Below are 56,403 nucleotides of genomic sequence, written 5' to 3'. Positions count from 1 at the left end.
TTTGGCGTCTGGGCTGGGCAACTGGGCGACGGCAGGGGGATCCTGCTCGGTGAACAACAGCTTCCCAACGGGGAGACGGTTGACTGGCACCTGAAAGGTGCGGGCCTGACGCCCTATTCGCGGATGGGCGACGGGCGTGCGGTTCTGCGTTCAACGATTCGCGAATGCCTGGGCTCCGAAGCGATGCATGCCCTCGGTATCCCCACCACCCGTGCGCTGTCGATCGTGACCAGCGACACGCCGGTTGCGCGCGAAACCGTGGAAAAGGGCGCAATGCTGATGCGCATTGCGCAAAGCCATCTGCGCTTCGGTCATTTTGAACACTTTTACTATCGCCGCGAGCCGGACAAGGTGCGCCAGCTGGCTGACTTTGCCATTCGTCACCACTGGGCGCATTTGCAGGACGACGCGGATAAATACGTTCTCTGGTTCAGGGACGTGGTGGCCCGTACCGCAGCCCTGATTGCTCGCTGGCAAACGGTAGGTTTTGCCCATGGCGTCATGAATACGGACAACATGTCGCTTCTCGGGTTGACCTTTGACTACGGCCCGTTTGGTTTCCTGGATGATTATCAGCCAGGGTACATCTGTAACCACTCCGACTATCAGGGGCGCTACAGTTTTGACAATCAGCCCGCGGTGGGCCTGTGGAACCTGCAGCGGCTTGCGCAAACCCTGTCGCCGTTCATCGACGTTGATGCCCTCAATGATGCGCTCGACAGCTATCAGGCGATCTTACTGCGAGAGTATGGCTCGCTGATGCGCAACAAGCTGGGGCTAGTCACGCAGGAGAAGGGCGATAACGACATCCTCAATGGCCTGTTTGCCCTGATGGCGCGCGAGGGCAGCGATTACACGCGCACCTTCCGGATGCTGGGCCAGACGGAGCAGCACAGTGCCGCCTCGCCGCTGCGCGATGAGTTTATTGACAGACAGGCGTTTGACGACTGGTTTGCATCGTACCGCGCGCGGCTGCAGCAGGAGCAGGTGGATGATGCGACCCGCCAGGCGCAGATGAACGCTACGAACCCGGCGATGGTGTTGCGCAACTGGCTGGCGCAGCGGGCGATTGAGCAGGCCGAGCAGGGCGAGTACGACGAGTTACACCGTCTGCACGTGGCGTTGCGCACGCCGTTTGCCGACCGGGATGATGATTACGTCAGCCGCCCGCCTGACTGGGGCAAGCGGCTGGAGGTCAGTTGCTCAAGCTAGTGTCTGGCCGGAGTCGGCGTTGCCTGACCCGGCGCAGGATTTGCAGTTGCATCGGCGTCGTCAGAATCCGGACCGGTCAGGGGGCGAGAAACACCTGCGGCACGGCGTGAGCGGGATGCCTGCCGACGTGAACCTGTGCGCCGTACCAGCGCGCCAGCGCATCGGCCTGCAAAACGGTTTCCGGTTCTCCCTGGGACACGATCCGGCCGCTGTGCAGGAGCAGGATGCGATCCGCCCACAGCGCTGCCAGGTTGAGGTCGTGCAGCACCGCGCACACGTGCAGATGTCCCCGGCTGGTCAGGGATTTCAGCAGGCGCAGCAGATGCTGCTGGTGATAGAGATCCAGCGCGGACGTCGGTTCATCAAGAAACAGCCAACCGCGCGGCGCACCGTCGCACCAGAGCTGAGCCAGCGCGCGGGCGAGCTGAACGCGCTGCTGCTCGCCGCCGGAGAGCGCGGCAAACTGCCTGCCCGCCAGCGGTAAACAGCCGGTGATGGCCATCACCTCCTCGATCACCGACGCTTCTGGCGTGCGGGTCCAGGGCGCACGCCCCATACCGACCACCGCCTCAACCGGCCAGTCAAATCCGAGCTGCGTGCTCTGGCGCATCACCGCCCGGTAGCGGGAGAGCCTTTCCGGTTTCCAGGCCGCAAGCGGTGTGCCCGCCAGGCTGCACCGTCCCCCAGCAGGTTTAAGATAGCCGGTAAGCAGTCGCAACAGCGTCGATTTCCCGGCGCCGTTGGGGCCAATCAACGCCACCAGCTCGCCCTGAGATAAGGTCAGCGACACGTCGTTAATCAGCGTGCGTTGCCCGGCGCGAAAAACAAGGTTTTCAGCACAATAGCGTTCAGCCATGCGCACCTCCACGACGAAAGATCAGCCACAGGAACCACGGCGCGCCGAGAAGGCTGGTCAATAAGCCAACCGGCATTTCCGCCGGAGCGACCACGCTGCGCGCCAGCGTGTCGGCCATCAGCAGGAGCAGCGCACCGGCCAGCACCGAGCCGGGGAGCGTGGCCCGATGGTCGGCTCCCAGCCACATGCGCACCAGGTGCGGCACCACCAGGCCAACAAAACCGATCACGCCGCTGATCGCAACGGCGGCAGCCACCAGCAGGGCGCTGCACAGCAGCAGGATCCGCTGCACGGCGGCCACCTCCACGCCGAGATAGTGCGCCTCTTCATCGCCCAGCTGCAGCAGGTTGAGGGGCCCTGCCAGGCGCCAGATAACCAGCACGGTGGGGATCATCAGCGACGCGACGACCAGCAGCGTCGACCACTGGGCCTGGCCGAGGCTGCCCATTCCCCAGAGTGAAAGCTGGCGAAGCTGGGCATCATTGCTGAGCCATGACAGCACGCCGACGGCCGCACCGCACAGGGCGTTGATGGCAATGCCCACCAGCAGCAGGCGCGACAGGGAAGCGTCACGCTGACGGCTGAGCAGGAAAATCACGAAGGTGGCGGCCAGCGCGCCGAGAAACGCCGCCAGCATCGGGGCATACAGCATCACCAGTGCAGGCAGCGAGAGCGGAAGCACCACCCACAGCGCGACGGCAAGTGCCGCGCCGCTGCTGATGCCGAGCAGGCCCGGGTCCGCCAGCGGGTTGCGGAACAGCCCCTGCATCACGCAGCCCGCGAGCGCCAGCGAACCGCCGATCGCCAGCGCCAGCAGCACGCGTGGCAGGCGGATCGTCAGCCAGATCTGACGCAGGGCCTCGTCGGTGCCATTCCACAGCAGGCTGACCGGCAGGCGCAGCGCGCCAATACCGCTGGCCGTCAGCGTCGTGACGACCAGCAGCGCGGCCAGCATCCACAATGACAGGGCGACTCGCCGGGACATCAGGGCAGTTGCTCCGCTTTGGCCCGCAGCTGCCGGATGGCTTCCGGCGTTCGCACGCTAAAGCCCAGCAGCGCCATATCATCAATCGCCAGCACCTGCTTATTACGTCCTGCCGGGGTTTGCGCCAGCCCGGGCAGCGTCCACAGATTCGCTTCCCCACCCAGGGCGTTGATGCCGTCCTGCGAAATCACCACCAGATCGGGCCGGCTGGCAATCACCCCTTCCTGAGACAGCGGCTGATAGCGGGTGAACCCCTGCATCGCATTCTGCAGCCCTGCCGCGCGAATGGCCGCGTCCGCGCCGGTCTGTTGTCCGGCAGCCATCGCGGTCATCCCGCCGTGGTTGAGAATAAACAGCACCCGTTTGTTGAGTGGCGATGTGGGCAGGGTTGACAGCGCCTGACGCAGCTTGCCGCGCAGGGCTTCCCCCTCGGCCTCGCGATGCGTCGCTTCCGCCACGATCCGCACTTTTTCGTCGATGACGCTCAAATCGTTAGCGGCTGGAACCGCGATAACCCGGACGTGGCTTTGCTCAACCTGCTTTAGCGCCAGGGAGGGCTGCGCCTGGGCGCTGGCCAGCACCAGCGTGGGGCGCATGGACAAGATCCCTTCCGCGTTGAGCTGGCGCAGATAGCCCACGTCCGGCAGCACGTTCGCCGCTTGCGGCCACCGGCTGGTGCTGTCGCGGGCCACCAGGGAAGACGACGCGCCGAGGGCGTAGACAATCTCGGTGACGTCGCCGCCGAGCGTGACGATTTTCTCCTGCGGCGCAGCAAACGCCAGCAGGGGCAGGGCGCTGAACAGGACAAGCCACCGTTTCATGCGGCCAGCCCTTTCGCCGTCAGGGCGTCTATCTGGCTGCGCCACTGGCTTTGCTCCGGCTCGCCTTCGGTGCGCTGGCCGTACAGCTGGGCGATTTGCGTCCCGTCGGCGGCAAACAGCTCCAGGCTGGTGACGTGCCCGTCAGCGGTTGGTTTGCGCGTGACCCACGTCTCCGCAATGGCGTCTTCAAGCAGGTGCAGGGTAAAGGTTGAGTTGAAGATGTTCAGCCAGCCTTTCATCGGCGCCAGCTTTTCCACCACGCCGGTGAAAATCTGTACGCAGCCGCGGTTGCCGACGAAGACCATGATTTCATTGCCGTCCCGGCGCGCCGTCTCCAGCAGCTGCGCCAGCGCGCTGTTCTCTACCCGGCAGGCCAGATCGTCCCCGACCAGGCGAAACGCCTGCTGGCGGCTGAGGTTATGGCGTTTGAGGAGACTGAAGAACTGGTGCACGTCGGTCATGGCGCGCCACTCGTTGTCCACGAGCGCAGCTTGCGCATTTTCCGCGTGAGCAGGCATATCGGGCTTCTTCAACGCCAGCGGTGGATTATCGGCAATGATAAAGCGAGTCAGCACGTCGCCCCAGGCGGAAACGTCGGTGTTATCCGTGGCGTAGACCTTCAGCAAGGCATCGCCCTGGTGGTCGAAGAACTGAATGCTCTGCCGCTCGCCGCGGGCGGTGGCTTCACTGATGTGAAACGCGCTTGCCCACTGGTTGAGGAACAGGCGCAGATCCAGCGCGCGCGGGTTCAGCACCAGCCCGGCATGGCCATTCAGGTGCTGGTTGGTGAAGCTTCCGACCTGCTCGTGAACGGCGTAGTCGTTGCGGCAGATGCATTTGGTTTCGCCCACCGCCTCCAGCGCGCCCAGGATCTCGCGGATCTCACCGCGCAGTCGCCAGGCGTCGTGACCCACGCGGGCAAAGGTCAACTCTGCTTCGCTGATATTCATTAACCCTGCGATGTCGCGCGCGTACTTACCCGGATTGTCTTCTTTCAGCTCAAGCCAGCGCGTGTAGTGATTCATTTTCTTATCCTTCTGAAGAGTTGCCCCGACGGGAATTACCACTGATAGCTTACGAAAATCTTGCCGTTACGGCCGTCCTGCGGAATGCCCTGAGGTGACCAGTATTCTTTGTCAAAGGCGTTGCCGAGCACCAGCGTCGTGGTCACGCCTTTGAGCTGCTCCTGACCCTTATAGCTGACGTAGAAGTCATTGACCGCGTAGCCCGGCTGCTTGCTGTAGCTGCTGCTGATATGCGTTGAGCGATCGACAAAGGTGCCAATCCAGCCGACGGAAAAACCGCTCTGCGCCACCGGAACGTCCAGCTTGCTGGTGACGGTATCCGGGTTGATGCTGGAGATGTACTCGCCCGTATCGGTGTCTTTCCCGCGCGTGCGGTTATAGGCCAGGTCGAGGTTGAAGAGGTCGGCAGAGTATTTTGCCATCATGTCCCAGCCCCAGATTTTGGCGTTCGGAACGTTATAAGACATGGTGGTCGCGGCGGCAAAATTGACGGTGGTGGAGATATAGTCTTTAGCTTTGGTATCGAAATAGCTGGCTTTAAACTCCAACGCATCGTTGGCAAGCAGCAGATCGTCAAAGCGCAGACCGAACCCAAACTCTTGCGTTTCGTTGGTTTCCGGGCGCAGGTTCGGGTTTGGCACCCAGTAGTTGGTATAGAAGCGGCCAATAGAGAAGTGTTTGGCGTCGTTGTACATCTCGCCCATGGTGGGCGCGCGGAACGCCTGCGCGTATGAGCCAAACAGCATCAGCCAGTCGGTCGGGCTGACGGTCAACGCGGCGCGGGAGGACCATTTATCAGCATCCACGTCGTCGTAGCCATTGCTGCTGCCGCGGTAGTTGTCATAGCGCGTACCGCCCAGGAGGGTGACCGGCAGATCGCGCAGGGTGATCTCATCCTGCAGCCAGCCGGAGCTGAAGTCGATTTTCGCCTCCGGGAAGCCGGTGGTTGCCCCGCCCGGATGCTGCTCCTGACGGTAGTATTCCCCACCGTAGGTCAGCAGATGTGCTGCTAAAGTGTCGCTGAACAGGCGGGTGCGGTTTTCCACCTTGCCGCCTTTGGTGGTTTGCTTGCGGAACTCACCGCTGTTGTCGATATTCTGGGCATTAATGCGCGCTTCGGACCAGTAGACCTTCGCGTCGGCGTTCAGCCAGTCGTTACCTTCCGGGGCGATGCGGTAGCCCACCTGCGCGTCACGCTGGATGGTGGAGCGATCGGTCATCGGGTTACTGCTGTCCGCCCCAGTGGTTTGCGGGTTTTTTGGTTCCTGAGCATCGTTGTTGTAGTAGCGCAGGGCGCCGCTCAGGGTCTGGGCCGGGTCGATTTTCCAGCTGCCTTTCGCCAGCATGTTATTGATGGACTCGTCGTTAGGGGCGGTTGCTCCGTCGCTCTGGCGGATATCACCGCGATCCCGGCTGGACCAGGCCACCAGACCGTCCAGCGTGTCGGTGCGGCCATAGGCGCTGGCCCCCATGCCAAGACTGTGATCGCCCGTCGCGCCCGTCCCAAACACACGATAACCGCTGTTTTTACCCGTTTCCAGCAGGTCTTTTGCATCGACGGTGTCATAGGAAATCACGCCGCCCAGCGCGCCGCTGCCGTACAGCAGGGCCGACGGGCCGCGAACCACTTCGATACGTTTAATCAGCGCCGGATCGAGGAACGTGCTGTTCAGGTGGCCGGTGTCGGTGCCCTGACGCACGCCGTCAACCAGCACCAGCACGCCGCGACGATCGTAGCCGCGCAGGTTCACGTCCTGCCCGTTGGTGCGCCCGGTGCCGTCCAGCATCAGGCCGGGAACGTTACGCAGCAGGTCGGCCGCCGAGCTGGCGGTTTGTTTTTCCGGGGCGGTGGCATCAATCACGCTCACCATCATGGGGGCTTCAAAGGCGCTGCGGGCGTTGCCCGTGGCGGTGACGGTCATTTCATCTGCGGCAGCAAACGCGACGCCCGGCAGGGTGCTGACAATCGCCAGCGCCAGAAGTGACGGGCGTAAAGACGCGGAAGGCAGGTGTGGCATAGCAACTCTCCATAAAGAATCGAAAGCGCTGGCTGCCTGGGGATCACCTGGGTGGCTGGCGAAGTTTTTGGTTTATTTTGTGAGGATCAGTTTTCCGGCATGGGTCTGGCGCAGCAGATAGCGCTGGCCGTCATGCTCGATAATGACCCGCCCCGCATCGCCGAGCAGGGTTTTGCTGTCAATCCGACGCTCGGTAGGGGCTGGTGCTGTGTCTGTTTTTGCTGGCGTTGCCGCGCTGTTATCCGTACGTGACATAATGTTTATAAATAACAATCAATGTAACAATGATAATCATTATCAATAAACTGCAAATTTACGGCAAGCGTTTTTGTGAAAAAAGGGTGAGAGGATCAATATTGTGCAATGAAAAGCCCGGTGGCGGCTTCGCCTTACCGGGCCTACAACGGCACGAATCGTAGGCCGGGTAAGGCGAAGCCGCCCCCCGGCAGGAAGTTAAAAGCGCGTGTCCACGGCTGCAGCCAGCTTCTCCAGCAGCAGCTCGCTGTCTTCCCAGCTCAGGCACGGGTCGGTGATCGACTGGCCGTACACCATCTGCTGGCCAGCAACGATTTTCTGCGTGCCTTCTTTGATAAAGCTCTCCGCCATAATCCCTGCAACGGCGGTTGAACCGCTGCGGATCTGCTGGCAGATCTCATCGCAGACGTCCAGCTGGCGGCGATGCTGCTTCTGGCAGTTGCCGTGGCTGAAGTCCACCACCAGATGTTCCGGCAGGTCGAATTCCGCCAGCGTTTCACAGGCCGCCGCAATATCTTGTGCATGATAATTGGGCTTCTTCCCGCCGCGCATAATGATATGCCCGTACGGGTTACCGCTGGTCTGGTAGATGGTCATGTGACCGCTCTTGTCCGGCGACAGGAACATGTGGCTGGCACGGGCCGCGCGGATGGCATCAACCGCAATACGGGTATTGCCATCGGTCCCGTTTTTAAAGCCGACCGGACAGGAGAGGGCGGAGGCCATCTCGCGGTGGATTTGGCTCTCGGTGGTGCGTGCGCCAATCGCGCCCCAGCTGATCAGATCGGCGATAAACTGCCCGGTCACCATATCAAGGAACTCGGTGGCGGTCGGCACGCCCAGCTCGTTGACCTGCAAAAGCAGCTTCCGCGCCAGCTCGATGCCGTGGTTCACGCGATAGCTGCCGTTGAGGTCAGGGTCGGAAATCAGTCCTTTCCAGCCCACCACGGTACGCGGTTTTTCAAAGTAGGTTCGCATCACAATCTCAAGGCGGTGCTGGTACTTATCCCGCAGGCCCTGAAGCCGTTTTGCATAATCCATCGCGGCATCCAGATCGTGGATGGAGCAGGGACCAATCACCACCAGAAGACGCTTGTCTTCACCATTGAGGATTTTTTCAATGCGGCGGCGGGAGGCCGTCACGTGTTCCGCAACGGCAGCGGAAACAGGATGCCGCTGGGCCAGTTCAGCCGGCGTGACCAGACTGTCAATGCGCGCAGTGCGGAGTTCATCGGTTTTATTCATGGAATGTCTCAGAAAATTTTTGCTTCATCGGCAGACTACCGGGAAGTGATGGGCATCACCTTAAACCAATCCCTGCTGATTTCAAGTTCGGGGCGACATAGCCCCGTGGTTGCCGATGATGATACCTGAATCTGAGCTAATGTACTAGCATATTAGTACATGCGGCGATTAAGCCCCATGATGTCGAGAATTTTGGTGGCAATTTCTTCCACAGAGTAGTTGGTGCTGTTCAGCCACGGGATCTGATTTTTGCGGTACAGGGCTTCCACTTCGGAGACCTCCATCCGGCACTGGCGCATGGAGGCGTAGCGGCTGTTCTCGCGGCGCTCTTCGCGGATGGCGGCAAGGCGCTCCGGATTAATGGTCAGCCCGAACAGCTTGTGCTGCAGCGGCTTCAGGGCGGCGGGCAGCACCAGGTTATCCATATCGTCAGCGATGAACGGGTAGTTGGCGGCGCGAATGCCGAACTGCATCGCCAGGTAAAGGCTGGTCGGCGTTTTGCCGCAGCGCGACACGCCAAGCAGGATCACCTGCGCCTGGTCGAGATTACGCAGCGAGATGCCGTCGTCGTGCGCGAGGGTGTAATCGATGGCGGCGATACGGGCATCGTACTTGGTCAGGTTGCCGGGGTTCAGCCCGTGGGTTCGGTGGGCGATAGGCGTTGGGTCGAGCTTCAGCTCGCTTTGCAGCGGAGCCACCAGCGCCTGCACGATATCCTGGCAGAAGCCTTCACTCTGCAGAATGATGGCGCGAATCTCGGGGATCACGATGGAGTAGAACACCAGCGGGCGAACGCCGGTCTGCTGGTAAATGGCGTCGATCTGGTCCTTCACCGCTTTGGCGCGGCTCTCATTTTCCACAAACGGCAGCGTGATGCTGTTGATCGATACGGGAAACTGCGACATCACCGCGTGGCCCAGCACCTCGGCGGTGATCGCCGTACCATCAGAAATATAAAAAACGTGACGATCGACAGCACTATCCATTTTACCCACCCTGAATATCAGACGTAATTGTCTGAAAGCATAAATTAAAAAAGTAATTTACACAGCAAAGAACTTATCCTAATTATGAATGAAACGCTGTTTTTGATTTTCCTGAAAAGTGGATTTCATTTTTCAAATAGCGACTTTATTTTTGGGGTTTCTGGCTGAATATAGAGGAATCATCGGGTTAATCGTTGATGGGAAAGTATCCGAAAAGTTGAAAATTTAAATTGCTTACACGATTCACCGTTTTTTTAGCGGAAATAATTATGCCAGTATAAATACGTAGTCAGGTGTTTCTTACTCCGATCAAATATCACAAAAGGATTGTTTCGATGTCCAACAATGGCTCGTCACCGCTGGTGCTTTGGTATAACCAACTCGGCATGAATGATGTAGACAGAGTTGGGGGCAAAAATGCCTCCCTGGGTGAAATGATTACAAACCTGTCGGGTATGGGTGTCTCCGTACCGAACGGGTTTGCCACCACCGCCGATGCCTTTAACCTGTTTTTAGACCAGAGCGGTGTTAACCAGCGCATTTACGACCTGCTGGATAAAACGGATATTGATGACGTGACCGAGCTTGCGAAAGCAGGGGCGCAGATCCGCCAGTGGATCATCGACACACCTTTCCAGCCGGAACTGGAAAAAGCCATTCACGACGCGTACAACCAGCTCTCCGCTGACGATGCGCAGGCCTCCTTTGCCGTGCGCTCCTCTGCCACCGCAGAAGACATGCCGGACGCCTCGTTTGCCGGGCAGCAGGAAACCTTCCTGAACGTCCAGGGTTACGATGCGGTGCTGGTGGCGGTGAAGCATGTGTTTGCTTCCCTGTTCAACGACCGCGCCATCTCCTATCGCGTGCACCAGGGCTACGACCATCGCGGCGTGGCGCTCTCCGCTGGCGTGCAGCGCATGGTGCGCTCGGACGTGGGCTCATCCGGCGTGATGTTCTCCATTGATACCGAATCCGGCTTCGACCAGGTGGTGTTCATCACCTCCGCGTGGGGTCTGGGTGAGATGGTTGTGCAGGGTGCGGTAAACCCTGACGAATTCTACGTCCACAAGCCTACGCTGGCCGCTGGCCGTCCGGCGGTGGTGCGCCGCACCATGGGCTCGAAAAAAATCCGCATGATCTATGCCCCGACCCAGGAGCATGGCAAGCAGGTCAAAATTGAAGATGTACCGCAGGAGCTGCGCGACCGCTTCTCCCTGACCGACGCCGAAGTGCAGGAGCTGGCGAAGCAGGCGGTGCAGATTGAAAAACACTACGGCCGTCCGATGGATATCGAATGGGCGAAAGACGGGAACACCGGCAAGCTGTTTATCGTGCAGGCGCGTCCGGAAACCGTTCGCTCACGCGGTCAGGTGATGGAGCGTTACACGCTGCACGCCCAGGGCAAAATCGTGGCGGAAGGCCGTGCTATCGGTCACCGCATCGGTGCCGGTCCGGTGAAGGTGATCCACGACATCAGCGAGATGAACCGCATTGAGCCAGGCGACGTGCTGGTGACCGACATGACCGACCCGGACTGGGAACCGATCATGAAGAAAGCGGCGGCTATCGTTACCAACCGCGGCGGTCGTACCTGTCACGCGGCGATCATCGCCCGCGAGCTGGGGATTCCTGCGGTCGTCGGCTGCGGTGACGCCACCGAGCGCATGAAGGACGGACAGAATGTGACCGTCTCCTGTGCCGAAGGTGATACCGGCTACGTGTATGCCGATATTCTCGACTTCAGCGTGAAGAGCTCCAGCGTGGATACCATGCCGGACCTGCCGCTGAAGATCATGATGAACGTCGGTAACCCGGACCGCGCGTTTGACTTCGCCTGCCTGCCGAACGAAGGCGTAGGCCTGGCGCGTCTGGAATTTATCATCAACCGTATGATCGGCGTTCACCCGCGTGCGCTGCTGGAGTTTGACGACCAGGAGCCGAAGCTGCAGAACGAAATCCGCGAGATGATGAAAGGCTACGATTCGCCGAGGGAGTTCTACGTCGGCCGTCTGACCGAAGGGATCGCCACGCTGGGTGCCGCTTTCTATCCGAAACGCGTGATTGTGCGCCTGTCTGACTTTAAGTCTAACGAATACGCCAACCTGGTCGGCGGCGAGCGCTACGAGCCGGAAGAAGAGAACCCGATGCTGGGCTTCCGCGGGGCCGGACGCTACGTGTCCAACAGCTTCCGCGACTGCTTCGCGCTGGAATGTGATGCGGTGAAGCGCGTGCGCAACGACATGGGGCTGACCAACGTCGAAATCATGATCCCGTTCGTGCGTACCGTGGATCAGGCGAAAGCGGTTGTTGACGAACTGGCGCGTCAGGGTCTGAAGCGCGGCGAGAACGGGCTGAAGATCATCATGATGTGTGAAATTCCGTCCAACGCCCTGCTGGCCGAGCAGTTCCTGGAGCACTTCGACGGCTTCTCTATCGGCTCGAACGACATGACGCAGCTGACGCTGGGTCTGGACCGCGACTCCGGCGTGGTCTCCGAGCTGTTCGACGAGCGCAACGAGGCGGTGAAAGCATTGCTCTCCCTGTCCATCCGCGCGGCGAAGAAGCAGGGTAAATACGTCGGGATTTGTGGTCAGGGGCCATCCGACCATGAAGACTTTGCCGCCTGGCTCATGGAGGAGGGGATCGATAGCCTGTCCCTGAACCCGGACACCGTGGTGCAAACCTGGCTAAGCCTGGCGGAACTGAACAAGTAACGCCACGCTGACCCGAAAAGGCGAGGATATTATTCCTCGCCTTTTTTATTTCCGCCCGAATATGCTCCCCATCACAAATAAAGTAAAAAACCAAATATCATAATTTGCCTGTCAATTTAGACAATTGTTAGCGCGCAAACCGTTGCTAATACTTGAGCCTTACTGCGCATTTCCCTTCAGGTGATGCGCAACTGGTTGAAATACGTTTTAACCTGATAAAAAGGCAAATAACAATGACACTCTCCTCTGTATTGCGTACCAAAGATAAAATAGGTTATGGCTTAGGTGATATGGCCAGCGCGCTGGTCTGGCAAACGGCAACGTTATTTCTCGCCTATTTCTATACGGACGTTTTTGGACTGCCCGCCGCAATCATGGGCACGATGTTTTTAGTGGTGCGCGTGGTCGATGCGTTTGTCGACCCGTGCATTGGCGCGCTGGTGGATCGCACTCAAACGCGCCACGGCCGTTTCCGTCCCTGGCTGCTGTGGTTTGCCATTCCGTTTGGCGTGAGCTGCCTCATTACTTTCTATGTACCGGACGTAGGGCCGACGGCGAAAATCGTTTATGCCTGCCTGACCTACGCGATCTTAAGCCTGATTTACTCCGCCATTAACGTGCCTTACTGCGCTATGCCCGGTGCGCTGACGCTGGATCCCCGCGAGCGTCACTCCCTGCAGTCGTGGCGCTTTGGCCTGTCGTTTATCGGCGGGTTGATTGTGACGGTGATTGCCCTGCCGCTGGTCTCACTGTTAGGCCAGGGCAACGTGCAGAAAGGCTATTTCTACGCCATGAGCCTGATGGGGCTGCTGGGCATTGTGCTGTTTTTCTGCTGTTTCCTGATGACCCGCGAGCGTTATTCTCCGCGCAGTGATACTTCCGGCTCGATGCTCACCGATTTAAAACTGCTGGCCGGAAACAGCCAGTGGCGCATTGTGTTCCTGTTTAATATTTTGCTGTTAACGGCGGTGGTAACGCGCGGTTCCGCCACGATGTATTACGTGAATTATGTGCTGTTGCGCCCGGAACTGGTTTTTGCCTTTATTGTTTCCGGAATGGTCGCCTCCTTAAGCGGCGCACTATTATCTGAACGGCTGCTGGGGAAATTTGACCGCGTCCGCGCCTATCAGTGGACCATTATTTCCTTCGTCATTTTCGGGGCGCTGATTTTCTTCCTGCCGCCTTCGCAGGTGTGGCTGATTTTTGGCCTCAACATTGTCTTTAGCTTTGTGCAAAACCTCACCACGCCGCTGCAGTGGACCATGTTCTCCGATGTGGTCGATTACGAAGAGCATCGCAGCGGCCGCCGCCTGGACGGGCTGGTTTTCTCTACCGCGCTGTTTGCCATCAAATTTGGGCTGGCGCTGGGTGGGGCGGTCGTCGGCTGGGTGCTTGGCATGGTGGATTACGCCCCGGGACAGGCAGCCCAGGCGCCGCACGTGCTCTCTACGATCAACGCCCTGTTCACCCTTATCCCTTGCGCGCTGTTCCTCTGCATGGTCGCGCTGCTTTCGATCTACAAGCTTAACAGTCGGCTGGTGGATTCCATCGCCCGGGAGCTGGCCAGCAAGCGTGAGGTGAGACCCGAAGCAGGGCCGCTCAGCCCGGCAACCCCTTCCGCACTACAGGAGTAAAACATGACAGCTATCTATAAGGACGCGGGACGTCCCGTGCACGAGCGCGTCGCCGATTTACTGGCGCGTATGACCCCGGAAGAGAAGTTCGCCCAGATGCATGCGTACTGGCTGATCCTCGATGAAAACGGCAACCACCGCGAGCGCAGCGATCTGAGCGACGAATTCGCTGGCGTGAGCGAGCAGGCTGCGCTGAGCGAACGGCTGAAGCTGGGCGTCGGGCAGATCACCCGTCCGCTGGGTACCCATATCGTTGACGCGAAAACCGGCGTGCGCGCCGCTAACCGCCTGCAGCGCTTGATGATGGAAGAGACGCGACTCGGCATTCCGGCCCTGTTCCATGAAGAGTGCCTGGTGGGGCTGCTGTGCAAAGACGCCACGCTGTTCCCGTCGTCGCTGAACTACGGTTCGACCTGGGATCCGGAACTGGTGCAGCGCGCGGCAGAGCAGATCGGTAAAGAGGCGCGATCCGTCGGCTGCCAGCAGGGGCTGGCGCCGGTGCTGGACGTTTCCCGCGACGTGCGCTGGGGGCGAACCGAAGAGACCTTCGGGGAAGATCCCTGGCTGGTGGGCGTGATGGCGACCGCCTACGTGAAAGGCTTACAGGGCGATAAGCGCGACCTGCTGGCGACGCTCAAGCACTACGTGGGCCACTCGTTCAGCGAAGGAGCGCGCAACCATGCGCCGGTACATCTGGGCTTTAGCGAACTGAACGACACCTTCCTGCTGCCGTTTGAAATGGCGGTTAAGCTGGCAAACGCCGGTTCGGTCATGCCCGCCTACCACGATATCGACAATCAGCCGGGGCACAGCGACAGCTTCCTGCTGACCACCGTCCTGCGCGAACAGTGGGGCTTCGACGGCATTATTGTGGCGGACTACGGCGGCGTCAGCCTGCTGCACCAGCATCACGGCATTTCCCACGATGCGGCCGAATCCGCCGCGCTGGCCTTCAACGCCGGGCTGGACGTTGAGCTGCCGAAAGATGACTGCGCGCGGCATCTGGCAGACGCCGTTGAGCGCGGGCTGATCTCTATGGCCAAAGTGGATGAGATTGTGGGCCGTGTGCTGACCGAAAAATTCCGTCTCGGCCTGTTTGAGAACCCGTATGCCGATGAAAACGGCATCGATCTGCAAAATGAGATGACCCGCCAGGTGGCGCGGGAGGTGGCGACCAAATCGGTCACGCTGCTGGAAAACAACGGCATTCTGCCGCTAAATGGTAAGCCCCGCGTGGCGCTTGTGGGACCGACGGCAGACGATCCGCTGGCGTTGCTCAGCGGCTACAGCTTCCCGGTGCATCTGATCATCAGCGATATGGTTGAGGAGACCTCGCAGGTGACGACCCCGCGCGCGGCGCTGGAACACTACCTCGGCGCGTCTCAGGTCCGTTACGCCAAAGGGTGTCACATCATCGAGAAACGGATGGCGGGTGCGCCGGTCTTCCCGGGCGACAGCGGCGGCAAGCCGATGCAGCAGTCGCCGGTATCGCAAAGCACCGCCCTTATCCCCGAGGCGGTCAATGCCGCGCTGGAGAGTGACGTGGTGGTGGCCTGCATGGGCGATCTCGCCGGGCTGTTCCAGAGCGGTACCGTGGGGGAAGGTTCCGACACCGACTCACTGAATCTGCCGGGCGTGCAGCAACAGCTGCTGGAGGCGCTGGTGGCGACGGGCAAACCGGTGATTGTCGTGATGACCGGCGGGCGTCCTTACAATCTTCAGGGCCTGGAGGACAAGGTGGCCGCGCTGATCGTGGCGTGGGCACCGGGGCAGGAAGGGGGCTGGGCGATCGCGGACGTGCTAACGGGACGGGCAGAGCCGCAGGGGCGTCTGGTGGTGAGCGTGCCGAAAAGCGCCGGGGCCATGCCGTATTACTACAATCACAAGCTCAAAAGCGGGGGCACGCCGTTTGCGTTCCACTTCGGTTCACGTTATCCGTTTGGCTTCGGCCTTGGCTGGACGACGTTTCGCTGGAATGCTGCCCGCGTCGCTGAAAACAGCGTGCCGGTCGACGGCGAGGTGACGCTGAGCGTGGATATTACCAATACCGGAGAGCGCAGCGGCAGCGAGGTGGTGCAGGTTTACGTCAGGGATAAGGTCGCCACCCAGGTGCGGCCGCTTCAGGAGCTGAAGGCCTTCCAGCGCGTCACGCTCTCGCCGGGCGAAACCGCCACGCTCAGCTTTACGCTGCCGGTGGAGATGTTCAACTTCACCCGTCGCGACGGGAAACGCATCGTTGAGCCGGGCGAGTTTGAACTGCAGGTTGGCGCATCGTCGGCGGATATCCGCCAGGTGGTGACGGTCAATGTGACCGGGGAAACGCGGGTGCTGCCTGCCGAGTGGCGGATGCTCAGTGCCTGTGAGGTTACGCGCGCGTAGTCAGGATAAAAAAAAGCCCATCGTGGGAGATGGGCAAAGACTACACACAGCAATTCGTTGTTTCACTCAGGGGATTTCCATGCTTATAAATCAAGGTGTTGATTTATAACCGTGTGCTAATAGTAGGCATGTCCGCTTTTAGCGTCGATCGGATTCGTCTCAATAGTTAAAGAGATATAAAGATTTCTTGAGGTTATGAGCAGATTGAGTGCAGAAATTGCGGGTCTGACCAGTGTGCAACGAATAAATACTTTAGCAGCGTTAAAGTATTGGGTGGGGGAATGTAGGCCGGGTAAGCGTTAGCGCCACCCGGCAAAAACTTAATGCGTGTTCTTCTCTTCCAGCTCTTCCAGTTCGCTCAAAATCACGTCCGGGTCGGTTCCCGGCGGCGGAATTTCATGCACCCAGGCGGAGAACAGACGCCAGGTAACGGCGAGCAGCACCGGGCCGATAAACAGGCCAATCATGCCGAAGGCAATCAAGCCGCCAATCACCCCGGAGAGGATCAGGATCAGCGGCAGGTCTGCGCCCATGCGGATGAGAATCGGGCGAATGACGTTATCCATGGTGCCGACCACGCAGCTCCAGACCAGCAGCACCGTTCCCCACGTGGTATCTCCCGTCCAGTAGAGCCAGATAATGCAGGGCACCAGCACCAGCAGCGGCCCCAGTTGTGCAAGACAGGTCATCAGCATGACAACGGTGAATATCGTGGCATACGGTACGCCGGAAATCGCCAGACCAATACCGCCCAGCACCGCCTGCACCAGCGCGGTGACCACCACGCCCAGCGCCACCGCGCGTACGGCCTGCGCTGCCAGCAGTACCGCCGCGTCACCGCGTTTGCCCGCCAGGCGGGTGGCAAAGTGACGAACGCCCAAAGCCACCTGCTCACCGCGCCAGTAAAGCAGGGCGCTGAAGAGCAGCATCAGGGTACAGTGCATCATAAAGCGGCCAATATGCGCCGCCTGACCCACAAACCAGGTGGTGGTGGTGCCAATATATGGGCGCACTTTTGCCATCAGCGCGCTGCCGCCCATCTCCAGCAGGCTGTGCCAGCCGCTGTAGAGCTTGGCGCCCACGACCGGAATGCTGTTCAGCCAGGCGAGATCCGGCAGCGTGAGATCGCCGCTGGTCACGGCGCGGATCACCGGGCCGCTGGAGTCGACGAGACTGTTTACCAGCAGCGCAATGGGAATAATAAACAGCAGGAACAGCAGCAGCGTCATGACCAGCACCGCTAACCCGCGGCGGCCGAACAGCAGCTTCTGCAAGCGCAGCAGCAGAGGCCATGTGGCAACGACAACGGTCGCGGCCCAGGCGAAGCCAAGAATAAAGGGTTGAACAATCCACAGACACGCAATGATCATGAGGGCCAGGAACAGCACCGACAGCAAAATTTGCGCAACATCCCTGGGCTGGCGAAGATTGACCATAAATGAAACTTTCCTTAAAAGAACGCCAGCGCGGCTGGCGGGAACGGAAAACCGCATCTCTTTAATCATTAATGATCTCAGCGGTTTTTGACAGGCGGATTTTGCCCGTAATTCTACGAAGCACATAAGAAAAAAATGTGATAAAACTTTCCGGACACAACGCAAACGATTTCACATTACTCTAATTAGGGTCGACAGTCATGATCCCACAGATTTCCCAGGCACCCGGCGTCGTTCAGCTGGTGCTTAATTTTTTGCAGGCACTGGAGCAACAGGGTTTTACAGGTGATACCGCCACGAACTATGCCGACAGGCTGACGATGGCAACCGATAACAGTATTTACCAGCTTCTTCCCGATGCCGTCGTTTTCCCTCGTTCTACGGCCGACGTGGCGCTGATTGCCCGGCTCGCCACGCAGGAGCGCTTTGCCTCGCTGGTCTTTACGCCGCGCGGCGGCGGCACCGGGACCAACGGTCAGGCGCTGAACCAGGGCATTATTGTTGATATGTCGCGCTATATGAACCGCATCATTGAGATCAACCCGGAAGAGGGGTGGGTGCGGGTCGAAGCGGGCGTTATCAAAGATCAGCTTAACCAGTACCTCAAGCCTTACGGCTACTTTTTTGCCCCGGAACTTTCCACCAGTAACCGCGCGACCCTCGGCGGGATGATCAACACGGATGCCTCCGGTCAGGGCTCGCTGGTCTACGGCAAAACCTCCGATCATGTGCTGGGCGTGCGGGCCGTTCTGCTGGGCGGCGATATTCTCGATACGCAGCCGATGCCGGTCGAACTGGCGGAAACGCTGGGTAAAGATAACACCGCCAGCGGACGCATCTACCGTACCGTGCTGGAGCGCTGCCGCGACAACCGCCAGCTTATTCTCGACAAATTCCCCAAACTGAACCGCTTCTTAACGGGCTACGACCTGCGCCACGTCTTCAACGACGACCTGACCCAGTTCGATTTAACCCGCGTGCTCACCGGTTCCGAAGGGACGCTGGCGTTTATCACCGAGGCGCGGCTGGATATCACCCGCCTGCCGAAGGTGCGTCGTCTGGTGAACGTCAAATATGATTCTTTCGACTCCGCGTTGCGCAATGCGCCGTTTATGGTGGAGGCGAAAGCGCTGTCGGTTGAGACGGTCGACTCCAAAGTGCTCAACCTGGCCCGGGAAGATATTGTCTGGCACTCCGTCAGCGATCTCATTACCGACGTGCCGGACAAAGAGATGCTCGGTCTTAACATCGTGGAATTTGCTGGCGACGACGCGGAGCTGATTGAGAGCCAGGTCACCACGCTCTGCCAGCGATTGGATGAGCTGATTTCGCAGGGCGAAGGCGGCGTGATCGGCTGGCAGCTCTGTAACGATCTGGCCGGGATTGAGCGTATCTATGCGATGCGTAAAAAAGCCGTGGGTCTGCTCGGCAATGCGAAAGGGGCCGCTAAGCCCATTCCTTTTGCCGAAGATACCTGCGTGCCGCCTGAGCATCTGGCGGATTATATCGTCGAGTTTCGCGCCCTGCTGGACAGCCACGGCCTGAGCTACGGCATGTTTGGCCACGTCGATGCCGGGGTGCTGCACGTGCGTCCGGCGCTGGATATGTGCGACCCGCAGCAGGAGATCCTGATGAAGCAGATCTCCGACGACGTGGTGGCCTTAACCGCTAAATACGGCGGTCTGCTTTGGGGCGAGCACGGGAAAGGGTTCCGCGCAGAATACAGCCCGGCGTTCTTCGGCGAACAGCTCTATGCGGAGCTGCGCAAGGTGAAAGCCGCTTTCGACCCGCATAACCGCCTCAACCCGGGTAAAATCTGCCCGCCAGAAGGCGTGGACGCCCCCATGCTGCAGGTGGATGCCGTCAAGCGCGGCACCTACGACAGACAGATCCCGATTTCGGTGCGCTCCTCCTGGCGCGGCGCGATGGAGTGCAACGGCAACGGCCTGTGCTTTAACTTTGACGTGAAAAGCCCGATGTGCCCGTCGATGAAAATCACCAGCAACCGCATTCATTCGCCGAAAGGGAGGGCGACGCTGGTGCGCGAGTGGCTGCGTCTGCTGGCCGACCGTGGCGTCGATCCCCTCAAGCTGGAGCAGGAGCTGCCGGAAAAACGGGCCAGCCTGCGCTCGCTGATTGAGCGCACCCGCAACAGCTGGCATGCCAACAAGGGCGAGTATGATTTCTCCCATGAGGTGAAAGAGGCGATGTCCGGCTGTCTGGCCTGTAAAGCCTGCTCTACCCAGTGCCCGATTAAAATCGACGTCCCTGAATTCCGCTCGCGCTTCCTGCAGCTTTACCACACGCGCTATCTGCGTCCGGTGCGCGACCATCTGGTGGCGACGGTAGAGAGCTATGCGCCGCTGATGGCGCGCGCGCCGAAGACCTTCAACTTCTTTATCAACCAGCCGCTGGTGCGCAAGCTTTCCGAAAAGCATATCGGCATGGTCGATCTGCCGCTGCTGTCGGTGCCGTCTCTGCAGCGCCAGCTCGTCGGGCATCGTTCGGCGAACATGACCCTGGAGCAGCTGGAGGCGCTCACGCCTGAGCAAAAAGCGAAGGTGGTGCTGGTGGTGCAGGATCCGTTTACCAGCTACTACGATGCCCAGGTGGTTGCGGACTTCATCCGCCTGTCGGAAAAGCTGGGCTATCAGCCGGTTGTGCTGCCGTTCTCGCCCAACGGCAAGGCGCAGCACATTAAAGGCTTCCTGACGCGCTTTGCGAAGACCGCGCAGAAAACATCTGACTTCTTAAACCGCGTGGCGCAACTCGGGATACCGATGGTCGGCGTCGACCCGGCGCTGGTGCTGTGCTACCGCGATGAATACAGGCAGACGCTGGGCGATAAGCGCGGTGATTTCCACGTCATGCTGGTGCACGAGTGGCTGCCGACGGCCCTGGAAGACAAAGCGGTTCAGGACGTCAGCGGTGAGCCGTGGTATCTGTTCGGACACTGCACGGAAGTCACCGCGCTGCCTGGCGCCCCCGCGCAGTGGGCGTCCGTCTTTGCCCGCTTCGGCGCGAAGCTGGAGAGCGTTAGCGTGGGCTGCTGCGGTATGGCCGGCACGTACGGACACGAAGTGAAAAACCACGCCAACTCGCTCGGCATTTATGAGCTGTCCTGGCATCAGGCGATGCAGCGCTTGCCGCGAAACCGCTGTCTGGCGACGGGATACTCCTGCCGCAGCCAGGTGAAACGGGTAGAGGGTAACGGCGTACGCCACCCATTGCAGGCTTTACTGGAGATAATTGGATGATCTGGAAACGTGCCGTGACCCTGCAGGCGCTGAACGCTATGGGCGAGGGGAATATGGTGGGGCTGCTGGATATCCAGTTCACCCGCATTGGCGACGATGACATTGAGGCCACCATGCCTGTCGATCGTCGCACCCACCAGCCGTTTGGTTTATTGCACGGCGGGGCGTCCGTCGTGCTGGCCGAAACCCTGGGCTCGGTGGCGGGGTATCTCTGTACCGAAGGGGAGCAGAAGGTGGTCGGACTCGAGGTGAACGCTAATCATATCCGCTCGGTACGCAGCGGGCGCGTGCGCGGCGTGTGCCGCGCGCTGCACGCCGGTAGTCGCCACCAGGTGTGGCAGATTGACATTCTCGACGAGCAGGATCGCCTGTGCTGCTCTTCAAGGTTGACGACAGCGGTCGTGTAAAGTTTTCAGATGTTTTGCCTTTGGTCAAAAACTAGACAGCGGGTTGTGATATACTGGTCAGGTTTTGTACATAAGCGAGGACATCATGGATACTGAAATAACCCCAACACAGCTGGCAATTGAATATTTACGTCGCGATAAGAGCAATCTGTCCCCGGCGCAGTACCTGAAAAAGCTGAAACAGCTTGAGCTGGAATTTACAGATTTGCTGGCGCTCTCTTCGAATGAGCTGAAAGAAGAGATCTATTTTGCCTGGCGGTTGGGCGTTCACGTCCATTGAGAGAGTAATGTTGAAAAGGCCGCAACTGCGGCCTTTTTTGTGCCTGAGATTCAGTATTTAGCGGGGAGCTTGTTGATTTTGATAAGCCTGCCTTCTTCCATTTCGATAAATCCGCCGGTTTTCAAATCCGCCAGAATGCGCATCACGCCGCTGCGGGAGAGGTGGGTTTTCTCCCTGATATACTTTTCCGCCGTCACGCTGAGCCGATAACCCTCCTCTTCCTCCGTCAGCTTCATTAACTGCTGGCGAATCATCTCATACGCCGTCGGCGCGCCCTGCGGCATCACGTTGTTATAGAGACGGCTATACACATACATGAGCTGTTGAGAGAGCAGTCCCCAAAGCGCCTTCTCTTTAATAATGGCATTCACCCTTTCTGTGGTGATCGTCCCGATCAGGCACGGGCTGACGGTCTTAAGATAATCACTAAAATAGATATCAGTGAGGTTAGCGAGGCCGAAAACAGCAGGGCTACGGGCCGTAGACAGCATCATGTTATCGCTTCTTCTGTAGACGGCGATGGTTCCTTCAAGAATTAAATAGCACATGCCCTGACCATTGACCTGCAGGTCCAGCCGCTCGCCGCGGGCGGTATGTCGCGTTGTGCAATCAGGTAACAGGTGTGAAATAAGCGCTTGCGCGTGGGGAGAACCCCGCTGAGACTTTTCTGGAAGGGACATGGTTGCCGACAGCCTTAAAAAAAACCTGGCTAATTATAGCGCTTCTCTTTGGGACGGGTAAGCGAGTTGCTTGTTATTGCATGATACCGTACGCGATTGCCGGGTGGCGATTACGGCACCCGGCATTTTCCTCAGACGTTCGCCGCACTTATCAGCCGCGACTTCATGGACTGATACGCCGACGCGGCATAGTCCTCCGCCCAGCGCTGGTCCTCAATGGCCTCCAGCTGCACCGCGCAGTACTTCGTTTCCGGGGTTTTGGAGATGGGATCGAGGTTATCCTGGGTTAGCTCGTTGCAGGCGCCAATCCACCACTGATAGGTCATATAAACGGCTCCGGCGTTGATGCGCTCGCTGATGCTGGCGCGGGAAATTACTTTCCCTCGGCGGGAGCGCACCCAGACCAGCTGTCCGTCGGTAATGCCCAGCTTGTCCGCATCGGCAGGGTTCATTTGCACCCGGCCCGGCTCGTCGGCCAGGCTTTGCAGCGCGGCACAGTTCCCGGTCATGGAGCGGCAGGAGTAGTGGCCCACCTCGCGGACCGTACAGAGCACCAGCGGGAAATCCGCATCCGGAGTTTCCGCCGGCGCGCGCCACGGTGCGGCAAAGAGCTGCCCTTTACCGCTCGGGGTATCGAACTGATTATCTTTGTACAGGTACGGCGTACCGGGATGATCCAGCGTCGGGCACGGCCATTGAACGTGACCCATCTCGCCCATTTTTTCATACGTCACGCCGTAGAAGAGCGGGCACAGCTCGCGCATCTCGTCCCAGATCTGCTGGTTGGAGTCATAATGCATCGGGTAGCCCATCTCGGTGGCGAGCAGGCTGATGATCTCCCAGTCGCGCTTCACGTTGCCGCTGGCTTCAATGGCTTTGCCAAAACGCTGGAAGCCGCGATCGGCACAGGTAAAGACGCCGCCGTGTTCACCCCATGAGGTAGCCGGAAGCAGAACGTCCGCCACCTCTGCCGTTTTGGTCATAAAGATGTCCTGAACCACAACAAAATCGAGCGCTTCAAAACCGCTGCGCACCAGGCCGAGATCGGCTTCCGTCTGGAGCGGATCTTCTCCCATGATGTAATAGGCTTTGACCTTGCCTTCCAGCGCAAGATGCGGCACTTCGGTAATGCGCGTCCCGACGCGATCGTCCATTTTATTGACATCAATTCCCCAGGCATCGGCGAACTTCTGCCGGACCGCCGGGTCGGTCACATCCTGATAGCCGGGGAACATATTCGGCAGGACGCCCATATCGCAGGCACCCTGGACGTTGTTCTGACCGCGCACCGGCCCGACGCCGACGGCGGGGCGACCGAGATTCCCGGTCAGCAGCGCCAGGCTGGAAAGCCCTTTGACCACATCAACGGCCTGACCAAACTGGGTCACGCCCATTCCCCACATCACGGTAGCGGAAGGAGCCGCCGCGAACGTGCGCATCGCCTGGCGGACATCACGGGCGGGGATGCCGGTAAGATGTTCGACCTTCTCAGGCGCATAGTCTTTTACCGTTTGCCGGTAGGCCTCAAGCCCTTCCGTAAAGCGCGCCACGTAGCTTTTGTCGTACAGCTCCTCTTCCAGCAGCACATAGCCAAAGGCGTTCACCAGCGCCATGTTGCTGCCGTTTTTCAGCTGAAGATGTTGGTCGGCAATACGCGCCGTTTCAATACGGCGCGGATCGCAGACGATAATTTTTGCGCCGTTTTCACGCGCTTTCAGCACGCGGCGGGCAACGATAGGGTGGGAGTCCGCGCAGTTATAGCCAAAGACCAGCAGGCATTTTGAGTTTTCAATATCGTTAATGGAGTTGCTCATCGCGCCGTTGCCGAGCGTTTCCTGTAAACCCGCCACGGACGGGCCATGACAGACGCGCGCGCAGCAGTCCACGTTGTTGGTGTTCAGCACCGCGCGGGCAAACTTTTGCATCACATAGTTGGTTTCATTGCCGGTGCCGCGAGAGGAGCCGGTGGTCATGATCGACCGCGGCCCGTGCTGCGCTTTAATGCTGCTGAGCCTGTGGGCGGTGTAGCGGATCGCCTCTTCCCAGGTAACGGGGGTGAAGGCTTCGCCTTTGCGGTAGCGGATCATGGGCTGGGTAAGGCGGGGGGTGAGAAGACGGGTGTCGTTGAGGAAGTCCCAGCCGTAAAACCCTTTCAGACATAAGGTGCCCTGGTTTGTGACCCCCTCTGCCGCTTCGGCACGGATGATACGGTTATTTTCAACGACAAGGTTCAATTTACAGCCTGCACCGCAGTACGGGCAGACGCTGGCGATCTTTTTCATCAATAACAGACCTGTTAAGAAATGAAGCAAAGTTGACTGGAAAAACCAGTCCCGTATGCGGAGATAAGCAGAAAGCGTGCCAGGTTGGCTTTGCGTGAATTACAGGGTGTTATGGGGGAGGGCGCGTGTCATCGTCAGGCCGATCGTCAGTTTTGACGATGACACGTTAGGGGGCGCGGCGGGCAGGAACTCAGAGATCGTCCATGGTGTAACCCACCACGATTTCCAGCGTCTTACGAATCACATCCGCCTGAACCACGTCGTTGGTGGATTCCAGCGTCTGAATGAGCCAGAGGATGATCGCTTTATTGGAAAGATGACCTTCGGAGGCCAGAACACAGCGTACTGCAGTAGAAAAAATAGCGGACTCTTCAGCAAAACGATCGCCTGCATGGCGGAAATACTCCGCCAGCGCACTGTCTAAAAAAGCAGAGTGATATTCGGGTTGAAGCTGAATATTTTGTCTCATTTGTTCTCACCGTAGCTGTTAAATTGCAGTCAATGTATTTTTTTGGGATCGGACGGTTTTCCACTTCCAAATAACGGCACTACATTGTCTCGGTTATCGTTGAGAGATCCCTCTCTTTTTGTTCGTCCTTGCGCGGTTCTGCGACGTGTAAAGGCGATGCTGTTTGAGCCGATCTCGGCAATCACCATCGCAAGTGTCTCCCGCCGCTGGGGATCCTTTTCATGTTCTTTCATGACCCGCAGACGCTGTAGCAAGCCTTCTGTTGTCACCGGCCCCCGCTCTTTCAGAAGAGAGAGAACGGCTTCACCGATAAGCTGGTCTATCAGTCGGTCTGCGTTACTGCGATTCATATCCTTACCGTTCGAAGAGCAGACCAAGCAGCATGTGGTAATGCTCTTCCTCTTCCGGCCCATCGGCCTTTTCGAGGCGGCTGAGCAATTTTGTACAAAGCGATTTGCGATTAAGGTTTCGCCCGTCGCTGAGAATTTCAACAACCACCTGGCCCAGCGTTTCCTGTTGGGTCGGAAGCGCGGCTTTTTCGAAGTACTGTGCGATTGCTGCTGCGGAATCTGCGACGTAACCTTTCTGCTGCATGTTTCGCTCCTGTAAAATTTTGTAATCAGTAACGTTACATTTAAGGTATACACAATTTCCAAATCTGTACATCTAAAATGTACAGATTTTTAGATTTTTTTCGATATATCTTATAAATCATTTATTTTTCATTGCGTTGGGTTGGCGTTGTGATGGGGGTAGAGTGCAGGATATATTGTACAAAAAGCGCATGTGCTGGTAAGTTGTACAGCCGAGTCAAACGGTCTCATTAACTGCCGTAAATGGTTGAGATGTAAATTATTTGTCAGGCAATTAATGTGCTATAAATAAACATTCCCCACGTCTTTTGTGGCCAAAACCCTAACCCCCCAGGAATAGCATGCTCACAACCATCATTTACCGCAGTCATATCTGCGAGGACGTTCCAGTGAAAGCGCTGGAAGCAATGGTCGCTGCTGCAAATCGTAAAAATCGGCAATCCAATGTCACGGGGATCCTGCTGTTTAACGGCACACATTTTTTTCAACTGCTGGAAGGGCCGGTGGAGCACGTGTCGGCTATCTATGAGCAGATCTGCAACGACCCGCGCCACCATAACGTGGTCGAGTTAATGCGCGATCACGGCCCTGTCCGGCGTTTTGGCAACGTGGGTATGGAGCTTTTTGATTTGCGCCACTTCGACCGGGACGAGGTGCTGCAGCAGATACTTAATAAGGGGACGACACGCTACCAGCTGGCCTATAACGATCGCCCTCTGCAGTTTTTCCGCACCTTTGTCGAGGCCACGGAAAAAGCGAACTATTTTGAACTGCCGCCTGCGGATACATGGGATTTCGTACGCGAAGAGACGCGTTTGTCCGCACAGCCTGAGGTGGTCGCGAAAGGGGCGGATTGCAGCTTCGCGTTCCAGCCGATAGTCGATCCGTTTATGCAGCAGGTTGTCTCCTGGGAGGCGCTTCTCCGCACCCCGTCCGGCGACTCGCCGGGGGCCTATTTCGCCAGCCTTCCGCAGGAGGAAGTGTACACCTCTGATTTGCAGAGCAAGCAGGTGGCTCTGTCTATGGCCAGCGCGCTGGGGTTACAGGACCAGACGTTATCCCTGAACCTGCTGCCTATGACGCTGGTTAACATTCCCAACGCCGTGGATTTTCTGCTCACCGCGATTGAAGCAAACGGTTTTGTACCTGAGCAAATCGTGGTGGAGTTCACCGAGAGCGAAGCCATTTCCCGTTTTGATGAATTCACGGATTCGGTCAGGCAGTTAAAAAGCGCGGGTATCAGCGTGACGATCGATCACTTTGGTGCCGGTTTTGCCGGGCTGCAGCTGCTGGCCCACTTCCAGCCTGACAGAATTAAGATTAATCGCGATCTGGTCGCGAACGTGCATAAAAGTGGCCCCCGACAGGCCATCATTCAGGCGATCATCAAATGCTGTTCCTCGCTTGAAATCCAGTTCTGCGCGGTGGGGGTAGAGAAGGCTGAAGAGTGGATGTGGCTGGAATCTGCGGGAATTTCCCAGTTCCAGGGGCATCTTTTTGCCAGCCCCCGGCACGGCGGTATTCCAGCCATTGCCTGGCCGGAGAAAAAGTTCGAATTGTGATAAAGCTGTACACAATCTGGCAGTCGTTACTGTACGAACGGTAAATTTTATACAACAATGTATTAACAGGTGGATGGGGTGGTAAGCCATTCACCCGTTCAAAATGCGGTCTTAGTTATACAAATGGTTTGTACAATCTGATAAGGTTGGTGCAGTTAGGTATGGAAGTTCTGAGCGTGAGGGAGTTAATGGCCTATTACAGTATCGGCGAAGTGGCCGAACGATGCGGTATCAACCCCGTTACGCTGCGTGCCTGGCAGCGCCGTTATGGATTGTTGAAGCCGCAGCGCAGCGAAGGGGGCCATCGTCAGTTTGACGATGAAGATATCCTGCGTATAGAAGAGATCAAACGCCTGATGAAGAGCGGCGTTTCGGTCGGGAAAGTAAAAGCCTTGCTGGAAAACAAGGAAGTGTTGACTCAGGGCAACTGGGTCTCGTTCCAGGAAGAGATGATGACCGTTCTGCGCTACGCCAGCCCGGCAAAGCTGCGCGCCAAAATTGGCGAGTTCCGCCGCGATCACCCGATAGATTCCCTGATTGACAATATCATTTCTCCCGTCCGTCAGCGGATGAACCAGGACCAAAATACCGTGCGTCACATGGCGAGCCTGTTAGACGGAGTCCTGATTGAATTCGCGATTGCAAGCCTGGCGGAGTCCCGTAAGAAGGCCGGTAAAGACGCGCTCCTGATCGGCTGGGAGTGCGATGACCGCACCCATCTGTGGCTCGAAGCCGCGCGCTTAGCGCAGAAGGGCTGGCACATTGACGTCCTGGCAGAACCGATTGATTCGCCGCGTCCTGAACTGTTCCCGGGACAAAAAATCTTCGTCTGGACGGGGAAATCGCCAACGCCTCGACAGCAGGAACAGCTCGACCACTGGCGTGAACAGGGGTTTGCTGTCTCATTTCATCATTAAGTGTAAGAGGCCTTGAGGGCCTTTTTTTATTTTTGTCACTTTCCATGCAAAAGCTATCTCAAAAATAGGCATTTCCAATACATATTTTACGTTTCTCCTCTCCTGCCCGAATGCCACAACGAAATGCATTATTAATCAATGCATTGAACAATTAAATCCATCCTGCCTGCATCCTGCCACAGGGTCTATGCTTAATAAAAGTAGGCAAAAAGGGCGGTTTAGCCGAATGCCCCTGCTGACAGAGGGTTGAAGTGATAATCGTTATCACTAACATGGTGTTATGCCCTGATGGCTTATCAGATGAGGTGGACCTATGGAACTGCATTCAGAAACCTTTAATCCTGCCGATTTCGCCTGGCGCGGGTTAACGCTCACGCCAGCGGCGGCGGCACATATTCACGAGCTGGTGGCGAAAAAGCCCGAGATCCTTGGCGTGCGTTTAGGTGTCAAACAGACCGGCTGCGCAGGTTTCGGTTACGTGCTTGATACCGTCACCGAACCCGAGAAAGATGACCTGGTGTTCGAGACCGACGGCGCAAAATTGTACGTCGCGCTGCAGGCCATGCCCTTTATCGATGGCACCGAAGTGGACTACGTCCGCGAAGGCTTAAACCAGTTATTCAAATTTCATAACCCAAAAGCCCAGAACGAATGCGGCTGCGGCGAAAGCTTTGGGGTATAGGCGGAACTATGTCTCGTAATACTGAAGCAACGAGTGAAGTAAATACCTGGAGCGGCGGGCACCTCAACTATAAAGAGGGGTTCTTCACGCAGCTGCAGACCGATGAGCTGGCAAAAGGCATCAATGAAGATGTCGTGCGGGCGATCTCGGCGAAACGTAACGAGCCCGAGTGGATGCTGGAGTTTCGCCTGAGCGCCTACCGCGCCTGGCTGGAGATGGAAGAGCCGCACTGGCTGAAAGCGCATTATGACAAGCTGAACTATCAGGACTACAGCTACTACTCCGCGCCCTCCTGCGGCAGCTGCGATGACACCTGCGCCTCGCAGCCCGGCGCGGTGCAGCAAACCGGCGCGGAGAACAGTTTCCTGAGCAAAGAGGTAGAAGAGGCGTTTAACCAGCTGGGCGTACCGGTGCGCGAAGGGAAAGAGGTGGCGGTGGACGCTATCTTTGACTCGGTCTCGGTGGCCACCACCTACCGCGAGAAGCTGGCAGAGCAGGGGATCATTTTCTGCTCCTTCGGCGAAGCGATTCACGATCATCCTGAACTGGTGAAAAAGTACATCGGAACCGTGGTGCCCTCTAACGACAACTTCTTTGCGGCGCTTAACGCGGCGGTGGCCTCGGACGGCACCTTTATTTACGTGCCGAAAGGCGTGCGCTGTCCGATGGAGCTTTCCACCTATTTCCGCATTAATGCCGAAAAAACCGGCCAGTTCGAACGTACCATTCTGGTCGCGGATGAAGGCAGCTACGTCAGCTATATCGAAGGGTGTTCCGCCCCGGTCCGCGACAGCTATCAGCTGCACGCGGCGGTGGTGGAGGTCATCATCCATAAAGACGCCGAGGTGAAATACTCGACGGTGCAAAACTGGTTCCCGGGCGACGGCAATACCGGCGGCATCCTGAACTTCGTGACCAAGCGTGCGCTGTGCGAAGGCGAAAACAGCAAGATGTCGTGGACCCAGTCCGAAACCGGTTCGGCCATCACCTGGAAATACCCGAGCTGCATCCTGCGCGGGGATAACTCCATCGGCGAGTTCTACTCGGTGGCGCTCACCAGCGGCCATCAGCAGGCCGATACCGGCACCAAGATGATCCACATTGGTAAAAACACCAGATCGACCATCATCTCGAAAGGGATTTCCGCCGGACACAGTCAGAACAGCTATCGCGGGCTGGTGAAAATCATGCCGACGGCGACCAATGCGCGAAACTTCACCCAGTGTGACTCGATGCTGATTGGCGCTGACTGCGGGGCGCATACCTTCCCATACGTCGAATGCCGTAATAACACGGCCCAGCTGGAGCACGAGGCGACCACGTCACGGATTGGGGAAGATCAGCTCTTCTACTGCCTGCAGCGCGGGATCAGCGAAGAGGATGCCATCTCGATGATCGTCAACGGCTTCTGTAAGGACGTGTTCTCTGAACTGCCGCTGGAATTTGCCGTTGAAGCCCAGAAACTCCTCGCCATTAGTCTTGAACACAGCGTCGGTTAAGGAAAGCACATGTTAAGCATTAAAGATTTACAGGTCAGCGTAGAAGATAAAGCCATCCTGCGTGGCCTCAATTTTGACGTCAAGCCGGGCGAAGTCCACGCCATCATGGGGCCGAACGGTTCCGGGAAAAGTACGCTTTCTGCGACGCTGGCAGGACGCGAAGATTATGAGGTGACCCACGGCTCGGTCGAATTTAACGGCAAAGATCTGCTGGAGATGTCGCCGGAAGACCGCGCGGGCGAGGGCATCTTTATGGCCTTCCAGTATCCGGTAGAAATCCCCGGAGTCAGCAACCAGTTCTTCCTGCAAACCGCGCTCAACGCGGTGCGGAAATACCGGGGGCTGGAGGCGCTCGACCGCTTCGACTTCCAGGATTTAATGGAAGAGAAAATCAAGCTGCTGAAAATGCCGGAAGATTTGCTCACCCGCTCGGTGAACGTCGGTTTTTCCGGCGGCGAGAAAAAGCGTAACGACATTCTGCAGATGGCGGTGCTGGAGCCCGAGCTGTGCATTCTGGATGAGACCGACTCCGGTCTGGATATCGACGCCCTGAAGATTGTCGCCGACGGGGTGAACGCCCTGCGCGACGGCAAGCGCTCGTTTATTATCGTCACCCACTACCAGCGCATTCTGGACTACATCAAGCCGGATTACGTCCACGTGCTTTACCAGGGGCGCATTGTGAAATCCGGTGATTTCACGCTGGTTAAACAACTGGAGGAGCAGGGTTATGGCTGGCTTACCGAACAGCAGTAATGCGCTCCAGCAGTGGCACCGGCTGTTTGAGGCGCAGGGTAATACGCGCTCCGAGCAGGCGCAGCAGCATCTGCAGCAGATGCTGCGTCTCGGCCTGCCGACGCGCAAGCATGAAAACTGGAAATACACCCCGCTCGATGGCTTGCTGAACGCCGAGTTTGTGACCCGCCTGGCGGATCTCACGCCTGCACAGCGTGACGCGCTGGCAGTGGGCGTGGATGCCGTGCGCCTGGTGTTTGTCGACGGTCAGTTCCGCCCTGAGCTGAGCGACACGCTCCAGGAGAGCGGCTTTGAGATTGAGATAAACGACGACCGCCAGCGCCTGAGCGCCCCGGTTCAGCCGGAAGTATTTCTCCACCTGACCGAAAGCCTGGCCCGCAGCGTGACGCATATCGGCGTGAAGCGTAACCAGCGCCCGGCCAAACCGCTGCTGCTGATGCACATCACTCAGGGTCTGGACGGCGCCGAAATCAATACCGCGCACTATCGCCACCATCTTGAGCTGGCGGAGGGGGCGGAGGCCACGGTCATCGAACACTACGTCAGCCTCAATGAGACACGTCACTTTACCGGGTCGCGACTGACGATGAACGTGGCGGCGAATGCCCAGCTACACCACATCAAGCTGGCGTTTGAGAATGCGCAGAGCCACCACTTTGCCCATAACGACATTGTCCTGGGACAGGATGCCGCCGCGTACAGCCACAGCTTCCTGCTCGGCGGGGCGGTGCTGCGCCACAACACCAGCACGCAGCTTAACGGTGAAAACACCACGCTGCGCATCAACAGCCTGGCGATGCCGGTTAAATCAGAAGTGTGTGACACGCGCACGTGGCTGGAGCACAACAAAGGCTACTGCAACAGCCGCCAGCTGCATAAAACCATCGTGAGTGATAAAGGGCGTGCGGTGTTTAACGGCCTGATTAACGTGGCGCAGCACGCCATTAAAACCGACGGGCAGATGACCAACAACAATCTGCTGTTAGGTCGCCTGGCAGAGGTGGACACCAAGCCGCAGCTGGAGATCTACGCCGACGACGTGAAATGCAGCCACGGTGCGACGGTCGGGCGAATCGACGACGAGCAGATGTTCTACCTGCGCTCGCGCGGCATCGACCAGCAGGCGGCGCAGAAAATGATTATCTTCGCGTTTGCCGCCGAACTGACGGAAGCGCTGCACGATGGTCAGTTAAAACTGCAGGTGCTGGATCGGATCGGTCAGCGCCTGCCTGGAGGCGAAGCATGAGTTTTCCCGTCGAAAAAGTACGGGCAGATTTCCCGGTTCTGACCCGTGAAGTAAACGGTCTGCCGCTGGCCTATCTGGACAGCGCGGCCAGCGCGCAGAAGCCGAATCAGGTGGTGGATGCCGAAGCCGAGTTTTATCGCCACGGCTATGCCGCCGTGCATCGCGGTATCCATACCCTGAGCGCCGAGGCGACCCAGCGGATGGAAAACGTGCGCACGCAGCTTGCCGCTTTTCTTAACGCCCGCTCGCCGGAAGAACTGGTCTTTGTTCGCGGGACCACCGAAGGGATCAACCTTGTCGCTAACAGCTGGGGCAACGCGCAGGTCCACGCGGGGGATAACATCATCATCACCCAGATGGAGCACCACGCCAATATCGTCCCGTGGCAGATGCTCTGCGAGCGCGTAGGGGCGCAGCTGCGGGTGATCCCACTAAACGCTGACGGGACGCTTCAGCTTGAGCAGCTTGACCTCTTGCTGGACGACCGCACGCGGCTGGTGGCGGTTACCCAGGTCTCCAACGTGCTGGGGACAGAAAACCCGGTGGCAGAGATCGTCGAGAAGGCCCATCAGGCGGGCGCAAAGGTCCTGATTGACGGCGCGCAGGCGGTGATGCACCACGCGGTTGACGTCCAGGCGCTGGACTGTGATTTCTACGTCTTTTCAGGCCACAAGCTCTACGGGCCGACCGGGATTGGCGTGCTGTATGTGAAAGAAGAGATCCTGCAGGCGATGCCGCCGTGGGAAGGGGGCGGGTCGATGATCGCCACCGTCAGCCTGACGGAAGGCACGACCTACGCGCGCGCCCCGTGGCGTTTTGAGGCGGGCACGCCCAACACCGGGGGCATTATCGGGCTGGGGGCGGCGGTCTCTTACGTCTCTGCCATCGGTCTTGATGCCATTCAGGAGTATGAACAGCTGCTGATGCACTACGCGCTTGCAGAGCTTGCCAGCGTGCCGGATTTGGCCCTCTACGGGCCTGCCGATCGGCAAGGGGTAATCGCGTTTAATCTTGGGAAACACCATGCCTATGACGTGGGCAGTTTCCTCGATAACTACGGCGTGGCGGTCCGCACCGGGCACCACTGCGCCATGCCGCTGATGGCGTTTTACCAGGTACCGGCAATGTGCCGCGCATCGCTGGTGATGTACAACACGACGGAAGAGGTCGACAGGCTGGTGGCGGGGCTGAAGCGCATTCATCAGCTGCTGGGCTAACGGAGAGGCGAAAGATGGCAGAGCTGCCGGACAAAGATAAATTACTGCGCAACTTCTCGCGTTGCGCAAACTGGGAAGAGAAGTATCTCTATATCATCGAGCTGGGACAGCGTTTGCCGCCGCTCGGTGAAGAGGCGCACAGCCCGGAGAACAGTATTCAGGGCTGCCAGAGCCAGGTTTGGATTGTGATGGAGCAGTCGGATGACGGCACGATCGAATTGCGCGGCGACAGCGATGCCGCCATTGTAAAAGGGCTTATTGCGGTCGTCTTTAGCCTTTTCCAGAAGATGTCTGCGCAGGATATCGTCGCGTTCGATGTTCGTCCGTGGTTTGAAAAAATGGCCTTAACCCAACACCTCACCCCGTCCCGCTCTCAGGGACTGGAAGCGATGATTCGCGCCATCCGCGCCAAAGCTGCAATCCTTAGCTAGACTTACAGAACAGCATTCATTCTGTTTCGCGAGGTGGTTCCCGCCTCGCTGGTTTTTCAGCTTTCTGGCGTTCTGTCAGTGAATAAGGAATCTCAGCATGAAGCGCGCGTCTCTCATTACTCTATTACTCCTCAGTTCGCTCGGAGCCCTTCATTCGGCCCGCGCGATGGACTATCCGTTGCCGCCCGCAGGCAGTCGTCTGATTGGGCAAAATCAAACCTACACGATACAGGAAGGGGATAATAAGCTGCAGACCATCGCCCGCCGGTTTAATACGGCGGCGCAGGTGCTCCTGGAAACCAACAATACCATTGCGCCGGTAAACCCTGCGCCAGGAACCGTGATAACCATTCCGTCGCAAATGCTGTTGCCGGATACGCCCCGCGAGGGGATTGTGGTGAATCTTGCTGAGCTTCGGCTCTACTACTTCCCGCCGGGGCAAAATATTGTTCAGGTTTATCCTCTGGGCATTGGTCAGCTGGGGCTGGAAACGCCGGTAACGACCACGCGGGTGAGCCAGAAGATCCCGAATCCCACCTGGACACCCACGCCGGGCATACGAGCACGTTCTCTGGAGCAGGGCATTAAACTGCCTCCGGTGGTCCCTGCCGGGCCAAATAACCCGCTAGGACGCTTCGCACTGCGTTTAGGCGTGGGGAATGGGGAATATCTCATTCATGGCACCAGCGCGCCGGACAGCGTTGGCCTGCGGGTCAGCTCTGGCTGTATGCGGATGAACGCCCCGGACATTAAGGCGCTGTTCGAACAGGTGCGGGTGGGCACGCGTGTGCAGATTATTAATGAACCCGTGAAGTTTTCCGTGGAGCCGGATGGTAAACGCTATATTGAGGTCCACCGTCCGCTGGCGCAGGTAGAAGGGGAAAATCCGCAGGTCTCGCCCATTACCCATTCCGCCGACTTTGCGGCCTTTGTTTCTCAGGCAGGAAGCGATAAGGCGCTGATTGATAAAGCGCTGTCACGTCGTGCCGGGATCCCGGTTATCGTGTCGTCCGGTAGCGGCCCGTCAGCCAGCAATAGCGTGTTGTCGGTGCAGAACAGCCGGATGTCTGCTGCGGTGGCGGAAGATGAAGGGGAGAGGGTGACGCAGTAGGCGTTTGACGCAGGCAAAAAAAATGGCGCACAATGTGCGCCATTTTATTAACAGGTACTATTACTTACGGTATTTAGTAGCCTGGTTGTCCAGACGCTGGTTAGCGCGAGCTGCGTCGTCTTTAGCAGCCTGAACGTCGGAACGCATTGCGTTCACGTCGTTGCTCAGCTGGTCAACTTTAGCGTTCAGAGTCTGAACGTCAGAAGACAGCTGATCGATTTTAGCGTTGCTGGAGCAACCAGCCAGCAGAGTAGAACCCAGGATTACCGCGCCCAGTACCAGTTTAGTACGATTCATTATTAATACCCTCTAGATTGAGTTAATCTCCATGTAGCGTTACAAGTATTACACAAAGTTTTTTGGGTTGAGAATATTTTTTTGATGGGAATACACCTATTTTTGATCGTTCGCTCAAAGAAGCACCGAATCAGCCCTTTTCGGGCAAAAATCTAAGGAAAAAAAGGCATTTATCATCGGATTCATCTTAGATAATTCGCAATTAAATAGAAAAACCCGATTTGCATTTTGAATGCGTTTGGCTAATGCCGGGAATAAAAAAAGCGCCCAATGGGCGCTTTTTATCCAAATTAATTCGTTCGGGAATTATTACAGCACGTGAACAGATGCGGTATTGGTGGTGCCGCTTGGTACCAGGGCGCCAGAAACCATGACCACAACGTCGCCTTTCTGTGCCAGACCGCTTTCCAGAGCCAGTGCTTTACCCTGAATGTAGAAATCGTCAGTAGAGGCGATCTCTTTAACCAGGTGCGCAACGACGCCTTTGCTCAACACCAGCTGACGAGCGGTGGTTTCGTTGGTGGTCAGGGCCAGGATGGTCGCATCCGGGAAGTATTTACGCACGGCGCGCGCAGATTTACCGCCCTGAGTAGCAACCACAATCAGTGGTGCTTCCAGTTTTTCAGCAGTTTCTACCGCACCGCGGCATACTGCTTCGGTGATACGCAGCTTGCGGCTGTCGTTGTTGAAGTCCAGACGGCTGGTCATCACGCGGTCAGTACGTTCACAGATGGTCGCCATGATGCCGACCGCTTCCAGCGGGTATTTACCTTTCGCGGATTCACCGGACAGCATTACTGCGTCAGTACCGTCGAGAATGGCGTTTGCCACGTCGCCTGCTTCAGCGCGGGTTGGGCGTGGGTTTTTGATCATGGAGTCCAGCATCTGCGTGGCGGTGATAACCACTTTACGCGCGCGCACACACTTCTCGATCATCATCTTCTGCGCGAAGATCACTTCTTCAACCGGGATTTCAACGCCCAGGTCACCACGTGCAACCATGATGCCGTCAGACGCTTCGAGGATTTCGTCGAAGTTGTTCAGGCCTTCCTGGTTTTCGATTTTGGAGATGATCTGGATCTTCTCGCCGCCGTGTGCTTTCAGGTGCTCACGGATTTCAACCACGTCGGAACGCTTACGGATGAAGGAGGCCGCGACGAAGTCAACGCCTTGCTCGCAGCCGAAGATCAGGTCCTGCTTGTCTTTTTCAGCCAGGGCTGGCAGCGCGATGGAGACGCCCGGCAGGTTAACGCCTTTGTTTTCGCCCAGGTCGCCGTTGTTCAGCACTTTACAGATAACTTTGTTGCCTTCGATAGCGGTGACTTCCATACCGATCAGGCCATCGTCGACCAGCACGGTGTTACCAACGGACAGATCGCTGGTGAAGCCTTCGTAGGTCACTGCAACGATTTCGCTGTTGCCGATAACGGATTTGTCGGTGGTGAAGGTGAAGGTCTGGCCCGCTTTCAGAGAGACGTCGTTACCGCCTTCCAGCTTGATGGTACGGATTTCTGGACCTTTGGTATCCAGCAGGATGGCCGCTTTTTTACCGGTCTTGCTCATCACGTTGCGCAAGTTCTGGATGCGCTGGCCGTGCTCTGCGTAGTCACCGTGGGAGAAGTTCAGACGCATCACGTTCATGCCGGCATCCAGCATTTTGCTCAGCATCTCTTCAGATTCGGTTTTCGGGCCGATAGTACAAACAATTTTCGTCTTTTTCATGACAGTCTTAGTCTTTAAGTTGGGAAGGATATGGAAATCTCGCTCCGGGGGCGCACCGCCGCGGAGTCAAACCTGTGTTGCAAAAGAGTATATGACACGCACTAAGGATAGGAGACATCAAATGAGCGTGCAGAAGAAAGTGTGCCTGAGTGACAGCCCAACGAAGGAGAGGAGAAGTTGTACGTTGTTTTTTGTATTCCAAGCGCTGAAACCATTCACCAGGGATTAGGCGCGCATTATACGCTGATTTTAAGATAAAAGGAAAATGGAAACGGTGTTTCAGAAATAATCTGTGCTGTTTCACATAATATTGTTATCAAGGCGTTAAGCCATGATGACAACTTATCGCGGCAGGTGAGGGACCTGCCGCACTTTGCTTATTTTTGCAGCGCCTGGCTGAGGTCGGCAATCAGGTCTTTAGGATCTTCAATCCCCACCGACAGGCGGATCAGCTGCGGCACAATGCCGTTCGCCAGACGTTGCTCAAGCGGAATTGAGGCGTGGGTCATGCTGTAAGGCTGGCTCACCAGACTTTCCACGCCGCCCAGGCTTTCCGCAAGGGTGAACAACTTCAGGTTGCGAATCACCTCGGTGGCGCGTTGCGCATCGCCTTTTACCACGACGGAAATCATGCCACCGGGCAGCGCCATCTGCGTGCGGGCAAGCTGGTACTGCGGATGCGATTCCAGTCCTGGATAGTACACGTTTTCGACCAGCGGATGCTGCTCCAGCCATTGCGCAATCGCCAGCGCGTTGGTGCTGTGCTTTTCGACCCTCAGCGCGAGCGTGCGAATACCGCGCAGCGTCAGGAAGCTGCTGAACGGATCCAGAACGCCGCCCACCGCGTTCTGCAGATAGCCGAGCTTGTCCGCCAGCGCCTTGTTATCGCCCACCACCGCCAGCCCGGCGACGACGTCAGAGTGGCCGTTAAGGTATTTAGTGGCGGAGTGCACCACGATATCGAACCCGGACTCCAGCGGACGGTGGATCACCGGCGACGCGAACGTGTTATCCGCCACGCTGATGACGTTATGACGACGGGCGATCGCCGCAATCGCCGCCAGATCCGCCAGCTTCAGCAGCGGGTTGGTTGGCGTTTCGACCCAGACCATACGCGTTTCCGGGCGAATGGCGGCCTCGAGCCCGGCCAGGTCGTCCGGTTTAACCCAGCTGACCTGCAGCCCGGTGCTGCGCTTGCGCACGTTTTCAATCAGACGGTACGTCCCACCGTAAACGTCATCAATGGCGACGATGTGGCTGTCTTTATCCAGCAGTTCGAGCACCGTGGAGATGGCCGCCAGACCGGAGGCAAAAGCGTAGCCGCGCGTGCCGCCCTCCAGTTCGGCAATCGCCGTTTCCAGCGCATGGCGGGTGGGGTTGCCGCTGCGGGAGTACTCGTAGCCGGTATGCTCCCCGGGCGCGGGTTGCGCAAACGTCGAGGTGGCATAAATCGGCGGCATGACGGCCCCGTGCTGGTCGTTGAATTCGCCGCTGTGGACGCTGAGGGTGGCCAGATTTTTCATCATTGATTCCTTTATTGCTGTAGACGGTTGCGCCAGGCGGTCAGAACGTCGCTGCGCGTAATCAGACCGAGAAAACGGTCGTTGTCATTAATGACGGCCACCAGGCCGCGGTCGAAGATGGCGTGCAGGGCGCTTTCCGGCGCGTGCTTGTCAAGGAACTCGACCTGACGCGTCATGGCTGCCGTCACCGGCAGCGCGAAGCGATCGCCGTCGCCGCCGATATGCCGCAGGAGATCCCACTCGTCGATAATGCCCACCACCTTGCCGTTCTCCAGCACCGGCAGCTGGGAGATGTCATACAGACGCATGCGCGCCAGGACAGTGGAGAGCGTGTCGTCCGGGGCAGCGGTGACGGTGGCGCCTTCATCGTGGCGCAGGGCGATGTAATCAGAGAGATCGCCGGCCTGAGGACGCGTGATGAGCCCCTGCTGTCGCATCCAGTCGTCGTTAAACATCTTCGAGAGATATTTGTTGCCGCTGTCGCAGGCGAAGGTCACCACCCGCTTCGGCGTGGCTTGTGCCTGGCAATACTTCAGCGCGGCCGCCAGCAGCGTACCGCTGGAGGAGCCCGCCAGAATGCCCTCCGTTTTCAGCAGCTCGCGCGCGGTGGTGAAGGCCTCGCGGTCGGTGATGCGCCAGGCGCGATTCACCCCTTCAATGTGGGCCAGCGGAGGAATAAAGTCTTCGCCAATTCCCTCAACCAGCCAGGAGCCCGCGTCGTGGTAGCGTCCGGTTTCCACCTGGTCGGCGAGAACGGATCCAGCCGGGTCAGCCAGGACAAATTCCGTGTGCGGAGAGTGCTCGGCGAACCACGCCTGCAGGCCGCCCAGCGTGCCGCCTGAGCCAACGCCTACCACGATGGCGTCGATCCTGCCGTCAAGCTGCTCATACAGTTCTGGCGCCGTGGTGGTGCGGTGCGCCAGCGGGTTGGCTTCGTTGTTGAACTGGTCGATGTAAAACGCGCCGGGCAGTTCGTTCGCCAGACGCTGGGCGTAATCCTGGTAATAGGCAGGATGGCCCTTGTTGACGTCGGAGCGGGTCAGCACCACCTGGGCACCCAGCGCGCGCAGGTGGAAAATCTTCTCGCGGCTCATTTTGTCCGGCACCACCAGGATCAGCGAGTAGCCTTTCTGGGCGGCGATCAGGGCCAGGCCGAGACCGGTATTGCCCGCCGTGGCCTCGATAATCGTGCCGCCTGGCTGCAGCTGGCCGGTACGTTCCGCTTCGTTAATCATCGACAGCGCAACGCGATCCTTAATCGACCCGCCCGGATTTTGGTTTTCCAGCTTCAGGAACAGCGAGCAGGGACCGGTATCAAGCTTATGCAGCTGGATCAGCGGGGTACGACCAATCAGTTCGGTGACGGAGTGATAAATCGTCATGATGTTTTCCTTTCTGGATGTCATGACGGGATGATAGGGCGGTGAAATTTTCTCAAGAAAGAACCATTCACTGCCGTTTAGAACAGAAAGGAATATAAATGCCATTTCTGGATGGCAGGACAGCAAGACGTAAAGTTGTCTGGATGTGAGGATGGCTATATCGGGATAAAATGCTGCAAAAATGACCGTTTTTTGCGCCCGTCCGCCAGCGGATATGCATCCGGCAGATAATCATTGCTGAAATTGGTCTAAATGCTTCGCACCCGGTAAATCCGCTGTTTATTGCCGAAAGTTATAACACATTCTTTTTTGTTCATTTAAAAGCTGATAACGCCTGTTTACTATCGTTTGGACATCCATACTGCTAAACCGCCACGGGCGGCACGGATAACGAATAAGAATGATTGTACTGAGCAATATTTCGAAGGTTTTTGACAACGGAAAGGTGGCGCTCACAGCCGTTGATAATGTCAATTTGACGATAGCACAGGGACAGATATACGGGATCATTGGTTACAGCGGCGCAGGTAAAAGTACGCTTATCCGCCTGCTGAATGGTCTGGAAAAACCGAGCAGCGGCAGCGTAACCATCAACGGGCAGAACATTTCTGCCGCAAAAGGTGAAGCCCTGCGCCAGGCGCGTCTGAAGATCAGCATGGTGTTTCAGCACTTCAACCTGCTGTGGTCGCGCACGGTCAGCGAGAATATTGCGTTCTCGATGCAAATTGCCGGCGTACCGAAAGCCGAAATAAAGGCCCGCGTGGCCGAGCTTATTGAACTCGTTGGCCTGAAAGGTCGCGAGCATGCCTATCCATCACAGCTGAGCGGTGGGCAAAAGCAGCGCGTGGGCATTGCGCGTGCGCTGGCTAATCGCCCGGATGTGCTGCTCTGCGATGAAGCTACCTCCGCGCTTGACCCCCAGACCACCGATCAGATCCTCGATCTGCTGCTGGATATTAACCGTCGTTTCAGGCTGACCATCGTGCTGATCACGCACGAGATGCACGTGGTGCGCAAAATCTGCGACCGCGTGGCGGTGATGGAGAACGGTAAGGTGGTGGAAGAGGGAGACGTGCTGAGCGTCTTTACCCATCCGCAGCAGCCGATTACGCAGCAGTTTGTCCGTCAGGTGAGCCAGTACGCTGAAGAAGAAACCTTCAATACCGAACTGGCAAACGAACTGGAAGGGACGGTCATCAGGCTGACCTTTACCGGGCACAGCACGCATAAACCGATTGTGGGTGAGCTCACGCTGCGCTACGGCCTGCCGTTTAACATTCTGCACGGAAAAATGACCCAAACCGCTCACGGCGTGTTTGGTCAACTCTGGGTGCACGTCGTGGCATCTGATGAACAACTGAACAATATCCTCGCCGACCTGCAGCACAGCGATATTGAAGGCGAGGTGATTAAACATGGCTGAGAATCTCTTTCCGCATCTCAAGTGGGATCAGCTCTGGGCGGCGACGCTGGAGACGCTGTACATGACCGCGCTGTCCGGCGTGGCAACTTTCGTCCTGGGCATCGTGCTGGGTCTGGCGCTGTTTTTAACCGCGCGCGGCGGACTGTTCCACAACCGCACGGTGTATAGCGTTATTTCGATTGTGGTGAACGTGTTCCGCTCAATTCCGTTCATCATTTTGATTGTGCTGCTGATCCCGTTCACCAAGACCGTTGTCGGCACCATTCTTGGCGCCAACGCGGCGCTGCCGGCCCTGATTGTGGGTGCCGCACCGTTCTACGCACGCCTGGTGGAGATCGCCCTGCGTGAAGTGGATAAAGGCGTCATCGAAGCCACACGCTCGATGGGCGCACGACTGAGCACGCTCGTGTTTCGGGTTTTGCTGCCGGAATCATCACCCGCACTGGTCTCGGGTATTACGGTGACGCTGATTGCGCTGGTGAGCTACAGCGCGATGGCGGGGGTGATTGGCGCCGGTGGTTTGGGAAATCTGGCTTATCTGGAAGGATTCCAGCGCAACCATGGTGACGTCACGCTGGTGGCAACGGTGACCATTCTGATCATCGTTTTCATTATCCAGTTCTGCGGCGATGTCATTACTTCACTGTTAGATAAACGCTAATACCCGTCATATTTCGAGCCTCAGGCGCGTTGGCTGCATTCGTTCACCCCAGTCACTTACTGTATGTAAGCTCCTGGGGATTCACTCACTTGCCGCCTTCCTGTGACTCGAACTATTTAGGGTAACAACAACACACAGGAACCACATCATGAAAAAGACACTGACACTGATCGCCGCTGCAACCCTGAGCGCCCTGAGCTTTGCCTCCTGGGCCGACACCCTGACCGTGGGCGCGTCCAACACGCCGCATGCGGAAATTCTGGAGCAGGCAAAGCCGATTCTGGCGAAGCAGGGGATCGACCTGGAGATTAAACCGTTCCAGGACTACATTCTGCCGAACACCGCGCTGGCGGGTCATGACATCGACGCGAACTATTTCCAGCACATTCCTTACCTGAACAGCGTGCTAAAAGATCATGCGGGCGATAAGGACTACGATTTTGTCAGTGCGGGCGCGATCCACATTGAGCCAATCGGCATCTACTCCAAAAAATACAAGTCGCTGAAAGACCTGCCGGAAGGTGGCAAGATCATCATGCGTGACGCGGTTTCTGAAGAGGGCCGTATTCTTTCCATCTTCGAGAAAGAGGGCGTGATCAAGCTGAAGCCGGGCATCGATAAAGTCACCGCGCGCATCAGCGACATCGTCGAGAACCCGAAAAAACTGAAGTTTACGCCTAACGTGGAAGCGTCTCTGCTGCCGCAGATGTACAACAATAACGAAGGCGACGCGGTGGTGATTAACGCCAACTACGCGATTGACGCGGGTCTGGATCCGGTTCACGACCCGATTGCGGTAGAGAGCGGTGAAAACAACCCGTACGCTAACATCATTACCGTGCATCGCGGTGACGAGAAGAAGAAGGACATCGTCGCGCTGGTGAACGTGCTGCACTCGAAAGAGATTCAGGACTGGATCCGCACCAAGTACAAAGGCGCGGTCATTCCAGTAAACAACTAATTGACTGATTTTACAGATGAAGCCCGGCGAGTCTCTCGCCGGGCTTCTTTTTTGTATCCGGCAGGAGAATCATTTAAGCTCAACGTTTAACAGGCAATGGAGTGATGACGATGGGTAACGTGACCAAAGATGAAGCGCTGTACCAGGAGATGTGCCGGGTGGTCGGAAAGGTGGTGCTTGAGATGCGTGATTTAGGGCAGGAGCCAAAGCATATTGTCATTGCCGGTGTTCTGCGTACCGCGCTGGCGAACCAGCGCGTGAAACGCAGTGCATTGACAACCGAAGCGATGGAAACGGTGGTTAAAGCGCTGGCCGGATAAGGCGCCAGCGCTTCGCAAGCTGCTCAAGCGAGCAGCAGAGCAGGTAATAGACCACGCCCGTAAAGATAAAAATGGCCGCCGGGTAGATTTGCACCCGGTTGTTGACCTGTCCCGCCACCGTGGTCAGCTCCGGGACGTTCACGATAAACGCCAGCGACGTATCCTTCAGCAGGCTGATAAAAATCCCCACCAGCGACGGCAGAATATTCCCCAGCGCCTGCGGCAGCAGCACGCGCCACAGGGTTTGCTGCGTGCTGAATCCCTGTGACAGCGCGGCTTCGAACTGCCCGGTCGGCAGCGCGCTCAGCCCGGCCAGGACCGAGTGCATTACGGTGGCCGCCGTAAACCAGGCCAGCGCCAGCGTGACGGTCAGCGCTCCCGGCAGATCGCCCCCGGTCATGAGCGGCAGGAGATACCACATCCAGAAAATCACGAAGATGAGCGGGATCCCGCGAATCAGCTCTGCCCATAAAAAGAGGGCTTTGCGCACGAGCCCGGTAAAGCGCCAGGCCAGGCACGCGAGCGCAATCCCCGCGGGCAGGGCGATAACGGCTGCTCCAGTCGCCATCATCAGCGAGAGCAACACGCCCCCCGGTTCACCGGCTGCCGCGCGTCCCCACAGCAGATAATCGAGGTTATCGGTGATGACATTAAGTCCGGCAATCATGTTTTTCACTCCCTGCGGTAGCGACGATCGGACGTTTACGTTTCGCCTGCGGCCCAAGGCGGACCAGCACCATTCCCATGACCAGACCGGTCAGGAGATAGAGTGCGGTACCGAGGGTAAATGCCTCCAGCGCGTGTGCGTTAAAGCTTTCGATCTGCCTGACCTGGTAGGTGAGCTCGGCGAAGCCAATCCCGCTGGCGAGCGAGGAGAGCTTCATCAGGTTGAGATACTGACCCACGACGGGCTGCCAGGCGTTAGCCAGCCCCTGCGGCAGCAGAATGTAGCGAAACAATCGCCATGCTGAGAATCCCTGGGCGAGCGCCGCCTCCCGTTGCCCGGCTGGCACAGACCGAAAGCCTGATTCCACTTCTTCGATTAAAAACGCCGAGGTAAATACGCCCAGCCCCCAGGCAGAACATAAAAATTCGGGCGTAAACCACCAGACGTCGCCGGGCAGAATGGACCAGCTGTGATCGGCGTTGACTGCGTCGCGAAACGCCTGCGGCAGCCCGTTCCAGGCGGCAAAATACCAGAACAGCAGCTGCACCAGCAGCGGCGTATTGCGAAACAGCGATACCCAGCCGCTGACGATCGCTTTCCCGACGCGTCCACCGGACAGGCGCAGGAGCATAAAGAGCAGTGCGAGCAGGCTGGCCAGCGCGATCCCCGCCAGCGTCACCCACAGGGTGGTGAGAAATCCGGAAAGTATCCACTGCAGAGGCTGTCCGGTCAGTACTCCCTGCCAGTCGAGCGCGGGCATTACAGATGCTCCTGATGCAGCGGGTCCAGCACCTTTTGCAGGAACCGCTGCGCGCGCGGATGCGCTGGCTGGCTGAAAAACTGTGCCGGCGGCGCGGTTTCCAGAATTTGCCCGCCGTCGATAAAGACAATCCGGTCGGCAATTTCCCGGGCAAACTGCATCTCATGGGTCACCACGATCATCGTGATCCCGCTGTGGGCGAGGGCTTTCATCACAAACAGCACTTCACCAATCATCTCGGGATCGAGTGCCGACGTCGGCTCGTCAAAGAGAATGATTTGCGGTGACGAGGCCAGGGCGCGGGCAATCGCGACCCGCTGCTGCTGTCCACCGGAAAGCTCAGCCGGGTAATGGTGGGCTTTTTCCAGCATCCCGACTTTCTCCAGCAGGGCCAGCGCGCGCTCCTGAGCGGGGAGCGGCTTCCAGCCGTGGACGTGCTCAAGCGCCAGGGTGATGTTCTGGCTGGCGGTGAGGTGGGCATAAAGATTGAACTGCTGAAACACAAACCCCACGCGGCTTCGCAGCTGGCGCAGCCCGCTACCGGAGAGCCTGCCGGTAGGCTTGTTGTCGACCAGGATCTCCCCGCCGCTCAGGGGTTCAAGCTGGTTGATAAGACGAATCAGGGTGGATTTACCGGAACCCGACGGGCCGAGGATGGCAACCACTTCACCGGGCGTGATAGTGAGGTTAATGTCGTTCAAAACCTGATGGTCACCGTAGCGTTTGTCCACGTGGCGAAACTCGACGCTGGCCTGTTCCAGATGTGAAAAATCCGCGGCACCGGCCGCGGAGTGGGAAAATAAACCTGAGAGCATCATTATCTGGCTTCTATTTTAAAGGCGCGGGGCTGTGGAGCAGGGGTGCCAGGACCAAACCAGACGTCGTAGATTTTAGCCGCCTGACCGGTCTTCTCGAGATTGACCAGCTCGTCGTTGACGGCTTTCAGCAGCGCCGTTTCACCTTTCTTCACCCCCACGCCGATCTCTTCTTTACTGAGCAGGTCGGGCAGGATTTTGAAGTTGGCTTTGTCCGGCGCCTGCGCCAGCAGACCGGCCAGAATGGTGCTGTCCTGAGTGATGGCCTGTACGTTGCCGTTGCGCAGTGCGGTCAGCGCCAGGGGAATGTCGTCATAAGAGAGGACGCGGGACTGCGGGAAACGCTGGTGCAGCGCCTGCTCGCCTGTTGTGCCTTTGACTGCGCCAATGCGCGCCCGGCTATAGTCATCGAGCTTGTCCGGTGATTTCGCCGGAACGAGGAACTGCTGGCCGGTAACGAAGTAAGGCGTCGAGAAATCAATGACCTGTGCGCGTTCTGGGGTGATAGTAATATCCGCCACGATCAGGTCGGCTTTGCCGGACTGCAGCAGCGGAATGCGGTTGGCCGGATTGGTGGCAACCAGTTCAAGCTTCACGCCGAGCGATGTTGCCAGCGCTTTGGCGAAGTCCACGTCGTAACCCACGATCTCATGCGTTTTGGCATCAATCGAGCCAAACGGCGGGTTGGCATCAAACGTGGCGACTTTCACCACCCCTGCTGCCTTGATATCCGCCAGCTGATCGGCCTGCGCCTGCGCTGAAAACAGGCCCCAGGCTGCCACTACGCCCAGAGCCAGCGTCCGTTTTTTAAACCCTTTCATTTTTGCTGCCATAGTCATACGCCATCCCGTTGTTTTTGTTTTACCCCGTTACGCTCCCATAAGGGAAAGCTATCGCCAAATAAGAAATCGTTCTTTGCTATGAGCAAAAAAGCATTAGTGAACAAGGTGTTAATGAAGCGTGAAAAGGACGGGGCGCTATTTGCAGATCCTGCACATCGACAGTGGATTTTGGTATTTCCCCTGCACGGGATTGGGGTGCTTAACTGAAGGCAGATACGGCGAGAGAGGGTAAGACGATGAAAAAATGGATCAGCACGTTACGGCGGTTTTTTGCGACCCGACCCGCGAATGCGGAGAACAGCGCGCAACGTGTTCTTGAGTCGATACTGCCTGTCGCCAGCCTGTATGGCGTAGACGTTGCCAACATTGACCCGGAGTGGTTCCATGATAAAACGCCACGCTGAACTGCGCCGCACGCGCGAAACGTACTGGAATGAGGTGTGCGTGACGTCTGTAAAGCCTCAAAAGACGGAAAAGTACGCTCTGAATCATTCGGTTAATTAGCCCGCTTTTGTTACCAATGTGTCCTTTCAGTCATGGAGAAAATGATGAAACGGACCACGTTAACACGCGCGCTTTCTGTCCCTGCGCTACTTTTCACAATTCATGCGGCACACGCCGCACCGCAGGCGCATGTTGTTTGCGGCTATTCCCATACCCTTGGCGATGACGCCATTATGATGTACGGCATGCCCAACGAGGCCATGCTGCACGACTTCTTCGGCAACGTGCAAACGGATGCTGACTCCAGCCGTGAATCCCTGCGCCGGGATGAAAAGACCACCTGCGATAACAAAGCCGACAGCTCTGCCTACTGGGCACCTTCGCTTCGCCTGCCTGACGGCACGGTCGTCAAACCGGCGTATCAAAAAACCTATTATCAGGCATCGAACGTGGACGCCTGGCCGCTACACCCTTTCCCGGCGGGGCTGTCGCTGCTGGCGGGCGACCATCACGGTAGTGCGCCGAATCCACATATCACCTTTTTATGTGCCAACGGCAAGGGTTACACCACCAAAACCGGTGAGGTCTGCGGCTTGCGCAAGGCGAACGATGCCGTGCAGTTTAATATCGGCATTCAGTTTCCTAACTGCTGGGATGGAGTGAACCTGAAGCCTGCCCATGGTCTGATTAACGCCACCTACGACGTCAAGGGGCAGTGCCCGTCCACCTTCCCGGTGAAAATTCCCACCGTGAACATGAACATTGCTTACGTACTCCCGACGATTAGCTCGCTTGATACCAGCAAAGTGCAGCTCTCCATGGACCCCATCATGCACGGCGATGAGCGAGAAGAGCGGTGGGGTAGCCTGTATACGGCGCATGCAGATTTTATGAACGGCTGGACGGAAGACGCCGCGCGCTTTATGACTGACCTGTGCATGAACCGCGGGTTAGATTGTGGCACCACCGTCCCGTATGGTTATTCCAGAGCGAAGGCCAACGTCTGGCTCAGCAGCCTGGAGCCAGACCTCTCCCAGCCCGAACCGCAGGTTTTACTGGTGCAGGATAACTGGCAGAACGGGGGACGCACGAAAAACAGCGAAACGCTGTCGCTGGTGAAGTTCCACATTCCCCCTCTGCCTGCCGGGCAGGATCCTTCGCAGTTTACATACCGCGTGCGGATTTATGGCGGCAAAGTGGAAACTAACGGTGCCGATCAGATCTTCTTCTATCCGGCCAGCAATGACTGGGATCCTGCTACCGTAAGATGGGCCTCGCGTCCGGCCTGTAACTATCGCTCCGACGCAGTGCTCTATCTGAACCATTCTCGTGAATACCGGATGGTGAACGTGGACAAAGCCGTGCGCAAGGCGCTGGCGGAAGGAAAAACCGAAATCTCGTGGTATATCGGCGGTGACCGCCAGGGGAATCATTACCAGTTCGAACCGGCGTCTTCATCAGAAAGCCTGGTTCTGATGCTAACGGGGTTTAAAAAGACGCCTGAGCTGTAATCTTCCCCGCAATGAAAAAAGCACCGGTTTTCCGGTGCTTTTTTATCAGATCTTGCAGGCGTCGCCGCAGTCGTCGTCGGCAATAATCGCCTGCGCTTTTTTATCCGCATCGTCCAGACGTTCTGCGTTTCGCTCTTCCGCTTCATCCAGACCGTTAAAAACTAAGTTATCGAGATCAATTTCCATGTTGCACCTGCTCTGTTCGGTTTTTGATACTGGCACAGTATAGGGTAAAAAACGCCAGCAATGTACCTCGCAGCACATAAGGATAATCCCTGCCATACTCAGTGCTTTATCACTGAGGAGCGCTCATGATTACACTCTGTAGAACCTGCGGTACTTCTTATGAGGGAACGCCGGAGAGATGTGCCATTTGCGAGGATGAACGTCAGTATGTTCCGGCCAGCGGCCAGGCGTGGATCGATTACGCGACGGTAACGGCGACACACGCCAACAAATGGCAGCAGCTGGAGCCGCAGTTATTCAGTATCAAGACGGTACCCGCTTTTGCCATTAACCAGCGGGCACTCCTCCTGCGTACCCCCCACGGTAACATTCTCTGGGACTGCATCGCCAACCTTGATCCTGCAACCCAAACGCTCATCGCCGCACTCGGCGGTCTTCGCGCGATTGCGATTTCGCATCCGCACTATTACACCACGATGCAGGAGTGGGCCGCGGCTTTCGACGCGCCGGTCTATCTGCACGTAAGCGATAGCGAGTGGGTGATGCGCGGCAGCCCGGCGATTCATTTCTGGGAGGGCGATGCGCTGGAGATAGTCCCATCGGTTACGCTGCTGCGTCTCGGCGGGCATTTTGCGGGCGGAACGGTACTGCACTGGCAGGAGGGCGAGGGCGTTTTACTGGCGGGAGACATTTTGCAGGTGACCCCAGGGAAAGAGGCCGTGTCGTTCATGTGGAGCTACCCGAATATGCTTCCGCTGCCTGCCCGTACGGTTGAGGACGTTACCCGGCGCCTGGCGGGAAAATCGTTCGCCCGTCTTTACGGCGCGTTCGAAGGGCAGAACATTCCGGCAAACGCCGATGACATCGTGCAGCGGTCGGGCCAGAAATATATTGCTTGTCTCAAGTGAAGCACGGTGGGTAAACTTTGCGAGTGTGATCTCGATCATGCCTAAACGAAAACAGATAAAAGAGAAATTGCTATGCAACATATCATTGAAGGTTTTCTCAGCTTTCAAAAAGAGATTTTCCCGCAACGTAAAGAGCTCTTTCGCAGTTTAGCGTCCAGCCAGAATCCCAAAGCGCTGTTTATCTCCTGCTCCGACAGCCGTCTGGTCCCTGAACTGGTCACCCAGCAAGAGCCGGGACAACTCTTTGTTATTCGTAATGCTGGCAACATTGTTCCACCGTTCGGGCCGGAGCCAGGCGGCGTCTCTGCAACTATCGAGTACGCGGTAGTGGCGCTGGGCGTGACCGACATCGTGATCTGCGGTCACTCCAACTGCGGCGCGATGAAGGCGATTGCCGATAACGCGAACCTGGAGCCGATGCCTGCTGTATCGCACTGGCTGCGCTATTCCGACGCGGCAAAAGCCGTGGTAGAGAAGAAAAGCTGGGATAAGCCGATCGATAAAGTGAATGCGATGGTGCAGGAAAACGTCTTTGCGCAACTCAGCAACATCAAGACCCACCCGTCCGTCGCGGTGGGCCTGCGTAATAACTCGCTTCGCCTGCACGGATGGGTATACGACATTGAAAGCGGCAAAATTCTCGCCCTGGATAAAGCGACGAAAAGCTTCGTCTCGCTGTCTGAAAACCCGGAAGTGTTCTTCGAATAATCTCGCGTTGCAGGGCATGGAAGCCCTGTCAGTTCTCCACGTACGGTAACCGACGCCGTATACCTGAGGCCGGTTTTTCAGCCGCCTTCGCCATCGCTTCTGCAATCTCCGCACACTCTGCCAGCCCCTGAACGAAGGGACGATCGTGCATCAGCCACGGTATTGCGCCGAAGGCGATGCGCCCACGAACCGTTTCTGGCGCTTTTAACGTGTAATCCTCGCCGATGTCGGGGATCTCATCGCCCGTCTCCTCAAGCTGTCTGCGCAGCGATGGGAAAGGCAGATCGTTTGTTTTAAGCGGCTTTTGCCCGCGCGCATCAATAAAGACGTCGAAACGATAAACGGTCTCTTGTGTGGTGATGACTGTCCGATCGCTGCCGGCATCAAGCGTGTAATCATCGCCGAGCGCCGCCACGCTAATGATGCCGGCCTCGCGAAGCGCAAGCAGCCTGCGAATAGACTGCGGCGGGATGGCAGCATAATTGTCGATAAACACGCGAGCCAGGCCCTGCTTAAAGCGTTTTCTGTCCTGCTCGCTAAGATGGGGAACGATCTCCTGAACGACCTCATGCAGCCGAAGCACGGTGTAGCGCCATGCCACGGTACGGCGCTCGCGTTTATTGCGTTCAACCTCGTTGAGATTCTCTTCCGCCCAGGTAAAGGGCCCGTGGCGCTTACGATCCTCAAACCAGGCCTCACGAATGGTGTCCGCATTCAGCGTATGCAGAGACATTTTCTCGCACCACGCCGGGTCGGCGAGTTCAAGCTCTTTCACCATCAGGGCAAAGACTCGGTCAAGCAGGCCATCCGGTCCTTTGGCTATCTCGCTTTCCACTACGAATTCGGTCAATACCGACAGCGGTTCATAAGGGATGGGGCAGTAAAAATCGGCTTCCGGGAGAATGCCCGTCCGTGACATCAGCGTAATGTTTAACCCTTCGCTGCCGCTGTCGAGGATGAATTTACCGTCACGAAACTCGCCGTGCTGCATCACCACCGCCATAGCCGCGTCCAGACCGCTCAATGAGGTGCCCATAATGCCCACGCGGCAAGGGGGAATACGGGCGTCCATCAGGCCGGACCACGGGCTTGGGAAGAACGTGCGCGTGGCTTCATCCTCCTCTGGCCAGACGTGGCCGGTGGCAATAACCGCCAGGTCGAATTTATCCGCTAATGTGCGGTCATTGACCGAAATCGTCACGCCGGTTGTCGAAGGGTTGATGTCGGTGACCTTCGCAGACTCATGGACCTCAACCTGGAACCCCAGCTTTTTCGCCTCTTTTACGATTGAACGAAAGCTGTCGCGAAAATACTCTCCCAACAGGATCCTGGGCAGGAACTGTCGATCGTGCAGGCTGGCTTTATCAACTTTAAAGCGCGCCAGATGGTCGTCGCTTTGCTCCTTAAGCCAGTCGAGGTAGGTCATAAAAATGGGCGGGATTTCAATGCTCGCAATGTTCGCCAGCATCAGCCGGGAATTATCGTCATCGTTATAGGGCATACCCACGCCAGCTTCATCGGCCTGTTCAAAGACGGAAACGGAGAGTGGGGTATTGTTATTAAGCAGATGATAAAAGGTGTAAATTCCCGTGGGGCCGGAGCCGATAATCGCGATCTTCTTCATCAACACGTTTCCTGTGTTTTTTTCCATAGGAAAAGCGTAGCAGGAGAATAATGATGAAAATAAGGGATTAAGAAAATTCAGGGTAACTGAGGAGAATTTGCACCATTTCAGGACTGAAATGGTGCGTCCGAGTGGACTCGAACCACCGACCCCCACCATGTCAAGGTGGTGCTCTAACCAACTGAGCTACGGACGCAGAATGGTGCGTTCAATTGGACTCGAACCAACGACCCCCACCATGTCAAGGTGGTGCTCTAACCAACTGAGCTATGAACGCAACGTGTTGTCGGTGACAACGGGGACGAATATTAGCGGCACAGCACCGAGGTGGCAAGAGGGAAAATGCAATTTTCTCTCTGATTTCACGCGATTGCTGTATTACCGCGCAAAGTGAAGAGAAAGTAGCCGCCGGGTGGCGGCTACTGCGTATTTAACGTGCAGCGCGTTGCAAAATGATCGTTGATGGCTGGCGCTGCAGGAAGCGCATGCGCAACATCATCATAATTGCCGCCGACGTCAGGCCGATGATAAAGCCCATCCAGAACCCCGCGGGTCCCATGCGGTCAACCACCAGGTCGGTCAGGGCCAGAATATACCCACACGGCAGACCCAGCACCCAGTAGGCGATGAAGGTGATAAAGAAAATGGAACGCGTGTCTTTATAGCCGCGCAGCACCCCGCTGCCAATCACCTGGATGGAGTCCGAAATCTGGTAAATCGCGGCCAGCAGCATCAGGTGCGAGGCCAGCGCGACGACTTCCGGATTGTCGTTGTAGAGCAGGGCAATCTGCTCGCGCAGCGCCACGGTAAAAAGCGCCGTGCAAATGGCCATGCAGACGCCGACGCCCAGTCCGGTGCGCGCGGCGGTTTGCGCATCGAGCGTCGAGCCTTGCCCCAGGCGGAAGCCCACGCGAATCGTCACTGCTGCGGCCAGCGACATCGGCAGGACAAACATCAGGGAGCTGAAGTTGAGCGCAATCTGATGCCCGGCGACGTTCACAATGCCCAGCGGGGAGACCAGCAGGGCGACCACGGCAAACAGGGTCACCTCAAAGAACAGCGCAAGGGCAATCGGCAACCCTAACTGCACCAGGCGCGTCATGATATTCCAGTCCGGCGTGCTGAATCTGTTCTCGTTACGAATATCGCGCATGGAGCGAGCGCGCTTCACGAAGGTAAGCATTGAGAAGAACATGACCCAGTAAACGGCGGCCGTCGCCACGCCGCAGCCGACGCCGCCCAGCTCCGGCATCCCGAAATGACCGTAAATAAAAACATAGTTAACGGGAATGTTGACCAGCAACCCGATAAAGCCCATCACCATCCCGGGCTTTGTTTTCGCCAGACCTTCACACTGGTTACGCGCCACCTGGAAGAAGAGATATCCAGGCGCCCCCCAGAGCAGGGCGCGCAGATAGCCCACGGCTTTGTCCGCCAGGGCCGGGTCAATGTTATGCATAGCGCGAATGATATGGCCCGCGTTCCAGAGCACGACCATGATCAGCACAGAGACAAACCCGGCCAGCCAGAAACCCTGGCGGACCTGATGGGCAATGCGCTCGCGGCGCCCCGAGCCATTGAGCTGAGCGATAACAGGCGTGAGCGCGAGCAGCAGACCGTGGCCGAACAGGATGGCCGGAAGCCAGATTGACGTGCCGATGGCAACGGCCGCCATGTCGGTGGCGCTGTAGCCACCTGCCATTACCGTATCCACAAATCCCATTGCGGTCTGGGCCACCTGCGCGACGATCACGGGTATAGCCAGTGCCAATAACTGGCGCGCTTCATTCATGTACTTCTGCACGTGAACACCTTTATTTTGTAATTATATGAGAGACTAAAAAAGCCGCCGAAACGGGCAGCAAGAAGAAAATGCAGGGGGGTGCCAGCTATTGTAGCGGGCTTTAGCTATTTATCTAGTGAAAAAATCGCCAGAAAATGCGCTCCGCTGGCAACCTGTTTTTCCAACTGTTATTGTGGAGGGATTAAACGGTGTCATCACCGTTCGGAAAAAACAGGAGTTGTAAGCATGTTTACTGGTATTGTGCAGGGCACTGCCAAAGTGGTGTCCATTGATGAAAAACCTAATTTCCGTACTCATGTTGTTGAGCTGCCGGAATATATGCTTGAGGGCATCGAAACCGGTGCCTCGATTGCCCATAACGGCTGCTGCCTGACCGTGACCGAAATTAACGGCAACCAGATTAGCTTTGATTTAATGAAAGAGACGCTGCGGATCACTAACCTGGGCGAGCTGGTGGTAGGCGATACCGTCAACGTTGAGCGCGCGGCGAAGTTCAGCGATGAGATTGGCGGCCATTTGATGTCCGGGCACATCATGACCACTGCCGAAGTGGCGAAAATCGTGACCTCGGAAAATAACCGTCAAATCTGGTTTAAAATGCAGGACCCGTCATTAATGAAATACATCCTCTATAAAGGATTTATTGGCATTGACGGGATTAGCCTGACGGTGGGAGAGGTGACGCCAACGCGTTTTTGCGTGCATTTAATTCCTGAAACGCTGCAGCGCACCACGCTGGGCGCGAAAAAATTGGGGCATCGCGTGAATATCGAAATCGATCCGCAAACCCAGGCGGTGGTTGATACGGTGGAGCGCGTGCTGGCAGCAAAAGAAGCCGCAATAATAAAGACCGCAGAAGAAGAATAAAAAATAACCCCGGCTATCCGGGGTTATTTTTTTAGCGTGCGACACGCAGTCCGTGTTCAATCCCCCGGCTGAATACCACCTGCCAGAGCTGAATATCCCGTGCGCGAAACGCCCCCGCGCAGGCATTCAGATAATAGCTAAACATCCGTTTAAATCGTTCTGAATAGTTGTCCGCAATCTCGGGCCAGGCTTTCTGGAAACGTTCATGCCATGCCATTAAGGTGGTGTCGTAGTCCGCGCCAAAGTTATGCCAGTCTTCCATCACGAAATGGGATTCACTGGCGTTGGCAATCTGGCGAACGGACGGTAAACAACCATTCGGAAAGATGTATTTATTGATCCACGGGTCAACGTTGTTATCGGTCCGCTTAGAGCCGATGGTGTGCAGCAGGAAGAGGCCGTCCGGTTTCAAATTACGATCCACCACCTCAAAGTAGGTGTCGTAGTTTTTTGGCCCCACGTGCTCGAACATGCCGACGGAAACGATCCGGTCGAACTGCTCGTTCAGGTCACGGTAGTCCTGCAGCCGGATATCCACGTCAAGACCCTGACAGCGCTCCCGCGCCATTTTTTGCTGTTCCGCTGAGATCGTCACGCCGACCACGCTGACGCCGTAGTGCTTCGCCATAAAATACGCCAGCCCGCCCCAGCCGCAGCCGATATCCAGCACGCGCATGCCGGGCTGTAGCTGCAGCTTCTCGCTGATCAGGCGCAGCTTGGCCTGCTGTGCTTCCTCAAGCGTCGACGCGTCTTTCCAGTAGGCGCAGGAGTATTGCATGAAAGGGTCCAGCATGCGGCTGAACAGGTCGTTGCCGAGATCGTAATGTTCTTTGCCGACGATCCATGCGCGTTTTTTACTTTGCAAGTTAAACAGTCGGGCAGAGGCGACACGCAGGGTGTCTTTCAGATTGCGGGGGAGTTGATTTTCCAGACCGGCGCGCAACACGCTGGCAAAAAAGATATCCAGACGTTCGCACTCCCACCAGCCGTCCATATAGCTTTCTCCCAGGCCTAACGATCCTTCCCGCAACACGCGTTTAAAAAAGTCGGGATGTTTTACCTGGGGATCGGATGGCGAAGATCCGTTGATAGTGATGCCTGCTCGACCTAACAGTTCACTGACGATCCGGGACCAGTTGTCGTCCGGAACGCTGACTTCTTCTATACACGATGAACTCATAGCTTCTCCATCACCCTGATGTGATCAGAACCTTCAAACAGCGTAGACGCTTTTTTTGGTTTGTGAGAAATCTCACGGTAAATACCGCGAGGCTAGTATCCGACGTAGAACAGAGGAAGGGAGATAACCCTTGCCGAAATGCCTTCCATGGTAAAACGGGAGCACTCCGGCTCCCGTTAACACTTAATATTTATCGTATTTAATCGAACCAAATTTAGTATAGGCCTCAAAATTTGGTGATTCAATAGAAAATTGTTAGCAACCTAATCACTGAAATGTAACATGATTTCTGGCGCAATCAGGCATGCGAAGTTTCCACCTGCGCGCCGTTATCCTGCTCGCGCTGCGCGGACGCCTGCATGCGGAAACCCAATACCGCCAGCGCTACGGTGAACAGCATCACGCTGGTGGTGGTCAACAGCGGCGTGGCAATCAGCGCCGAGACCACCAGACTTGCGAGGAAGCACAGACCCAGCTGCAGGGTATTTTGCAGCGCGGCGGCGCGGCCTGTCGCCTGCGGGAACGGACGTAACGCCTGTGCCACCACGATCGGATAAATCGCTCCGTTTGCCACGGCCATCACGCAGAAGGGGACCAAAATTTCAGCCAGACCCGCGCCCGGAATAAACCCGACGGCCCAGGTACCGATGACGCTCAGCGCATAGAGCACCAGCAGCCATGGCAGCATCTGCTGACCTTCCCATTTTTGCAGCGCCGCGCGGCAGCCGTACCCGCCCACCAGGAACGCGATGGTCTGCGGAACATAGCTCAGACCGATGGCCGCCGGGCTGTAGCCCATATCGTGCAGAATAAACGGCGAGCCGGTGAGCCACGCGAAGAAGC

Annotated in this window: 52 protein-coding genes, 2 tRNA genes and 1 other RNA gene (2 of these 55 only partly in view); 25 read left to right on the top strand and 30 right to left on the bottom strand. The window is 57.3% G+C overall.

The window, feature by feature from the left end:
• Positions 1-1,212: the 3' portion of a protein adenylyltransferase SelO gene (gene selO, locus AA74_RS0105490; RefSeq protein ID WP_025911661.1), read on the top strand. 231 nt of this gene lie to the left of the window's left edge; only the last 1,212 of its 1,443 coding nucleotides appear in the window; its start codon lies off the left edge, out of view; its stop codon occupies positions 1,210-1,212.
• 76 nt (positions 1,213-1,288) lie between these two features.
• On the opposite strand, the gene AA74_RS0105485 is transcribed toward selO, so the two are convergent.
• From AA74_RS0105485 to ppsR, 8 genes are all read right to left on the bottom strand, one after another.
• Positions 1,289-2,068 carry a heme ABC transporter ATP-binding protein gene (locus tag AA74_RS0105485; RefSeq protein WP_025911659.1) on the bottom strand — a complete coding sequence of 260 codons (780 nt, stop codon included), beginning with the start codon at positions 2,066-2,068 and terminating at the stop codon, positions 1,289-1,291.
• On the bottom strand, positions 2,061-3,053 hold the full coding sequence (locus tag AA74_RS0105480; RefSeq protein ID WP_025911657.1) for an iron ABC transporter permease: 993 nt from the start codon (positions 3,051-3,053) through the stop codon (positions 2,061-2,063). The genes AA74_RS0105485 and AA74_RS0105480 overlap by 8 nt, the downstream gene beginning before the upstream one ends.
• Positions 3,053-3,874, bottom strand: a complete 822-nt coding sequence (locus AA74_RS0105475; RefSeq protein ID WP_025911655.1) for a hemin ABC transporter substrate-binding protein — start codon at positions 3,872-3,874, stop codon at positions 3,053-3,055. Before AA74_RS0105475 ends, AA74_RS0105480 begins: the two co-directional genes overlap by 1 nt.
• Positions 3,871-4,899, bottom strand: coding sequence for a hematinate-forming heme oxygenase ChuS (chuS, locus tag AA74_RS0105470; RefSeq protein WP_025911653.1), 1,029 nt, complete (start codon positions 4,897-4,899; stop codon positions 3,871-3,873). Before chuS ends, AA74_RS0105475 begins: the two co-directional genes overlap by 4 nt.
• 35 nt (positions 4,900-4,934) lie before the next feature.
• Positions 4,935-6,917 carry a TonB-dependent hemoglobin/transferrin/lactoferrin family receptor gene (locus tag AA74_RS0105465; protein ID WP_025911651.1) on the bottom strand — a complete coding sequence of 661 codons (1,983 nt, stop codon included), beginning with the start codon at positions 6,915-6,917 and terminating at the stop codon, positions 4,935-4,937.
• Positions 6,918-6,989: 72 nt separating this feature from the next.
• A complete protein-coding gene (hemP, locus tag AA74_RS0105460; RefSeq protein WP_021241095.1) occupies positions 6,990-7,172 on the bottom strand; it encodes a hemin uptake protein HemP in 183 nt (60 codons plus the stop codon).
• Between the two features lie 198 nt (positions 7,173-7,370).
• Complete coding sequence (gene aroH, locus AA74_RS0105455; RefSeq protein ID WP_008500645.1) at positions 7,371-8,417, bottom strand: 3-deoxy-7-phosphoheptulonate synthase AroH; 1,047 nt, start codon at positions 8,415-8,417, stop codon at positions 7,371-7,373.
• Positions 8,418-8,569: 152 nt separating this feature from the next.
• Positions 8,570-9,403, bottom strand: a complete 834-nt coding sequence (gene ppsR, locus AA74_RS0105450; protein ID WP_008500644.1) for a posphoenolpyruvate synthetase regulatory kinase/phosphorylase PpsR — start codon at positions 9,401-9,403, stop codon at positions 8,570-8,572.
• A gap of 335 nt (positions 9,404-9,738) precedes the next feature.
• Here ppsR and ppsA point away from each other — a divergent pair, with 335 nt between their 5' ends.
• From ppsA to AA74_RS0105435, 3 genes are all read left to right on the top strand, one after another.
• The gene (ppsA, locus tag AA74_RS0105445) at positions 9,739-12,117 is read left to right on the top strand and encodes a phosphoenolpyruvate synthase (protein ID WP_025911648.1); all 2,379 of its coding nucleotides are present in this window, start codon (positions 9,739-9,741) and stop codon (positions 12,115-12,117) included.
• A 233-nt stretch (positions 12,118-12,350) separates the two neighbouring features.
• Positions 12,351-13,751 (top strand): MFS transporter, encoded by a 1,401-nt coding sequence (locus AA74_RS0105440; RefSeq protein WP_023292663.1) that lies wholly within the window; start codon positions 12,351-12,353, stop codon positions 13,749-13,751.
• A 3-nt stretch (positions 13,752-13,754) separates the two neighbouring features.
• Positions 13,755-16,130: a glycoside hydrolase family 3 N-terminal domain-containing protein gene (locus tag AA74_RS0105435; protein ID WP_025911645.1), complete on the top strand. Its 2,376-nt coding sequence runs from the start codon at positions 13,755-13,757 to the stop codon at positions 16,128-16,130.
• Between the two features lie 5 nt (positions 16,131-16,135).
• Here the strand turns inward: AA74_RS0105435 and rprA are convergent.
• Positions 16,136-16,243: antisense sRNA RprA (gene rprA / locus AA74_RS1000000122660), an RNA gene on the bottom strand.
• A 207-nt stretch (positions 16,244-16,450) separates the two neighbouring features.
• Positions 16,451-17,566, bottom strand: a complete 1,116-nt coding sequence (gene ydiK, locus AA74_RS0105430) for an AI-2E family transporter YdiK (RefSeq protein ID WP_021241100.1) — start codon at positions 17,564-17,566, stop codon at positions 16,451-16,453.
• Between the two features lie 200 nt (positions 17,567-17,766).
• Here ydiK and AA74_RS0105425 point away from each other — a divergent pair, with 200 nt between their 5' ends.
• From AA74_RS0105425 to AA74_RS0105415, 3 genes are all read left to right on the top strand, one after another.
• Positions 17,767-20,823, top strand: coding sequence for an FAD-binding and (Fe-S)-binding domain-containing protein (locus AA74_RS0105425; protein ID WP_025911642.1), 3,057 nt, complete (start codon positions 17,767-17,769; stop codon positions 20,821-20,823).
• On the top strand, positions 20,820-21,230 hold the full coding sequence (gene menI, locus AA74_RS0105420; RefSeq protein WP_021241102.1) for a 1,4-dihydroxy-2-naphthoyl-CoA hydrolase: 411 nt from the start codon (positions 20,820-20,822) through the stop codon (positions 21,228-21,230). The genes AA74_RS0105425 and menI overlap by 4 nt, the downstream gene beginning before the upstream one ends.
• A gap of 85 nt (positions 21,231-21,315) precedes the next feature.
• The gene (locus tag AA74_RS0105415; RefSeq protein ID WP_003857766.1) at positions 21,316-21,510 is read left to right on the top strand and encodes a YdiH family protein; all 195 of its coding nucleotides are present in this window, start codon (positions 21,316-21,318) and stop codon (positions 21,508-21,510) included.
• A gap of 50 nt (positions 21,511-21,560) precedes the next feature.
• Here AA74_RS0105415 and AA74_RS0105410 read toward each other — a convergent pair whose 3' ends face one another.
• From AA74_RS0105410 to ycgZ, 5 genes are all read right to left on the bottom strand, one after another.
• The gene (locus AA74_RS0105410) at positions 21,561-22,190 is read right to left on the bottom strand and encodes a helix-turn-helix domain-containing protein (RefSeq protein WP_025911639.1); all 630 of its coding nucleotides are present in this window, start codon (positions 22,188-22,190) and stop codon (positions 21,561-21,563) included.
• Between the two features lie 131 nt (positions 22,191-22,321).
• Positions 22,322-24,472: a formate dehydrogenase subunit alpha gene (gene fdhF / locus AA74_RS0105405; RefSeq protein ID WP_008500636.1), complete on the bottom strand. Its 2,151-nt coding sequence runs from the start codon at positions 24,470-24,472 to the stop codon at positions 22,322-22,324.
• Positions 24,473-24,662: 190 nt separating this feature from the next.
• Positions 24,663-24,941, bottom strand: a complete 279-nt coding sequence (locus AA74_RS0105400; protein WP_008500635.1) for a biofilm/acid-resistance regulator YmgB/AriR — start codon at positions 24,939-24,941, stop codon at positions 24,663-24,665.
• Positions 24,942-24,970: 29 nt separating this feature from the next.
• On the bottom strand, positions 24,971-25,291 hold the full coding sequence (locus AA74_RS0105395) for a hypothetical protein (RefSeq protein ID WP_021241105.1): 321 nt from the start codon (positions 25,289-25,291) through the stop codon (positions 24,971-24,973).
• Positions 25,292-25,295: 4 nt separating this feature from the next.
• Positions 25,296-25,535, bottom strand: coding sequence for a regulatory protein YcgZ (gene ycgZ / locus AA74_RS0105390; RefSeq protein WP_008500634.1), 240 nt, complete (start codon positions 25,533-25,535; stop codon positions 25,296-25,298).
• Between the two features lie 340 nt (positions 25,536-25,875).
• On the opposite strand from ycgZ, the gene AA74_RS0105385 reads away from it, so the two are divergent.
• The 9 genes from AA74_RS0105385 to AA74_RS0105340 all read left to right on the top strand — a co-directional run bounded on the left by AA74_RS0105385 (position 25,876) and on the right by AA74_RS0105340 (position 34,955).
• On the top strand, positions 25,876-27,096 hold the full coding sequence (locus AA74_RS0105385; protein ID WP_025911631.1) for a diguanylate phosphodiesterase: 1,221 nt from the start codon (positions 25,876-25,878) through the stop codon (positions 27,094-27,096).
• A gap of 188 nt (positions 27,097-27,284) precedes the next feature.
• The gene (locus AA74_RS0105380; RefSeq protein ID WP_008500632.1) at positions 27,285-28,013 is read left to right on the top strand and encodes a MerR family transcriptional regulator; all 729 of its coding nucleotides are present in this window, start codon (positions 27,285-27,287) and stop codon (positions 28,011-28,013) included.
• A 313-nt stretch (positions 28,014-28,326) separates the two neighbouring features.
• Positions 28,327-28,695 carry a Fe-S cluster assembly scaffold SufA gene (gene sufA / locus AA74_RS0105370; RefSeq protein WP_008500631.1) on the top strand — a complete coding sequence of 123 codons (369 nt, stop codon included), beginning with the start codon at positions 28,327-28,329 and terminating at the stop codon, positions 28,693-28,695.
• Between the two features lie 8 nt (positions 28,696-28,703).
• On the top strand, positions 28,704-30,194 hold the full coding sequence (sufB, locus tag AA74_RS0105365; protein WP_008500630.1) for a Fe-S cluster assembly protein SufB: 1,491 nt from the start codon (positions 28,704-28,706) through the stop codon (positions 30,192-30,194).
• Between the two features lie 9 nt (positions 30,195-30,203).
• The gene (sufC, locus tag AA74_RS0105360) at positions 30,204-30,950 is read left to right on the top strand and encodes a Fe-S cluster assembly ATPase SufC (protein WP_008500629.1); all 747 of its coding nucleotides are present in this window, start codon (positions 30,204-30,206) and stop codon (positions 30,948-30,950) included.
• The gene (sufD, locus tag AA74_RS0105355) at positions 30,925-32,196 is read left to right on the top strand and encodes a Fe-S cluster assembly protein SufD (protein ID WP_025911627.1); all 1,272 of its coding nucleotides are present in this window, start codon (positions 30,925-30,927) and stop codon (positions 32,194-32,196) included. The genes sufC and sufD overlap by 26 nt, the downstream gene beginning before the upstream one ends.
• Positions 32,193-33,413, top strand: a complete 1,221-nt coding sequence (sufS, locus tag AA74_RS0105350; RefSeq protein ID WP_025911625.1) for a cysteine desulfurase SufS — start codon at positions 32,193-32,195, stop codon at positions 33,411-33,413. The genes sufD and sufS overlap by 4 nt, the downstream gene beginning before the upstream one ends.
• A gap of 14 nt (positions 33,414-33,427) precedes the next feature.
• Positions 33,428-33,844, top strand: coding sequence for a cysteine desulfuration protein SufE (sufE, locus tag AA74_RS0105345; protein WP_025911623.1), 417 nt, complete (start codon positions 33,428-33,430; stop codon positions 33,842-33,844).
• Positions 33,845-33,941: 97 nt separating this feature from the next.
• Positions 33,942-34,955: a L,D-transpeptidase family protein gene (locus tag AA74_RS0105340; RefSeq protein WP_025911621.1), complete on the top strand. Its 1,014-nt coding sequence runs from the start codon at positions 33,942-33,944 to the stop codon at positions 34,953-34,955.
• A 60-nt stretch (positions 34,956-35,015) separates the two neighbouring features.
• Here the strand turns inward: AA74_RS0105340 and lpp are convergent, their stop codons facing one another.
• From lpp to AA74_RS0105320, 4 genes are all read right to left on the bottom strand, one after another.
• Complete coding sequence (gene lpp, locus AA74_RS0105335) at positions 35,016-35,252, bottom strand: murein lipoprotein Lpp (RefSeq protein WP_001082307.1); 237 nt, start codon at positions 35,250-35,252, stop codon at positions 35,016-35,018.
• 309 nt (positions 35,253-35,561) lie between these two features.
• Entirely contained in the window at positions 35,562-36,974 is a 1,413-nt protein-coding gene (gene pykF, locus AA74_RS0105330) for a pyruvate kinase PykF (protein ID WP_008500621.1), read from the bottom strand.
• 377 nt (positions 36,975-37,351) lie between these two features.
• The gene (locus AA74_RS0105325; protein WP_021241113.1) at positions 37,352-38,497 is read right to left on the bottom strand and encodes a PLP-dependent aspartate aminotransferase family protein; all 1,146 of its coding nucleotides are present in this window, start codon (positions 38,495-38,497) and stop codon (positions 37,352-37,354) included.
• An 11-nt stretch (positions 38,498-38,508) separates the two neighbouring features.
• Positions 38,509-39,879 carry a cystathionine beta-synthase gene (locus tag AA74_RS0105320; protein WP_008500619.1) on the bottom strand — a complete coding sequence of 457 codons (1,371 nt, stop codon included), beginning with the start codon at positions 39,877-39,879 and terminating at the stop codon, positions 38,509-38,511.
• Positions 39,880-40,279: 400 nt separating this feature from the next.
• On the opposite strand from AA74_RS0105320, the gene AA74_RS0105315 reads away from it, so the two are divergent.
• The 4 genes from AA74_RS0105315 (at position 40,280) to fumD (ending at position 43,244) form a co-directional block, all read left to right on the top strand.
• Complete coding sequence (locus AA74_RS0105315) at positions 40,280-41,302, top strand: methionine ABC transporter ATP-binding protein (protein ID WP_025911617.1); 1,023 nt, start codon at positions 40,280-40,282, stop codon at positions 41,300-41,302.
• Positions 41,295-41,963 (top strand): methionine ABC transporter permease, encoded by a 669-nt coding sequence (locus AA74_RS0105310; RefSeq protein WP_008500617.1) that lies wholly within the window; start codon positions 41,295-41,297, stop codon positions 41,961-41,963. Before AA74_RS0105315 ends, AA74_RS0105310 begins: the two co-directional genes overlap by 8 nt.
• A gap of 148 nt (positions 41,964-42,111) precedes the next feature.
• Positions 42,112-42,924: a MetQ/NlpA family ABC transporter substrate-binding protein gene (locus tag AA74_RS0105305; protein WP_008500616.1), complete on the top strand. Its 813-nt coding sequence runs from the start codon at positions 42,112-42,114 to the stop codon at positions 42,922-42,924.
• 110 nt (positions 42,925-43,034) lie between these two features.
• The gene (fumD, locus tag AA74_RS0105300) at positions 43,035-43,244 is read left to right on the top strand and encodes a fumarate hydratase FumD (RefSeq protein ID WP_023343959.1); all 210 of its coding nucleotides are present in this window, start codon (positions 43,035-43,037) and stop codon (positions 43,242-43,244) included.
• Here fumD and AA74_RS0105295 read toward each other — a convergent pair.
• From AA74_RS0105295 to AA74_RS0105280, 4 genes are read right to left on the bottom strand one after another with little or no spacing between them, the layout of a single operon-like run.
• Positions 43,225-43,911: an amino acid ABC transporter permease gene (locus tag AA74_RS0105295; RefSeq protein ID WP_025911612.1), complete on the bottom strand. Its 687-nt coding sequence runs from the start codon at positions 43,909-43,911 to the stop codon at positions 43,225-43,227. The genes fumD and AA74_RS0105295 overlap by 20 nt on opposite strands.
• Entirely contained in the window at positions 43,895-44,671 is a 777-nt protein-coding gene (locus AA74_RS0105290) for an amino acid ABC transporter permease (RefSeq protein ID WP_025911610.1), read from the bottom strand. The genes AA74_RS0105295 and AA74_RS0105290 overlap by 17 nt, the downstream gene beginning before the upstream one ends.
• The gene (locus AA74_RS01000000122030; RefSeq protein WP_025911608.1) at positions 44,671-45,486 is read right to left on the bottom strand and encodes an amino acid ABC transporter ATP-binding protein; all 816 of its coding nucleotides are present in this window, start codon (positions 45,484-45,486) and stop codon (positions 44,671-44,673) included. The genes AA74_RS0105290 and AA74_RS01000000122030 overlap by 1 nt, the downstream gene beginning before the upstream one ends.
• A 2-nt stretch (positions 45,487-45,488) precedes the next feature.
• Complete coding sequence (locus AA74_RS0105280; RefSeq protein WP_025911606.1) at positions 45,489-46,319, bottom strand: ABC transporter substrate-binding protein; 831 nt, start codon at positions 46,317-46,319, stop codon at positions 45,489-45,491.
• A gap of 245 nt (positions 46,320-46,564) precedes the next feature.
• Between AA74_RS0105280 and AA74_RS1000000123550 the strand changes: the two genes are divergently transcribed.
• Together AA74_RS1000000123550 and AA74_RS0105265 are read left to right on the top strand one after the other, a co-directional pair.
• Positions 46,565-46,732, top strand: coding sequence for a hypothetical protein (locus AA74_RS1000000123550; protein ID WP_008500610.1), 168 nt, complete (start codon positions 46,565-46,567; stop codon positions 46,730-46,732).
• Positions 46,733-46,876: 144 nt separating this feature from the next.
• Positions 46,877-48,283, top strand: a complete 1,407-nt coding sequence (locus tag AA74_RS0105265) for a DUF1996 domain-containing protein (protein ID WP_021241120.1) — start codon at positions 46,877-46,879, stop codon at positions 48,281-48,283.
• A gap of 45 nt (positions 48,284-48,328) precedes the next feature.
• Here the strand turns inward: AA74_RS0105265 and AA74_RS1000000123340 are convergent, their stop codons facing one another.
• Entirely contained in the window at positions 48,329-48,469 is a 141-nt protein-coding gene (locus AA74_RS1000000123340) for a hypothetical protein (RefSeq protein WP_008500607.1), read from the bottom strand.
• A gap of 125 nt (positions 48,470-48,594) precedes the next feature.
• On the opposite strand from AA74_RS1000000123340, the gene AA74_RS0105255 reads away from it, so the two are divergent.
• Together AA74_RS0105255 and AA74_RS0105250 are read left to right on the top strand one after the other, a co-directional pair.
• Positions 48,595-49,377 carry an MBL fold metallo-hydrolase gene (locus AA74_RS0105255; RefSeq protein ID WP_025911603.1) on the top strand — a complete coding sequence of 261 codons (783 nt, stop codon included), beginning with the start codon at positions 48,595-48,597 and terminating at the stop codon, positions 49,375-49,377.
• A gap of 72 nt (positions 49,378-49,449) precedes the next feature.
• Positions 49,450-50,085, top strand: a complete 636-nt coding sequence (locus AA74_RS0105250) for a carbonic anhydrase (RefSeq protein ID WP_008500605.1) — start codon at positions 49,450-49,452, stop codon at positions 50,083-50,085.
• A 28-nt stretch (positions 50,086-50,113) separates the two neighbouring features.
• Here the strand turns inward: AA74_RS0105250 and AA74_RS0105245 are convergent, their stop codons facing one another.
• From AA74_RS0105245 to mdtK, 4 genes are all read right to left on the bottom strand, one after another.
• Positions 50,114-51,709, bottom strand: a complete 1,596-nt coding sequence (locus AA74_RS0105245; RefSeq protein WP_025911600.1) for an FAD-NAD(P)-binding protein — start codon at positions 51,707-51,709, stop codon at positions 50,114-50,116.
• A 119-nt stretch (positions 51,710-51,828) separates the two neighbouring features.
• Positions 51,829-51,905 (bottom strand) — tRNA-Val (locus tag AA74_RS0105240).
• A gap of 4 nt (positions 51,906-51,909) precedes the next feature.
• Positions 51,910-51,986, bottom strand: a tRNA-Val gene (locus AA74_RS0105235).
• A 153-nt stretch (positions 51,987-52,139) separates the two neighbouring features.
• On the bottom strand, positions 52,140-53,513 hold the full coding sequence (mdtK, locus tag AA74_RS0105230) for an MdtK family multidrug efflux MATE transporter (RefSeq protein WP_021241123.1): 1,374 nt from the start codon (positions 53,511-53,513) through the stop codon (positions 52,140-52,142).
• A 225-nt stretch (positions 53,514-53,738) separates the two neighbouring features.
• Between mdtK and AA74_RS0105225 the strand changes: the two genes are divergently transcribed.
• A complete protein-coding gene (locus tag AA74_RS0105225) occupies positions 53,739-54,380 on the top strand; it encodes a riboflavin synthase (RefSeq protein WP_008500602.1) in 642 nt (213 codons plus the stop codon).
• 31 nt (positions 54,381-54,411) lie between these two features.
• Here the strand turns inward: AA74_RS0105225 and cfa are convergent, their stop codons facing one another.
• Both cfa and punC read right to left on the bottom strand, forming a co-directional pair.
• On the bottom strand, positions 54,412-55,560 hold the full coding sequence (cfa, locus tag AA74_RS0105220) for a cyclopropane fatty acyl phospholipid synthase (protein ID WP_008500601.1): 1,149 nt from the start codon (positions 55,558-55,560) through the stop codon (positions 54,412-54,414).
• A 298-nt stretch (positions 55,561-55,858) separates the two neighbouring features.
• Positions 55,859-56,403 carry the 3' end of a purine nucleoside transporter PunC gene (gene punC / locus AA74_RS0105215; RefSeq protein ID WP_025911596.1) on the bottom strand. 655 nt of this gene lie beyond the right edge of the window, so only the last 545 of its 1,200 coding nucleotides appear in the window; its start codon lies beyond the right edge, outside the window; its stop codon occupies positions 55,859-55,861.

It is taken from the genome of Enterobacter sp. 5-4, from assembly GCF_000612205.1.
Lineage (GTDB): Bacteria > Pseudomonadota > Gammaproteobacteria > Enterobacterales > Enterobacteriaceae > Enterobacter > Enterobacter roggenkampii.
Note: the sequence above shows the minus strand (reverse complement) of the source record. Positions and strands in the feature narration are given on the sequence as shown.

Excerpts from the sequence above, each read along its gene's own strand:
- AA74_RS0105385 (WP_025911631.1), top strand. The coding sequence starts at position 25,876 with ATGCTCACAACCATCATTTACCGCAGTCATATCTGCGAGGACGTTCCA.
- sufE (WP_025911623.1), top strand. The coding sequence starts at position 33,428 with ATGGCAGAGCTGCCGGACAAAGATAAATTACTGCGCAACTTCTCGCGT.
- AA74_RS0105465 (WP_025911651.1), bottom strand. The coding sequence starts at position 6,917 with ATGCCACACCTGCCTTCCGCGTCTTTACGCCCGTCACTTCTGGCGCTG.
- AA74_RS0105440 (WP_023292663.1), top strand. The coding sequence starts at position 12,351 with ATGACACTCTCCTCTGTATTGCGTACCAAAGATAAAATAGGTTATGGC.
- ycgZ (WP_008500634.1), bottom strand. The coding sequence starts at position 25,535 with ATGCAGCAGAAAGGTTACGTCGCAGATTCCGCAGCAGCAATCGCACAG.
- AA74_RS01000000122030 (WP_025911608.1), bottom strand. The coding sequence starts at position 45,486 with ATGCTCTCAGGTTTATTTTCCCACTCCGCGGCCGGTGCCGCGGATTTT.
- AA74_RS0105265 (WP_021241120.1), top strand. The coding sequence starts at position 46,877 with ATGAAACGGACCACGTTAACACGCGCGCTTTCTGTCCCTGCGCTACTT.
- ydiK (WP_021241100.1), bottom strand. The coding sequence starts at position 17,566 with ATGGTCAATCTTCGCCAGCCCAGGGATGTTGCGCAAATTTTGCTGTCG.
- AA74_RS0105255 (WP_025911603.1), top strand. The coding sequence starts at position 48,595 with ATGATTACACTCTGTAGAACCTGCGGTACTTCTTATGAGGGAACGCCG.
- AA74_RS0105315 (WP_025911617.1), top strand. The coding sequence starts at position 40,280 with ATGATTGTACTGAGCAATATTTCGAAGGTTTTTGACAACGGAAAGGTG.
- sufS (WP_025911625.1), top strand. The coding sequence starts at position 32,193 with ATGAGTTTTCCCGTCGAAAAAGTACGGGCAGATTTCCCGGTTCTGACC.
- fumD (WP_023343959.1), top strand. The coding sequence starts at position 43,035 with ATGGGTAACGTGACCAAAGATGAAGCGCTGTACCAGGAGATGTGCCGG.
- AA74_RS1000000123340 (WP_008500607.1), bottom strand. The coding sequence starts at position 48,469 with ATGGAAATTGATCTCGATAACTTAGTTTTTAACGGTCTGGATGAAGCG.
- AA74_RS0105400 (WP_008500635.1), bottom strand. The coding sequence starts at position 24,941 with ATGAGACAAAATATTCAGCTTCAACCCGAATATCACTCTGCTTTTTTA.
- AA74_RS0105485 (WP_025911659.1), bottom strand. The coding sequence starts at position 2,068 with ATGGCTGAACGCTATTGTGCTGAAAACCTTGTTTTTCGCGCCGGGCAA.
- aroH (WP_008500645.1), bottom strand. The coding sequence starts at position 8,417 with ATGAATAAAACCGATGAACTCCGCACTGCGCGCATTGACAGTCTGGTC.
- cfa (WP_008500601.1), bottom strand. The coding sequence starts at position 55,560 with ATGAGTTCATCGTGTATAGAAGAAGTCAGCGTTCCGGACGACAACTGG.
- AA74_RS0105340 (WP_025911621.1), top strand. The coding sequence starts at position 33,942 with ATGAAGCGCGCGTCTCTCATTACTCTATTACTCCTCAGTTCGCTCGGA.
- AA74_RS0105295 (WP_025911612.1), bottom strand. The coding sequence starts at position 43,911 with ATGATTGCCGGACTTAATGTCATCACCGATAACCTCGATTATCTGCTG.
- sufC (WP_008500629.1), top strand. The coding sequence starts at position 30,204 with ATGTTAAGCATTAAAGATTTACAGGTCAGCGTAGAAGATAAAGCCATC.
- AA74_RS1000000123550 (WP_008500610.1), top strand. The coding sequence starts at position 46,565 with ATGAAAAAATGGATCAGCACGTTACGGCGGTTTTTTGCGACCCGACCC.
- chuS (WP_025911653.1), bottom strand. The coding sequence starts at position 4,899 with ATGAATCACTACACGCGCTGGCTTGAGCTGAAAGAAGACAATCCGGGT.
- ppsA (WP_025911648.1), top strand. The coding sequence starts at position 9,739 with ATGTCCAACAATGGCTCGTCACCGCTGGTGCTTTGGTATAACCAACTC.
- AA74_RS0105425 (WP_025911642.1), top strand. The coding sequence starts at position 17,767 with ATGATCCCACAGATTTCCCAGGCACCCGGCGTCGTTCAGCTGGTGCTT.
- menI (WP_021241102.1), top strand. The coding sequence starts at position 20,820 with ATGATCTGGAAACGTGCCGTGACCCTGCAGGCGCTGAACGCTATGGGC.
- lpp (WP_001082307.1), bottom strand. The coding sequence starts at position 35,252 with ATGAATCGTACTAAACTGGTACTGGGCGCGGTAATCCTGGGTTCTACT.
- AA74_RS0105290 (WP_025911610.1), bottom strand. The coding sequence starts at position 44,671 with ATGCCCGCGCTCGACTGGCAGGGAGTACTGACCGGACAGCCTCTGCAG.
- AA74_RS0105325 (WP_021241113.1), bottom strand. The coding sequence starts at position 38,497 with ATGAAAAATCTGGCCACCCTCAGCGTCCACAGCGGCGAATTCAACGAC.
- AA74_RS0105245 (WP_025911600.1), bottom strand. The coding sequence starts at position 51,709 with ATGAAGAAGATCGCGATTATCGGCTCCGGCCCCACGGGAATTTACACC.
- AA74_RS0105395 (WP_021241105.1), bottom strand. The coding sequence starts at position 25,291 with ATGAATCGCAGTAACGCAGACCGACTGATAGACCAGCTTATCGGTGAA.
- AA74_RS0105320 (WP_008500619.1), bottom strand. The coding sequence starts at position 39,879 with ATGACGATTTATCACTCCGTCACCGAACTGATTGGTCGTACCCCGCTG.
- sufD (WP_025911627.1), top strand. The coding sequence starts at position 30,925 with ATGGCTGGCTTACCGAACAGCAGTAATGCGCTCCAGCAGTGGCACCGG.
- AA74_RS0105415 (WP_003857766.1), top strand. The coding sequence starts at position 21,316 with ATGGATACTGAAATAACCCCAACACAGCTGGCAATTGAATATTTACGT.
- ppsR (WP_008500644.1), bottom strand. The coding sequence starts at position 9,403 with ATGGATAGTGCTGTCGATCGTCACGTTTTTTATATTTCTGATGGTACG.
- AA74_RS0105250 (WP_008500605.1), top strand. The coding sequence starts at position 49,450 with ATGCAACATATCATTGAAGGTTTTCTCAGCTTTCAAAAAGAGATTTTC.
- AA74_RS0105310 (WP_008500617.1), top strand. The coding sequence starts at position 41,295 with ATGGCTGAGAATCTCTTTCCGCATCTCAAGTGGGATCAGCTCTGGGCG.
- AA74_RS0105280 (WP_025911606.1), bottom strand. The coding sequence starts at position 46,319 with ATGGCAGCAAAAATGAAAGGGTTTAAAAAACGGACGCTGGCTCTGGGC.
- pykF (WP_008500621.1), bottom strand. The coding sequence starts at position 36,974 with ATGAAAAAGACGAAAATTGTTTGTACTATCGGCCCGAAAACCGAATCT.
- fdhF (WP_008500636.1), bottom strand. The coding sequence starts at position 24,472 with ATGAAAAAGATCGCCAGCGTCTGCCCGTACTGCGGTGCAGGCTGTAAA.
- AA74_RS0105305 (WP_008500616.1), top strand. The coding sequence starts at position 42,112 with ATGAAAAAGACACTGACACTGATCGCCGCTGCAACCCTGAGCGCCCTG.
- sufA (WP_008500631.1), top strand. The coding sequence starts at position 28,327 with ATGGAACTGCATTCAGAAACCTTTAATCCTGCCGATTTCGCCTGGCGC.
- AA74_RS0105435 (WP_025911645.1), top strand. The coding sequence starts at position 13,755 with ATGACAGCTATCTATAAGGACGCGGGACGTCCCGTGCACGAGCGCGTC.
- AA74_RS0105480 (WP_025911657.1), bottom strand. The coding sequence starts at position 3,053 with ATGTCCCGGCGAGTCGCCCTGTCATTGTGGATGCTGGCCGCGCTGCTG.
- AA74_RS0105410 (WP_025911639.1), bottom strand. The coding sequence starts at position 22,190 with ATGTCCCTTCCAGAAAAGTCTCAGCGGGGTTCTCCCCACGCGCAAGCG.
- sufB (WP_008500630.1), top strand. The coding sequence starts at position 28,704 with ATGTCTCGTAATACTGAAGCAACGAGTGAAGTAAATACCTGGAGCGGC.
- AA74_RS0105380 (WP_008500632.1), top strand. The coding sequence starts at position 27,285 with ATGGCCTATTACAGTATCGGCGAAGTGGCCGAACGATGCGGTATCAAC.
- AA74_RS0105475 (WP_025911655.1), bottom strand. The coding sequence starts at position 3,874 with ATGAAACGGTGGCTTGTCCTGTTCAGCGCCCTGCCCCTGCTGGCGTTT.
- hemP (WP_021241095.1), bottom strand. The coding sequence starts at position 7,172 with ATGTCACGTACGGATAACAGCGCGGCAACGCCAGCAAAAACAGACACA.
- AA74_RS0105225 (WP_008500602.1), top strand. The coding sequence starts at position 53,739 with ATGTTTACTGGTATTGTGCAGGGCACTGCCAAAGTGGTGTCCATTGAT.